The sequence below is a fragment of the Pseudomonas bananamidigenes genome (assembly GCF_001679645.1).
Taxonomy (GTDB): domain Bacteria; phylum Pseudomonadota; class Gammaproteobacteria; order Pseudomonadales; family Pseudomonadaceae; genus Aquipseudomonas; species Aquipseudomonas bananamidigenes.
In genome coordinates this window covers 115,343-167,204 of sequence record NZ_LRUN01000023.1, presented here as the reverse complement: position 1 = coordinate 167,204, position 51,862 = coordinate 115,343, and the positions used below count along the sequence as shown (strand labels likewise).

The following is a 51,862-nucleotide window of genomic DNA, read 5'->3' as shown; positions in this document are numbered from 1 at the left end:
ACGCGGAGCGTCCCGGGCTGCATTCCCACGCGGAGCGTGGGAACGATCACTACGCAAGGCCATTTCATATGCCCACTGCCCTTTACCGCTTGATCCTGGCCATCGCACTGCTGCTGCCGATGGCCGCCCATGCCGGGGATGCCGAAGACTTCGTCGCCGCCAACCCAGTACAGCAGGCCAAACTGCTGGAAGCCTGGGCCGCGCAGCCCGATCCGGCCCGTCTCGAACTGATCGACGCCCTGCAACAAGGCGAACTGACCGTCGACGGCCAACCCAGGCCCCTGCGCCTGAACAACCGTCTGCGGGGCCTGATCGATACCGCGCTGGCCAGCCACCAATTGCTCGCCGCTGACGCCAAGACCCGTCTTGCCGCCGCGCAGCAATTGCAGAAAAACGCCAAACCGGCGCAGCTGAAATTCCTCGACCGGCAACTGGCTGGCGAAACAGATGAAAACGTCCACGCCGCCCTGAGCCTGGCGCTGGCCAACCTGCAACTGGTCGACACGGACCCGGCGGTGCGTCTTGCGGCTGTGCGTCTGCTCGGTGAAACCGGCGACCCGCTGGCCCGCACACGCCTCGAAGGTCTGCTCGAACCCGGCGTCGAAACCGACGCCAACGTGCGCACCGCCGCCGAAACCAGCCTCGCCCAGGTCAAACGCAAACTGCTGGTCGGCGAACTGCTCGGCCAGGCCTTCAGCGGCATGTCCCTCGGTTCGATTCTGCTGCTGGCGGCGCTGGGTCTGGCGATCACCTTCGGCCTGCTCGGCGTGATCAACATGGCCCATGGCGAGATGCTGATGCTCGGTGCCTACTCCACTTATGTAGTGCAGTTGATGTTCCAACGCTACGCACCGCAGGCTATCGAGTTTTACCCACTGATCGCGCTGCCGGTGGCGTTCTTCGTCACGGCGGCCATCGGCATGGCCCTGGAGCGCACGGTGATTCGTCACCTCTACGGCCGACCGCTGGAAACCCTGCTCGCCACCTGGGGCATCAGCCTGATGCTGATTCAACTGGTGCGTCTGGTGTTCGGTGCGCAGAACGTGGAAGTCGCGAACCCGGCGTGGCTGTCCGGCGGGATTCAAGTGCTGCCGAATCTGGTGCTGCCGTACAACCGCATCGTGATCATCGCCTTCGCGTTGTTCGTGGTGGCGCTGACCTGGCTGCTGCTGAACAAGACCCGCCTCGGCCTGAACGTGCGTGCCGTCACCCAGAACCGCAACATGGCCGCCTGCTGCGGCGTGCCCACCGGTCGCGTCGACATGCTCGCCTTCGGCCTCGGTTCGGGTATCGCCGGGCTCGGTGGCGTGGCGCTGAGCCAGATCGGCAATGTCGGCCCCGACCTCGGCCAGAGCTACATCATCGACTCGTTCCTGGTGGTGGTGCTCGGCGGCGTCGGGCAACTGGCCGGCAGCGTGTTCGCCGCGTTCGGCCTGGGCATCGCCAACAAGATTCTCGAACCGCAGATCGGTGCGGTGCTCGGCAAGATCCTGATCCTCGCGCTGATCATTCTGTTCATCCAGAAACGTCCGCAAGGTCTCTTCGCACTGAAAGGACGGGTGATCGACTGATGAACCAGCCCCTGCTAGTCACGGCCACACAAAAGGCCGGCCCCAAAGTTTCCATCGCTGTCGGCGCGGTTGTTCTCGCGTTGCTGATCGCCCTGCCGCTGCTGTCGCTATTGCCGCAGGACAACGCACTGCACGTCTCGGCTTACACCCTGACGCTGGTCGGCAAGATTCTCTGCTACGCCATCGTCGCCCTGGCACTGGATCTGGTCTGGGGCTATGCCGGTCTGCTGTCCCTGGGTCACGGACTGTTCTTCGCACTCGGCGGTTATGCAATGGGCATGTACCTGATGCGCCAGGCTGCCGGTGACGACTTGCCGGCGTTCATGACCTTCCTGTCGTGGACCGAATTGCCGTGGTACTGGAGCGGCACCGGCAACTTCCTTTGGGCGATGTGTCTGGTGGTGCTGGCTCCAGGGTTGCTGGCGTTGGTGTTCGGTTTTTTCGCCTTCCGTTCGCGGATCAAGGGCGTGTATTTCTCGATCATGACCCAGGCGCTGACTTTCGCCGGGATGCTGCTGTTCTTTCGCAACGAGACCGGCTTCGGCGGCAACAACGGTTTCACCAATTTCCGCACGATCCTTGGCTTCGGCATCACCGAACCGGGTACTCGTGCGGTGCTGTTTCTGGCGACGGTGCTGTTGCTGGTGGCGAGTCTGTTCATCGGCTGGCGCCTGGCCCGCAGCAAGTTCGGCCGGGTGTTGACCGCGTTGCGTGATGCGGAAAATCGCCTGATGTTCTGCGGCTACGACCCTCGCGGTTTCAAGCTGTTCGTCTGGGTATTGAGCGCGGTGCTGTGTGGTCTGGCCGGTGCGCTGTACGTGCCGCAGGTGGGGATCATCAACCCCGGCGAAATGTCGCCGACCAACTCCATCGAAGCCGCCGTGTGGGTAGCCCTTGGCGGGCGCGGCACCCTGATCGGCCCGCTGCTCGGCGCCGGTGTGGTCAACGGCATGAAGAGCTGGTTCACCGTGGCCTTCCCCGAATACTGGCTGTTCTTCCTCGGCGCGCTGTTCATCGTCGTGACGTTGTACCTGCCCAAGGGTGTGATCGGTCTGCTGAAGAAACGAGGTGAATCATGAGAGTCACGGCGAGCGCTGAATTCATGCTGGAACCGGCCTTCTTCCCGCCGCTGGAGCCGAACAAGGACGCCGGCACCAGCCGCGATGCCCTCGGTCTCGGCCAGCGCGTGGAGCCTGGACTGAACACCCGTCACGGCACGATCCTGACCCTGGAAGACATCAGCGTCAGCTTCGACGGCTTCCGCGCGCTGAACGCGCTGAACCTGTACATCGGCGTCGGCGAACTGCGCTGCATCATCGGCCCCAACGGCGCGGGCAAGACCACGCTGATGGACGTGATCACCGGCAAGACCCGCCCGAGCCACGGCAAGGCCTGGTTCGGCGAAACCCTCGACCTGACGCAGATGAGCGAAGTGCAGATCGCCCAGGCCGGTATCGGTCGCAAGTTCCAGAAGCCGACGGTGTTCGAAGCGCTGAGCGTGTTCGAGAACCTGGAACTGGCGCAGAAAACCGACAAGTCGGTGTGGGCCAGTCTGCGAGCACGGCTGAGCGGTGAGCAGAAAGACCGGATCAGCGAAGTGCTCGACACCATTGGCCTGACCACCTCGGTCAATCGCCCGGCGGGGCTGTTGTCCCACGGGCAGAAACAGTTTCTCGAAATCGGCATGTTGCTGATGCAAGACCCGCAACTGCTGTTGCTCGACGAACCGGTGGCGGGCATGACCGACGCCGAAACCGCGTTCACCGCCGAGCTGTTCAAGTCGCTGGCGGGCAAGCATTCGCTGATGGTGGTGGAACACGATATGGGCTTCGTCGGCTCGATTGCCGACCACGTCACGGTGCTGCATCAGGGCAGCGTGCTGGCCGAGGGGTCGCTGGAACAGGTGCAGGACAACGAGCGCGTGATCGAAGTCTATCTCGGCCGCTGAAGAGGAATCAGAGCGTGGGAACGATCACCGGGGAGAATTTGAACATGCTGCAAGTCGACAAATTGCATCAGTACTACGGCGGAAGCCACATCCTGCGCGGCCTGAGCTTTGATGTGAAGGTCGGTGAAGTGACCTGCCTGCTCGGGCGCAACGGCGTGGGCAAGACCACGCTGCTCAAATGCCTGATGGGCCTGCTGCCGGCCAGGGAAGGCGCGGTGAACTGGGAAGGTCAACCGATCACTACGTTCAAACCGCATCAACGGGTGCACGCCGGAATCGCCTACGTACCCCAGGGCCGGGAAATCTTCGGGCGACTGACCGTGGAAGAAAACCTGCTGATGGGTCTTTCCCGTTTTCCCGGCAGCGAAGCCAAGGAAGTTCCTGCGTTCATCTACGAGCTGTTCCCGGTGCTGCTGCAAATGAAACAGCGGCGCGGCGGCGACCTGTCCGGTGGCCAACAACAGCAACTGGCGATTGGTCGCGCACTGGCCAGCCGTCCGCGCCTGCTGATCCTCGACGAACCCACCGAAGGCATCCAGCCGTCGGTGATCAAGGAGATCGGTGCGGTGATCAAGAAACTCGCGGCCCGTGGCGATATGGCGATTCTGCTGGTGGAGCAGTTCTACGACTTCGCCGCCGAACTGGCCGATCAGTACCTGGTGATGTCCCGGGGCGAGATCGTGCAGCAGGGTCGCGGAGAAAATATGGAAAGCGAGGGTGTGCGCGGGCTGGTTACGATCTAACCTCTAGCGTCCTGACGATAATCAGAAAACATGAATCTACCTTTAGCGACTGCCCTGTTTACCCCGAGCTGGCACGCCGAGCTTGAGCTGGCCTACACCCGCTTCGGCGATTGCACGCGCCCGACCCGTCGCCGTCACCTCGGACCGCTGCGGGTGCAAAAGCATCTGTATGCCGAAGGGCCCGAGGTCTGCCAGCACATCGTCGTCCACCCGCCGGGCGGCATTGCCGGCGGTGATCGGTTGAACATCAGCGCCCGCGTCGAACAGGACGCCTGGGCGCAGATCACCAGCCCCGGCGCCGCCAAGTGGTATCGCGCGACGGGCCCTGCCTGTCAGTCGCTGGAGCTGCACATCGCTGATGGCGCAACACTGGAATGGCTGCCCCAGGAAACCATCGTCTACAGCGCCGCCCAGGCGGAACTCACGACCTCGATCAACCTTGAAGGCGATGCGCGACTGTTCTACTGGGACGTCGTGGCGCTCGGGCGCCCGGCCAGTGGCGAGCGTTTCGACCTCGGGCATTTCCAGGCGCATCTGGATATTCGCCGCGATGGCCGGTTGCTGTGGCATGAGCGCCAGCGCATCGTCGGCAACGATGGTTTGCTTGATTCGCCGATCGGACTGGATGGCCATCCGGTATTTGCGACATTGCTGGTGACCGGCGAAATCGACGCCGAACTGCTGGAGCGCTGCCGCTCGCTGGGGCATGAGGTTCGCGGGGACCTGACGCAATTGCCGGGGTTGCTGGTTGCGCGTTGCCTGGCCGGTGAAGCATTGCTGGCGCGGGCCTGGCTGATCGATCTGTGGCGATTGCTCAGGCCTGTGTTGCTCGGCCGTGAAGCTCAGCCGCCGAGAATCTGGAGCACTTGAGGGCCAACCCCTCACCCCCCGCCCTCTCCCCGGAGGGGAGAGGGAGCCTGACTGAGGTGACCGCTAGAAATGTTTCAAACACAAGAATTCAACTGACTGAACTGGCCATAACAAACGACCTAGATCAGTCCCCTCTTCCTCCGGGAGAGGGCTAGGGTGAGGGGGCAGTTCCAACTGACACGCCACTCACCGAACGAATCACACAAATCTGCCCAAATGGATTTAAAACGATGGACCTGACCCCACGCGAAAAAGACAAGCTGCTGATCTTCACCGCCAGCCTCGTGGCCGAACGGCGACTGGCCCGTGGCGTGAAACTCAACTACCCGGAAGCCATGGCCTACATCTCGGCGGCGTTGCTCGAAGGCGCCCGTGACGGCCAGACCGTGGCCGAGCTGATGCATTACGGCACCACCCTTCTGACCCGCGATCAAGTGATGGAAGGCATCCCGGAAATGATCCCGGAGATCCAGGTCGAAGCGACGTTTCCCGACGGCACCAAACTGGTCACCGTCCACCAACCGATCGTCTGAGGCCGCGCCATGACTTACACCATTCGCGATGCCCTGCACGCCGACCTGCCGGCGATCCGCGACATCTACAACGACGCCGTGCTCAACACCACGGCAATCTGGAATGAATCGGCCGTCGATCTGGGCAACCGTCAGGCGTGGTTCAGCGCCCGCCAGGCCCAGGGTTATCCGATCCTGGTGATCGTCGACGCCGACAACGCCACCCTCGGCTACGCTTCGTTCGGCGACTGGCGACCGTTCGACGGTTTTCGCCATACCGTCGAGCACTCGGTCTACGTACGCAGCGACCAGCGCGGCAACGGTCTCGGCCCGCGGTTGATGACCGCGCTGATCGAACGGGCGAAGCGCTGTGGCAAGCACATCATGGTCGCGGCCATCGAAAGCGGTAACGCCGCGTCGATCCGCCTGCACGAACGCGCCGGGTTCATCACCACCGGGCAGATGCCGCAGGTGGGCACCAAGTTCGGTCGCTGGCTCGACCTGACCTTCATGCAACTGACCCTCAATCCTGGCGCGGAGCCACCGCCCGCCCACAAGGAGTGACACCGATGAACTCCGCCCAACTGCGACGCGTCAATGCTGAAAGTTTTGCCCACTATCGTCAGGGCCTGATCGACCTGCTGCTGGACGCCGTGGGCCATGGCGCCAGCGTCGGCTTCATGGCCGACCTCGATGCCGCTCAGGCCCGCGCCTATTTCGATGAAGTGCAGGACAACCTGAACAAGGGCAACGTCTTGCTGTGGGTGGTGGTCAAGGACGAACAGGTCCAGGCCAGCGTGCAACTGAGCCTGTGTCAGAAGGCCAATGGCCTGAACCGTGCCGAGGTACAGAAACTGCTGGTGCGCGAACAGGCCCGGCGCCGGGGCCTCGGTCAGCAACTGATGGAAGCGCTGGAATTGACGGCCCGCCAGCACAGGCGCGGCATGCTCTACCTCGATACCGAGGCCGGCTCCCCGGCCGAAGAGTTCTACAAGGCCCTGGGCTACACCCGCGCCGGGGAGATTCCCGACTACGCCTGCGATCCGGAGGGCACGTATCGCCCGACGGCCCTCTATTACAAAGTCCTGCAAGGAGCGAACTGATGATTCCAGGCGAATACCGGATCCAGCCCGGCGATATCGAACTCAACGTCGGTCGCCGCACGATCAGTCTGAAAGTGGCCAACAGCGGCGACCGTCCGATCCAGGTCGGCTCGCACTATCACTTTTTCGAAACCAACGACGCCCTGACCTTCGATCGCGCCGCCAGCCGTGGCATGCGCCTGAACATTCCGGCGGGCACCGCCGTGCGCTTCGAGCCCGGACAGAGCCGCGAGGTGGAACTGGTGGAATACGCCGGCCATCGGCGGGTGTTCGGGTTTGCCGGGCGGGTCATGGGTGACCTCGACTGACCAGTAGATTCCTGTGGCGAGGGAGCTTGCTCCCGCTCGAGTGCACAGCACTCGTAAACCCGGGAAATGCGGTGTATCTGACGAAAATCAATCACGATTTTTGGGGCTGCTGCGCAGCCCGGCGGGAGCAAGCTCCCTCGCCACAATAAATTTGTGCAAGGAATTGAAATGAAGATCTCGCGTCAAGCCTACGCCGACATGTTCGGCCCCACCGTCGGCGACAAGGTGCGCCTGGCCGACACCGAGTTGTGGATCGAAGTCGAACAGGACTTCACCACCTACGGCGAAGAAGTGAAATTCGGCGGCGGCAAAGTGATCCGCGACGGCCAGGGCCAGAGCCAGTTGCTGGCCGCCGAAGTGGTCGACACGCTGATCACCAACGCGCTGATCATCGACCACTGGGGCATCGTCAAGGCCGATGTCGGCCTCAAGGACGGGCGCATCGCCGCCATCGGCAAGGCCGGCAACCCGGACGTGCAGCCAGGCGTGACCATCGCCATCGGCGCCAGTACCGAAGTGATTGCCGGCGAGGGCATGATCCTCACTGCCGGCGGCATCGATACCCACATCCATTTCATCTGCCCGCAGCAGATCGAAGAAGCACTGATGAGCGGCGTCACCACCATGATCGGCGGCGGCACGGGACCGGCCACCGGCTCCAACGCCACGACTTGCACTTCCGGGCCATGGCACCTGGCGCGGATGCTCCAGGCGGCGGATGCATTCCCGATGAACATCGGCCTCACCGGCAAGGGCAACGCCAGCCTGCCGGAGCCGCTGATCGAACAGGTCAAGGCCGGCGCCATCGGGCTCAAGCTGCACGAAGACTGGGGCACCACCCCGGCGAGCATCGACAACTGTCTGAGCGTTGCCGATCAGTACGACGTGCAGGTGGCGATCCACACCGACACCCTCAATGAGTCCGGCTTCGTCGAAACCACCCTCGGCGCATTCAAGGGTCGCACCATCCACACCTATCACACCGAAGGCGCGGGCGGCGGCCATGCGCCGGACATCATCAAGGCCTGCGGTTTCGCCAACGTGCTGCCGAGTTCGACCAACCCGACCCGGCCGTTCACCCGCAACACCATCGACGAACACCTCGACATGCTGATGGTCTGCCACCACCTCGACCCGAGCATCGCCGAAGACGTGGCGTTCGCCGAAAGCCGCATCCGCCGCGAAACCATTGCCGCCGAAGACATCCTCCACGACCTCGGCGCGTTCTCGATGATCAGCTCCGACAGCCAGGCCATGGGCCGCGTCGGCGAAGTCATCACACGCACCTGGCAAACCGCCGACAAGATGAAAAAGCAGCGCGGTCCGCTGCCTCAGGACGGCGAAGGCAACGACAACTTCCGCGCCAGGCGCTACATCGCCAAGTACACGATCAACCCGGCAATCACCCACGGCATCAGCCATGAAGTGGGTTCGGTGGAAGTCGGCAAATGGGCCGATCTGGTGCTGTGGCGTCCGGCGTTCTTCGGCGTGAAACCGACGCTGATCCTCAAGGGCGGTGCCATTGCCGCCAGTCTGATGGGCGACGCCAACGCCTCGATCCCGACTCCGCAACCGGTGCATTACCGCCCGATGTTCGCCAGTCATGGCGGCTCGCTGCACGCTACCAGCCTGACTTTCATCAGCCAGGCGGCGCAGGAAGCGGGCTTGCCCGAAGCCCTGGGACTGAAGAAGAAAATCGCCGTGGTCAAAGGTTGCCGTGACGTGCAGAAAACCGATCTGATCCACAACGATTACCTGCCGGACATCGACGTCGATCCGCAAACCTATCAGGTCAAGGCCGACGGTGTGCTGCTCTGGTGCGAGCCGGCGGAAACGCTGCCGATGGCGCAGCGGTATTTTCTGTTCTGAGTCAGAGCCCCGGTTGTCGAGGCTCTCGACGACCGGGGCGGCCAACGAATCAGCGGGTTGAGGTGTCCATCAAATAACGTGAAGGGCCGGGCTGCTCATCGTCGAGCCCGACCGTCGCCGGTTCGCCCGTTTCCAGGTGCGACAGGGCAATCAGTTGCCGGTTGCGTTCAATGGTGCGTTCAACCTCGAGCATCTGCACCGCCTCCTGGTACACCGTGCTGGTCACGTCTTCGTATTCATCCTCGAGTCGTTGCAGCTTTTCATCTGCGCCGCGCTTGAGTGCATCAAGTTCAGCCGGGTATTTCTCGGTCAGGTATTGCACCCAGTAATCACGGCTGATCAGTTCTTCATAAAACTGCTCGCTCGTTTCGGCTCGCATGACCGCCGCGCGGGCAGCTGCCAGATCATCGCCCCTGAGCGGCCGGGCAAACCGCATGTGACCGGGTTGCCCCGGCAGTTGCAGACCGTCCTCCCAGCCCGACGTCAGACCGATTCGATACTGCAGACGCACTTCCGCCGGATCCGCGTGACGGCCCATGCTGCGGGCCGCGAGTTTTTCCACCTGCCCCAGGCGAAACAGTTGGCGCGACAGGTCGAGCAACGCGCGCCCCTTTTCCGCAAGACCGGGCTGCAAATGGCGCAAGGCGTTGTACTCATACACTTTGACTTCGATTTCGCTGAGCGCCAGGGTTCGCCCGTCGACGCAGGTAGTGTGCGTGCTCGCCATGGAGAACAGCGTGTCGCGAAGCTCCTGACTGCCATCGGCCGCCTCGACGATGTCCCAGACCCGTCGGGTCAGGTCGGCGCGATAAACCCGGAACTCCTCGGTGTCCGGCATCCGGGAAAGCAGATGGAAGAAGGCTTCGTTGTCGGGTTCGCCAGCCAACCGCTGCCACATTGCCCGATAGCGTGCAGCGTCCTCTTCGGGGATGTTTTCAATCCACGGTGTAACCTGCTGCTCAAGGACCGTTTCGGCAAGCGTCGGAAGGACCTCATCGGGTTCGCTTTCGATCTCCAGGTCTTCGGCATCGCTTTCGGTGGTGCTGTCCATGTCATCGATCATCCGGTCGATGTCGGCATACGTCAGGCCCAGCACGTCACGCCGTCCATGAGCATCGGCGTATTCACGCAGCCCGAGCAGACTTTGTTGCGATATCTCGTAGTTTTCCGCCAGGTTGCTTCCGGCCAATAAAGCCGCATGGCTGCCGTCAAACAACGCTGCGGGGATCGATGCGATTTCATTGCTGCTCAAGTCGATCGCTTGCAAGCGCGGGGCTTGCAAGACGCCTTCCGGCCAGGCGGTAAGCAGGTTATCGCGCAGATCCAGCCGCTCCAGCTGCCCGAACCCCGTGACACTGAAGGAACGCAGGCTGTTGTGGCTCAGGTCCAGCCACTGCAACTGTGTAAGGCGCTCCAGCGCCTGACCCGCAGCAGCGGAGTCCGCGAGGCCGGTGAGCGACAGTTCCAGCCGCTCCAGATGAAGCATTCGTGTCACCGGCTCGGGCACCGCCGGCAAGTGATTGCCGCTGAGGTTGAGCCGGCGCAGGTGAGTGAATGCCCCGAGGAAACCGTTGGAGCCTTGCGAAGTGAGTTTGACGCCTCCGAGGTTCAGGCTATTCACCGCCGCGAATGTTGCGCCCGGCTCGGGCAGGTTGCCCACCTGCAGACCGTTGAGATCCAGCTCGTGACTCGGGACACCATTCCAGTCGACGGTGCCTTCGCGCCAGCATTCCAAGATGCGTTGCGCGGCGAGCTGGCGGGTGCGCGATGACACCACCCAATCCATGCCCCGGGTTTCATGGGTGAACAGCCAATCGTTCAAGCGCCGCGTCAGGGATTCGAAGTCGCGATCCCATGCCTCGATTTGTTCTCCGATCTGCACCTCGGTCAGACCCGCGTCCTGCATCCGCTCGATGGCCTGTTGCGCCCGGGCACTGTCGTACTGCGGGCGCAGACGCCGGACACGGTCGACCCAGCCCGCCGGCCCCTCGACTGCCGGCGGCTGCGGTAACGGCAGCAATCGTCGGGCGATGACCGAGCCACTTTCGGTGGGCGGTGTACGGTGGCGCGGCTCTTCCAGCGCAAAACGCTGCAATGAACCGGGAACCAGGCCTCGATTCTCTTCAATCCTTTGCCGCGCAGTGGCAAGGGCCGCTTTGGCTTGCGGGTTCAACGGGGTACCGGTCAGGCTGGTATCAAGCAGTAATGCATCACGCGCCAGCAGCGCATCCGGCAGCGAGGTCAACTGGCTGTCACTGAGATCCAGCCAGGTCAGTTCCGGCAGTTCCTCGGCACCGGTCGGCCATTCGCGCAAAGCAGTCGCACTCAAATCCAGCGCTCTCAGGCGATTCATGCCACGCACGTCGATCCTGCTCAGGGGGTTGTCATGCAGATTGAGCGTTTCGAGTGCCGGCAGATCGCTAGGCTCCAGCGGCAGTCCGGTCAAACCACAATGGCTCAGGTCGAGAGTGTCGACCCCGCGGAAGATGCGGATGAAGTTGCGCAACTGTTCGACGGGAGCCTGCAACCCGGCCAGGTGCAGGCTGCGGACGTGGGTGAAGCCTTCAGCAGACAAGGTCGGAAGACTGTCCACCGGCGAGCCGAGAATATCCAGCACCGAAACATCATTGGGCAGGCTGACATAGAGGTTGTAGAACACGCTTTCGGTGCGTGCGCCATAACGCTGGAACAATCCGCTGCGCCAACTGTTTTTCAACGACTCGGCCACCGCCGAACGTGCTGCTCCTCCGTTGGACACCGTCGGTCCGGAGCCGACCCATTCCTGAAGCCGGTTCAGTTCGCTGAATTGTTCACTCAACGTTTCGATCGCAGCGAAACGACTGCCGACGTCTGTCCACTGTGCCTTGAACCCCGTACTCAAAACATCGAACAGGCTCGGCTCCATGCCGACAAAACGCTTGAGTTCACCACGACAATAATCCGCAACCATTTCATCCAGATCGAGCAGATGCCGAGGCTGACTCCGGACAAACTCATAGATCGGCTTGAACACCCGGCGGGGAAATTTCGACCAGTCCAGTGTCAGACCCGACAACAGTCGTTGATGACCTTCATAGATTTCCATCGGCAGGGTATTGATCGCGGTCGAGCGCAGATTCAGGCGCTCCAGTCGCGGCAGATCCAGAACGCCCTGTGGCCATTGGTGCATCTGCGCACTGCTGACTTCGAGCCTGCGCAACTGTCGCATGCCGCCGACATCGAGTGTCATCGGCACCACCGGATTCACCCCGTTCGCAGTGCAGTGCAACTCCAGCGCTTCAAGCCGGGTCAGCTCCCGCAGCCGCGACGCCACCTGGCTGGTAATCGGCGTGGAAAGTTTCAGGCGGGTCATGTGTCGCATTGTTTTCAATATCGCGAGCACTTTGTCGAACTCTGCAATGCTCGAATTCAGGGCCAGTTTCTCGACGTTGGGAAACGTTGCAAGCGTATCGCCGACCAGCGGGGTATGCAGCGTCAGTTCACGAACGTGGGCGAAGTCCGCCTTCAATGACGGCAGAGGTACGTCGCTGATCAGTGTCAGGCGGGCCGCGTGCGGACTGTGTTCGGCCAACGGTGAATTACGCCAGCAGTCCTTGATGTTTTGCACCACGCTGACGAACTCGTCACGGGCGGTGCGCAAACGCAGGTTCTGCGCCATCAACCATTGATCGAGTGTTGTCTCCAGCTCCCGCCACTCGCTCAGCCGGTTGTTGAGCAGATGAAAAATCTGTTGATCGCTCCTGCCCGACCGCCATTGTTCAAGAATGAAGCCTCGGGCCTGCGCGTCGCTCAACCCCGGATAGACGTTCTGCACATGAACGGTCAACGCCTGACTCGGCCCCGGTCCGTCACCACTGGCGGGATAGCCGAGCACGCCGGAGGCGATGCGTTGCGGTGGCTTGAACCAGGGTTTATCGGCAGTGCCTGCCCACAGAATCCGGGCCGACTGAGCGCGTTCGGCGAGCGCCCGCTCGATGATCGTGCGTTGCAGGTCGCTGCTCTGCCAGACGTTTGGCAGGCCCAGCCCATGACGCGCCTCATCGGGCAAGGCATGCATCAGCGAAGCGTAAAAATTGTCGCCTTTGTGCGGGATGCTGTTGAGTGGCTCGCCACGCTCATTGACAGCCTGAAAGGCATCCCCGTACTTGACCAGATACTTGCGCGTCGACGCGGTTTCGCTGCCGATGGCGTCCAGCATCGGGCCGCTGATACTGCCCTCCCGGATTTCCAGACGCACGTCACCGGACCAGCCTGGCAGTCGTCCCAACGTCTGCAAGGCAAGATGGCGGCTGTCGGCAGAAGCCATGGTTTCACTGCGCAACCCGGCCAGAGCCCGGGTCAGGCGACCCGTCTGGCCATACCAGCGACCGAGCTCCTGCAAATGCAACGGTACCTTCGCCGTGCTGTCCAGTCTCGCCAGTTCTTCGGCATTCGCCTGACTCAGGACAGCGGATGCTCCTCGCTCGGTCAGGCCGGGGATGATCCGTTGCAGCTTCGCCGTCCGGGGAGCCACCGGCGCAGTACCTTTGAGCAGGCTGTCGAACAACGCGGGCTGACGGGCGCTGGCGAAATCGGCAATTTGTCCGGCGAGTTCCTGCGTCCGCGCCGCCCGAACGCGTGCAGGCTCGCCACCCAACAGACGAACCGTCTCGGCTTCATCCAGCGTCGCGAGGATTCGCGCCGGCAACGCACCGCCAAGCACCTCGGTCCGGCTGATCCGGATCGGCGCCATGCCCCTGCGCTTCGTCCCGTAGCTGAGTGCCGTGCCCGAAAAATCCGCAGCATCGTAGACCTTCAACTGCCGCCCCCACGGCCAGCGCGGCATGCCGGGCAGCAGAGGCAGCACCTGCAAATAACGATCGTCAATGGGTTGTCGGCCTGCAACCTGCTCGACGATCAGTCCGGCATCGCGCTCGGCGTTGAACAGGCGCATGGCATCCGCCAGGTCCGGGGAAGGCAAGGCATTGTCCAGGTGCATCTTGCGCAGGGCGTCATCGCTGACACCGGCCATATCGGCAAGGGTCAGCAACTGCTCGTCAGCGAAAACCTCAGTGCTGTGGCCGATGCGCCGCAGGAGTGTCAGCCGGTCCCAGGCCTGAGGGCGCTCGAGCGTATGTCGCCAGGCGCCGGCGCCGTTGTGGGTCAGCGGCGGTTGATAAGCCTGCGGATCGTCCGGGTGATTGATTCGCCATGCCTTGAGCGATTCGTCGTAAGTCTGCCGGTACGTCTTGCCTTGAAGTCGAATGTAGTGGTCTTGCCCGACCCGGTACTGCCCCAGTGCGTTCGGTACCGCGCGCGAGTCCAGCGTGACCGGACTCTCGTAACCATCAAGGTCGGGTTTCCACAATCGAGTCGTGCCGTCAGGCATCTGTACCTGATGCAAACGCTCGATGATCGGTGTCGATCTGGCAGCGGTCAGCCGGGCGAGCCCTTTGCCGGCCCCCGCCATCAAGGCAATCAACGCGAGGTTTTGCGCGACATCGATCAGGTGTGCTTTCGCGGCCTTGCGATCGCCCTCGCTCCACTCGATGGCACCTTCAAAGGTCTCTTCGAGCAGTTGCCCGGCCATCACCACCATCATCACTTCACCCAGCACCGGCACGAACATCGAGGCGCCGGTCAACACCAGCATGCCGATGTTCAGCAACCCGGCGAGCTTTTCCGAGCGTACTCTGGCATCGACATCCGCCGTGGGCACCGCGTGGCTGCGAGCATCGGCAATCAGGCGGTCGCGATGCTGGTCGAACAGGTAATTCCACAGATCGACATTATCCGCCCAGATCCCGTGGCCCTTGCGGGACAGGTCCACCGGATTCAGATACGGATCCGCATTCGGCACCTGTGCGACCGGTGACGCCGGCGGCAACTCACGAATCCCGGTCAGCGCCGCGTTGATCGGGTTGAGGGCCTTGAAAATCTCATTGAACAGCGGAGCGTAGGGCTCCAGTCTTTGTGCAAATGTCCGGTCGGGCGTGTCGTCGGTGAACTGACTGAAAAAACGTGGCCGGTCAGCATAGGCGACGAACTGGCTGAAAAAGCGCTGGTAGGCATTCGGCTCTGCCGGATGTGCCTGAGTGGCGTCACGCGCGGTGAAGCGCTGCTTGAACATCGCTTCGATTTCCCGGCCCTTGTAGCGCTTGAGCGGATGGAAAGGATCGCCCGGGATATACAGGATCGAATCGTCGCTGTAGCGGTATTTTTCGCAGATCGTGAACATGACGCAGCCGGTCATTCGCCGGCCCATCAGGCCCAGATCACGAAACCAGATCTGTCGTTTGCCCTGACGCGGCGTCAGGTCACCGTTGAGGACAGAGCGAATCGAAGCATAGTCTTCGCGCCCGATATCGCCCTTGACCAGCGCCAGTTCTGCAGCCGCACGCAGGGCGGTCTTGTGCGCGTCGATGAATTTGTCGCGCAGCACATGTTCGGCCACCGCGTCTTTGGGGTGCAGGTAATCCTTGATATACGCCTGATACTTCGCCCCGATGTCCAGCGAACGGCACAGGCCGGTGAACTGTTCGACCGTCAGACGGGTAGTCAATGGTTCCAGGGTTGCCGGGGTCGATGTTTCGAGGCGAAATCCCGAAGATCGATGAAAGAACCCGCTTTTACATTCACGGGCTTCGAAGTTATGCAGAGCGGCCTGTAGCAAAGGCAGCCTCAGGACTTCGAAAAAATCGATCTCGATGGCAAAAATCCCCATCTCCACTGGCTTGTTCAGTACCAGCCAGGTCTTTTTGACGTCCAGCGTCACGTTGAAGCGATCCTTCAGAGCCTTTGTCAGCAATGGTGCGGCAAAGCTGTCGATGTCCTGGAGCCCCGTCATGGTGTGATCCAGGCGCGACCGGGCGACGAGGCTGTCGGCTGCGGCATCACCCACGGCCCTGCGTTGCCCGCGGGAAGCGCGCCTGTACCAGTCCGGCGCGGCGGAATCGGCATTTTTCAATGCCTCGCGATGACGCTCCGGTGCATTGATCAACCACCTGGGGCTGGCCTCTTCAAGAAAGTCCGCATGCAGGCTTTGCGTCACGACCGGCCCCGGTGAGGGTGCAGCGTTGTACGCAGACGTTGAAGTGACAGGGTGTTCAGACATGGTTTCGCTCCTTGAAATGGAGCGAGAGCAGACCATGGCGTACCTCTGTGGCGGCGGTACATAGGTATCACAGCGGCGCAACCTGTCAGCGGAAGCTTCAGGCCCGAGCGGCGCTTTCATTCCCGCCCAAAGGGTCTACCATCGAAAGACCCCTTTGCCGAATGTTCAGGATCCCGGTCATGCGTCTACCCGAATTCATCCGTCAAAACACGGACCGGATCGTCGAAGAGTGGGAGCAGTTCGCCAGGACGATCACACCGGCAAGCGAGTATCTGGATCGCGACGCCTTGCGCGATCACGCACGGGCCATCCTGCTGGCCGCTGCGCGGGACATGACCACGACGCAGACCGCCAGCGAGCAACGGGCCAAGGCCAGAGGAGAGGGTCCGGACAAGACTCCGAGCCTGGATCGGGCCGGCGCCAGCCATGGCGAGCTGCGCCATACGGAGGGGTTCGACCTGGTCCAGATGACCTCCGAATTTCGCCACCTGCGCGCCTGTGTGATCCGGTTGTGGGTCAACAGCCTCGAAAAGCCGGACATGGCCTGTTTTCAGGAAATGATCCGCTTCAATGAAGCCATTGATGAAGCGCTGGTCGAGTCCACCGCCGCTTACGCCGAACAGGTCAATCGCTCGCGGGACATATTCCTGGCCATCCTCGGCCACGACCTGCGCGCACCGCTGCAGGCCGTCAGCATGTCCGTCGAATTGCTGCTGCGTAAAACCGCCTTGCAGGACGAAGCGCTGCTCTGCGCACAGAACATCAGGCAGGGTTCGCGGCACATGGCGGCGATGGTCAGTGATCTGCTGGAACTGGTGCGCAGCCGTCTGGGCAAGAGTCTGCCGATCGAACCGGCGCCCATGGATCTGGCCGACACGGCCCGGGCAGCGATTGCCGAAGCCTGTGCCGGTAACCCGCAAAGCGATCCGACGCTGATCATCGAGGGCGATACCCGTGGCGTCTGGGATGCCGGACGACTGGCCCAACTGCTGCAGAATCTGATCGGCAACGCCTTGCAGCACGGGACGCACCCGCGGGATCTGATCGTGACATTGAAAGGTGACGGCGATGTCGTGAGCCTGACGGTGCACAACCACGGCGAGCCGATTTCCGAAGAGGCCATCGGCACGATTTTCGATCCCCTGGTGCGCAGCTCCGATGAAGAGCTCGGTCAGGCATCGACCAGCCTCGGGCTGGGCCTGTTCATCGTCAAGGAAGTGGTGACCGCCCACGGCGGGACCATCGAAGTCAGCTCAAGCGAAGCCGAAGGAACACTGTTCAGCGTGAAGCTGCCCAGACAGGCCTGAGCACTATTCGACCACCAGCCGCGCCAGTCGCTGGCGCAACATGCGGTTCTCCGCTCGCAGCTCCTTCACCTCGTCCAGCAGATCCAGCGCCAGGGCGACGCCTTCCCACTCCAGCTCCAGGTCGCGCCGCAACCTGGCGGCGCGTTTGGCCAGGGCCAGTTCATAGTCGGTGAAGCGCCATTCCCGGGGCTGCGTACCCTGAGGTTCGAGGATGCCGTGATCGACGATTTCGATCACCCAGGCGTCCGACAAATCGGCCGCCTTACAGAATTCTGTCATGTCCAGTTGAACGATCAGGGTGCTGCTCATGATGGGCTACTCCGTCGTCAAATTCAGAAGTTCTCTCGCGGATTGAAGGCGGCTTTCTTCGCCAGTTCCTGCCACAGCGCCTTGACGTCATCGCCCGTGGCTTTCGGCATGACAGCCTTGAGCTGGACGAACAGGTAGCCGCGTTCACCCGCCTTGTTCTGCAGACCGTGGCCCTTGGCACGCATGCGCTGGCCGTTCTGGCTGCCGGCCGGCACCTTGAGGTTGATCTTGCCGGTCAGGGTCGGCACCGCCACTTCGGTCCCCAGCGCCAGTTCCCACGGTGCCAGCGGCAGGGTGATGATCAGGTTCTCGCCTTCGACATCGAATTTCGGGTGTGGCGCGAAACGGATGGTCAGGTACAGATCGCCACTGGTGCCGCCACCGATGCCCGGTGCGCCCTGCCCCTTGAGGCGAATGCGCTCGCCGTCGGTCACGCCCGCCGGAATTTTCACATTCAGGCTCTTGCTGGTGTTGCTGACATGCTGGCCGTTGGCGTTGTATTGCGGCACCTGGAAGCTGATCTTTTTCGATTCGTTCGACAGGGTCTCTTCCAGGAAAATCGGCAATTCCAGTTCCACGTCTTCTCCCCGGCGCCCGGCGCTGCGAGATTGCCGACCGCCGCCGCCACCGAATCCGGGACCACGATTACCGAAAATCGAACTGAAGAAGTCCGAGAAGTCACCGGTGTCGCCACCGCCGCCAAAACCACCACGGCTCTGCCAGCCCGGCGGCCCCTGAAATGGCTGGCCGTGCTGACCGTAGCGGCGCAGGTCGTCGTATTCGGCGCGCTTGTCGGCGCTTTTCAGCGCTTCATAGGCTTCCGAGACATCCTTGAACTTGGTCTCGGCGTCTTTTTCCTTGCTGACATCGGGGTGGTATTTGCGCGCCAGCTTGCGATAGGCCGCCTTGATCGCCTTGTCGTCAGCCGTCGGCTCCACGCCGAGTATCTTGTAATAGTCTTTGAAGTCCATCGAAGGAATCACCATCCGTTATCGATTTCGCGCCGATGCCGGCATGCGCCTGTTCGCGCGTGCCGGGTTGACCGATCTCAAGGTTGTGACCGGGTGGCGCAGCAGAAGTTTATCGGCAGTGGACGGCGGTTCTTGCGACCGCCGGTGTGTCTGCCGGCCCATGCCAGCAATTTTGGGGCAAAGCGGCGACTTTCAAGCAAGCATAGTCGTGAAATAGCGGATGACCGGCCTTCGAATCTGCTGCGCACTGGCATACACTGCGCGGCCGTTTTTTTGACCGGAACCGAAAGACATGAAAGACGCCTCTCCAGCCCGTGCCTGCGGCATCGACTTCGGCACGTCCAACTCCACCGTCGGCTGGCTGCGCCCCGGCATGGAAACGATGATCGCGCTGGAAGACGACAAGATCACCCTGCCCTCGGTGGTGTTCTTCAATATCGAGGAGCGCCGCCCGGTCTACGGTCGTCTGGCGCTGCACGAATACCTGGAAGGCTACGAAGGCCGGCTGATGCGCTCGCTCAAGAGCCTGCTCGGCTCCAAGCTGATCAAGCACGACACCAGCGTTCTGGGCACCGCGATGCCATTCAAGGACTTGCTCGGGCTGTTCATCGGCCAACTCAAGAGCCGCGCCGAAGCCGCCGCCGGTCGTGAGTTCGAGCAGGTTGTGCTGGGTCGCCCGGTGTTCTTCGTCGACGACGATCCGCTGGCTGACCAGGAAGCCGAAGACACCCTGGTGGAAGTGGCGCGCAAGCTCGGTTTCAAGGACGTGTCGTTCCAGTACGAGCCGATTGCTGCGGCATTCGACTATGAGTCGACCATCGAAAGTGAAGAACTGGTACTGATCGTCGACATCGGCGGTGGTACCTCGGACTTCTCCCTGGTGCGCCTGTCGCCGGAGCGCCGGGGCATGGACAACCGACACGACGATATCCTTGCCACCGGCGGCGTGCACATCGGCGGGACCGATTTCGACAAGCAACTGAGCCTGCAGGGCCTGATGCCGCTGTTCGGCTACGGCAGCCGCATGAAGAGCGGCGCGCTGATGCCGACCAGTCACCACATGAACCTGGCGACCTGGCACACCATCAACTCGGTGTATTCGCAGAAGTCGACCCTGGCGCTGGGCAGCATGCGCTACGACATCGAAGACACCGGCGGCATCGACCGTCTGTTCAAGCTGATCGAACAGCGCGCCGGGCACTGGCTGGCGATGGAAGTGGAAGAAACCAAGATCCATCTGACCCACAACGACAGCCGCCATGTAGCACTGGATCGCATCGAGTCCGGGTTGAGCGTGGAACTGACCCGTTCCTTGTTCGAGACAGCCATCGACTCGCAACTGGAACGGGTGCGCGGCAGCGTCACGCAATTGCTGGCGGACGCCAATGTGGCGGTGGGTCAGGTCGATACGGTGTTCTTCACCGGCGGTTCCAGCGGCATTCCGGCGCTGCGCAACAGCGTTTCAGCGATGCTGCCGAATGCCCGGCATGTGGAAGGCAACATCTTTGGCAGCATCGGCAGCGGTCTGGCGATCGAGGCCATGAAACGTTACGGCTCGATGAACTGACACCACGATGATCGTTCCCACGCTCTGCGTGGGAACGATCAACTCGCAGCTGCTTTTAAACCATTCCTCCCAGCTTCAACTCACTCTTCAGATACGCGTAATAAATCGGCCCCGCCACCACCCCCGGCAGGCCGAACGCGGCTTCGAACACCAGCATCGCCAGCAGCAACTCCCAGGACTTGGCACTGATCTGCCCGCCGACGATGCGCGCGTTGAGGAAGTATTCGAGCTTGTGGATAAAGATCAGGTAACCCAGCGCGGCAACCGCCACCCAGATCGACAGCGACAGGCCGACAATGGTGATCAGCGTGTTCGACATCAGGTTGCCGATCACCGGCAGCAGGCCGAGCAGGAAGGTCAGCACGATCAGGGTCTTGGTCAGCGGCAGCTTGATCCCGAACAACGGCAGGATCACTGCCAGGAAGATCCCGGTGAAGAAGGTGTTGAGCAGGGAAATCTTGATCTGCGCGAAGACGATATTGCGAAACGCCTGAACCAGCAGGTGCAGACGGTCGAACAGTGCGGCCGCCAGCGGCTTGCGCTTGGTGACGTCCGGTACGCGCTGCAAGGCGATGATCGCGCCCAGCACCATGCCGATCAGCAGGGTCACGAACATGTGCGCCGCATCCTTGCCCACCAGTTGCAGCTCGGACAGGTGTTTGCTCGCCCATTGGCCAATGGCGACACGGAACTCGGCGGCACTGGCCGGCAGGTAGCTGTCGAGAAACGGCGGCAGCTGCCCCCGGGCACGGTCGACCACACCCATGAATTTATCGAGGGAAGCCCCGGGGTTCTCCGCCTCGTGCAGAAGGAAACTGATGGCCCCGGCAAAGATCAGCGCCAGCACACTCACCACCAGCGTGCCCAGCAAAGCCACCGCCAGCCAGCGCGCGCGACGGCCTTCGATCAGCCTTTGCAGTTGCGGGGTGAGCATGTTGACCAGCTCGAATACCAGCAGCCCCGCCAGCAGACTGGGCAATAAACGCAGCGGCAGCACCAGCAGCAAACCGCCGAAAATGATGATGCAACTGACCCAGAACACAACATGACGCTCAGAAAACGTTGGCATACAGCCTCAAAACGAACGGCGTAAAAGGATTGGCAGTCTGCCAGCGATCCTTTGGGAGCACTAGGGATATGCGGTGTTTGTGGGTTTGGGGCTTGGCTTGATAACCAGCCCTCACCCTAGCCCTCTCCCGGAGGGAGAGGGAACCAATTGCGGGATGCTCGGAAAATCCGGCGACCTGAAAGTACTGTATCGAATCCATAATCGACCGGATGTTTCAGGTCGAAGAATGTCTGGAGACAACGCGGTCAGTCCCCTCTCCCCCTGGGAGAGGGTTAGGGTGAGGGCCGGTTCTCAAGTCGAACCCATCCCGCCGAACCTTCTCATTTTTTCTTCAGGCAATCACTCATGAACGCCTTGCGCGCATCACCGGTCAGGGCCTTGGTTTTCGCGTCGGCGTTACAGGTCTTCATCTTTTCCTGCTGCGGGGTCAGGGTCTTGGCGTCGTTGGCAGCCGGCGCGGCCTTCAGGCAAGTGCTCATGAAGGCTTTGCGCTCGTCGCCCTTGAGGCTCTTGGCCGTGGCGTCGGCGTTGCAGGTGGTCATCTTGTTCTGTTGCGCCGTGGCGGCGAAACCCTGGGAGCACAGCAGCAGACCGATCATCAACAAAGGGACACGCAGCATCTTCATGGAGTTTTCTCCTTGTCGCCGCATCGATGGATACGGCCTCCGGCTGAGTGTAGTCAAAGCTTGTTACACCTTCCTGCTCTCCAGATGACTGCGCCGGTATTGCTCCGGCGTACACCCGGCCTGCCGGGCGAACATGGCGATGAACGCCGAGCCGCTGCTATAACCGAGATCGAAAGCGATTTCCTGCACGCTGCGTGACCTCTCCAACGCCTCGATGGCGGCGAGATAACGCAGGCGCTGACGCCATTCGCCGAAACTCATCCCCAGCTCCCGGACGAATTGCCGGGCCAGGGTGCGTTCGCTGACATGCACCTGTGCCGCCCAGTGCGCCAGCGGTTCATTGTTACCGGGCTCGGCCTGCAGGGTTTCGAGGATGATCCGCAAACCGGGACTGCTGGCGTACGGCAGATAACACTGATGAACCGGCGCCTGACGCAGTTGATCCACCAGTACCCGGGCCAGTCTCTGGTCGGCCTCGAGCGCAGGAATCTTCACATCCCGGGCGGCGAAGTCCTTGAGGATGGCCTTGAGGATATCGCTGATCGCCAGGGTGCACGCGTGCGCCGGCAAATCCGCGCACACCCCGGGCGCCAGGCACACCGCCCGGTAATTCACCGGCTGATGACTGTAGAAGCTGTGCTCGACCTGCGGCGGCACCCACACCGCGTATTGCGGCGGCGACATGAAGCGACTGCCGTCGACCTCCATGTGCAGCACGCCGTGAGCCGCGTATTCCAGCGTGCCCCATGGATGACGGTGGGGCGCGGCGTATTCGTGGGCGTTGAAGTCGGCATAGCGGAAATACACGGCCGAGGGCAGTTCGCTGAAATCCAGCAGATCGATGTGTTTACTGTTCATGCTGTCCGGAATCAGAGGCAGTTTGTCCGGTTCGCAGTATAGGCCTGCATCCGGACAAGGGATAATCAGCGCTCATCAACGTACTGGTTTCTCCTCCCATGCAATACGCGTTTCCCCTGCTGGCGATTTTCATCTGGGCCGGCAACACCGTGATCAACAAACTCGCGGTCGGTGCCATTTTCCCCGCCGAGATCGGCTTCTACCGCTGGCTGTTCGCCGGCCTGTTGTTCACCCCGTTCATGCTCGGGAAAGTTCTCGCACATTGGCCGCAGATTCGCCCGAACCTGAGCAGGATCTTCATCCTCGGCGTGCTCGGGATGGCGGTCTATCAGAGCCTGGCCTATTTCGCGGCCACCATGACCAGCGCCACCAACATGGGCATCATCCTGTCGCTGATGCCGCTGATGTCGCTGACCATGGCGATCATCAGTCTCGGTCAGCGCCTGACCGCCGGGGCACTGGTCGGTGCGGTGCTGTCCTTCGCCGGTGTGCTGGTGGTGGTGTCGTCCGGCAGCCTCGGCGCACTGCTGCAACACGGAGTGAACCTGGGTGACGCGATGATGCTGATCGCCACCCTCGCCTACGCGATCTACAGCACGCTGCTGAAAAAATGGCAGCTGCGCCTGCCGCCGCTGGTGTTGCTGTATTTGCAGGTGCTGGTGGCGGTAGTGGTGCTGTTTCCGCTGTATGCCGTTTCACCGAAGACCGGCCTGAGCCTGCAGAACATTCCGCTGGTGCTTTATGCCTGTCTGCTGGCCTCGATGCTCGCGCCGCTGGCGTGGATGCAGGCCGTGCAGCGTCTGGGGCCGAGCCGGACCACGCTGTTCTTCAACCTGCTGCCACTGATCACGGCGCTGATTGCAGCGGTGGTGCTGAAGGAACAACTGGCGATGTATCACCTGGTCGGTGGCTTGCTGACGCTGGGCGGGGTGATTCTTTCCGAACGCTGGACCACCGTACTCGGTCGCAAACTCAGCATCGCCTGATCCGGCTTCTTCGCGAGCAAGTCGAATCGTCGCACCGTCGCTCCCACATTTGGAATGCGTTCCCCTGTGGGAGCGAGCTTGCTCGCGAAGAACGATACCTCGGTTTAACGGTTAAACCCCGGCGGCTTTCAACCGCGCCGCATGCTCGACGAACAGCCGCACCGGGTCCGCTCCTTTGCCGACCAGTCCCAGTGACTGGTTGACGATGTCGAAGTGGTCCAGCGGGTAGTCATCGCCGATGACCGTGCCCAGGTGCGAGCTGTAGCGTCCGACCATGCCGTCGCACTGTCCCGGCTCGCGCACGAAGGTTTCGGCGAACAACCGGCAACTGCGGTTGGTGCCGTCGAACAGGTTGCCGCCACGATCGGTCTTGCCCGGCTGCAAGGTGCCGGACCACGAGTAATACCGCACGCCGTTGACCTCTTCCGGCCCGTGCCCGCCCCAGGTTTCCGGCAACCCCTGTGGATAACGCTGGTTGAACAGCGCCACGCCCTCGGTCGTCAGGGAATGGTGCGAAGCGTGAATATCCACCGGCAGTTTCGGCCCGTGGTAACCGGTCTCCAGCAATGCCATCAGCCAGCCGACAAACCGCAGCAACGCCTCGAGGATGCGGCCCCGGGCGCTGTCTGCCGGATAGTGTTTCGCCAGATAATCGGCCAGTTCCGAACCGTGATTGGGGCCGGCCACAGAGGTTACCGACGCCACCAGATCCGGACGCTTCGCCGCCGCGTAACGCGCCGTCAGCGAACCCTGGCTATGGCCGAACAGATTGACCCTGGCCGCGCCGGTCTCGCGCAGGATGTCATCGATGCGTGCCAGCAACTGCTCGCCCCGCACTTCGGTGGAATTGAGCGGCGACACCTGCACCGCAATCACCGTCGCCCCGCCCCGACGCAGCGCCTTGATGATCCCGTACCAGTACGGGTACAGCACCAGCCGGATGAAACCGAGCATTCCCGGCACCAGCACCAGTGGATAACGTGTGGCCGATTCCTGCGACATGGGCAGACATCCCTGTGGTCGGTGGGTGGATGCGAGACGCGCAAAACGCCCGCCAAGCATCCTCCGTGATGATGACAACTCCACGACCAGCCTACTTCAGCCCCACCACCCCCGCCACAATCAGCCCCACCGACAGCACCTTCACCGGCGTCAGGCTCTCGCCCAGCAGCGCAAAACCGAGAAACACCGTGCCCAGTGAACCGATGGCGGTCCAGATCGGATAGGCGATGCTGACCGGCAATTCACGCATCGCCAGGGTCAGGAAATAAACCCCGCCCACCGCCGCCACCACAGTGATCAACGATGGCCAGAGCCGGGTGAAACCCTCGGCGTACTTCATGCCCATGGCGAAAGTGACTTCGAATCCAGCGGCGATCAGCAGAAACAGCCAGGCCACCTAGAACTCCCGGGCGAGATCGAGCAAGCGCTGCTCGGCCTCGGCCACCGACACCGCGAAGGTGCGTTCGGCGGATTCCTCGCCCTCGGCCGCAACCACCGAGACGTCATTGATACCGATGAAACCCAGCGCCGTGCGCAGCCATGGATCGGCGTGATTCAGTGCCTCCAGCTCGCCGCCCGGGCCGAAACCGAAACCGCCGCGCGTGGTGACGATCAGCGCTTTCTTGCCGCGCAACAGCGGCGTGTACTGGGCGATGCCGTTGTCCAGGGTGTGGTCGAACGTCAGGCCCAGACGCACGATCTGGTCGACCCAGGCCTTGAGACCGCTGGGCACGTTGAAGTTGTACATCGGCGTGGAAATCAGCAGCAGGTCGTGATCGAACAACTCGCCCACCAGTTGATCGCTGAGGGCCAGATCGGCCTGCATCGACAATGGCCGTGCTTCGGGCTCCGGATAAAACGCCGCCGCGACAAACGCCTCGTTGACCGCCGGAATCAGTGCCCTGCCCACTTCGCGGCGGGTGACTTGCGCCTGCGGATGACGGACTTGCCAGGCACTGAGAAAGCTTTCCGCCAGGCGCCGCGAATGGGAACGGTCGCCGCGTGGGCTGGCATGGATCGCAAGAATCTTGCTCATCTGAAACTCCTTGGTACTAGACTTGATTGACTGCATGACGCCATATTGCAGGCATCATCTCTTCACCTCAAATGAGCAAAAATCATTCTGGATGAATCCATTTCATCCATGGAGTTTTCCATGTTCGCTTCACTGCCACTGACCGCCCTGCGCGCGTTCGAATCCGCTTCACGCCTGTTGAGCTTCAAGGCGGCCGCCGAAGAACTCGCGGTGACGCCGACGGCGATTTCCCATCAGATCCGTTCGCTGGAAGACTGGCTCGGCGTGGCGCTGTTCGAGCGCCTGCCGCGCCAGGTGCGCCTGACCGAGGGCGGCGAGCGGCTGTTCCGCAGCCTGCACGGCGCGCTGCTGGAAGTGGCGCAAAGCGTCGACACCCTGCGCCCGCAGCGCAGCGGCAGCAGCCTGACATTGTCGACCACCGCGGCGTTCGCCGCACTGTGGCTGGTGCCGCGACTGGGTCGGTTCTACGCGAAACACCCGAACATCAACGTGCGGCTGGACACCCATTGCGAAGTGATCGACCTGCATCAGGACGCCAGCGTCGATCTGGTATTGCGCTACAGCCTCGACGATTACCCGAACCTGTACGGCTTGTGCCTGTTCGATGAATCGTTCGGCGTCTACGGCTCGCCGGAACAAGTGGCGCTGGCCGCCCGTCGCACTCCGACGCTGATCAGCGTGCGCTGGCATAACTCGAAGCTGTACGCCCACGGCTGGGAAGCCTGGTGCGCGCAGTCGGGAGAACACTGGCTGAATCAGCACCCGGCCGTCCGCGAATACGACGAAGAACATTACGCCCTGCAGGCGGCCATCGCCGGGCAAGGGCTGGTGCTGGCGAGCAATATTCTGGTGTCGGAGAGCGTCGCCAGCGGCTTGCTGGTGCCGTACAAAGGTGAGGTGCAGGTCGATGGCGCGGGCTACAGCGCGCTGTGCGTGCCGGGGCGCGAGCGGCATCCGCCGGTGCGGGCATTCTTCGCCTGGTTGCAGGAAGAGGCGCAGTTGTCCGGGCTGTCGCCGAGATCCGCGAAAAATACATAAAACTTTTTGCCGCTCGCATCACTCACAACCTGAGTAGCGATCACGTCGGCCGAACGTGGCGCCCACCGGATTAGCCTCCAGGAGACTGAAATGAGCGACCTGCCTCTGTCTGATGTTCAAACCCTGCGCGAGCGCGCACGACAACACGTCGAAAACGGCGCGGTGACCGAAAGCTACAGCGCCAATCGTGAAGAAGTGCTGCGCCTGCTCAATGAATCGCTGGCCACCGAACTGGTCTGTGTATTGCGCTACAAGCGTCACTACTTCATGGCCAACGGCCTGAAAGCCAACGTCGCCGCCGACGAATTTCTCGAGCACGCCACACAGGAAGCGGATCACGCCGACCGCCTCGCCGAGCGCATCGTGCAACTGGGTGGCGAGCCCGAATTCAATCCGGACCTGCTGTCGAAGCTGTCCCACGCGCAATACGTGGCGGGCAAAACCCTGAAGGAGATGGTCTACGAAGACCTGGTGGCCGAACGGATCGCCATCGACAGCTATCGCGAGATCATCCAGTACATCGGTGAAAAGGATCCGACCACGCGCCGGATCTTCGAAGACATCCTGGCTCAGGAAGAAGAGCATGCCGATGATATGGCGGACATCCTGAAAGACCTGTAATTCTGGCGAAAATCGCCTTCGCGAGCAGGCTCGCTCCCACACTTGAAATGCATTCCAGTGGGAGCGAGCCTGCTCGCGAAGAGGCCCTGTCAATCACCGATCATTTCGCAGGTTTCACCGTGACAGGCGCCTTGCCCGCCTTCATCTGTTCCAGCAACGGCGCGCACTGGTTCGGTTCGCCACCGCTCGGCGCCACCAGCGCCAGCAACCCCGCCGCCGGCGCGGCTATCACGCCCAGCGCCACCATGCCGGCACCACGCAGCATCAGCGGCACCGCTTTGACCCCGGCATCCGGCTTGATGAACTTGCCGCGTACGTACAAAGGCGAACGCAGAGAAATCAGACGCCAGCCCTTGGACTCCGGAGTCACCGTCAGATCCAGTTGTTCGGTGGCCATGTTTGCCGTGCCGTCGATGTAGACAATGGCGTTCTCGGTATCGAACACGAACAGTCGCGTCGTCGCCAGGCCGGTCTTGATATCGAAGTCCGCCGCCGCGCAGTTGATCTTCACTTCCTTGTCGCCAAAGACTTTGCCGACCACGTAGTTGCCGACATTGAGCCCCGCCAGTTCCATCAACTCACGGCTGATGGCGCCATCGTTGATCAGCATCTTCAGGTTGCCGTTGGCGCCCCCAAGCAACTTGGCCACCGAGTTGCCGCGCCCGCTGATGTCGGCATCGCCGTTGAGCTCGCCGAAACTGGTCTTCATCGGTTCGAAGGTCGGGAACAGCTGCTTGAGCTTGAACTTGCGCGCGGTCAGTTTCGCCCGGCCTTCCAGTGGCTCGGTGCGTCCGTTGAGGCGGATCTGCGCATCGAGATTGCCGCCGGCGACGCCAAAGCGCAGCGGCTCAAGGCTCAGCTCGCCGTCATTGAGTTTGAGGTGCGTATACAGGTCGGTGAACGGCAGTTTCTCGCTGTGGACGATGCGCTTGCCGGTGAACTCGACGTCGGCATCCATCGCTCGCCAGCGGTCAGTCTTGAACTCCTCCACCGGCAGAACCTTGTCCGCCGGTTGCTTGCTCTCGCCACCACGGGCCTTTTGCTTGTCATTGGAATCCGCGCCAATCAGCGGCGCGAGGTCGGCGAACAGCAGTTGATTGGACAGCAACGCCCCGCTGAGTCTGGGTCGTGGCTGACTGGCGACGTAGGCCAGGTCGCCGTGAATGTCGCTGCCGCCGATCTTGCCGTTGAACTGTTCGTAGCGGAACTGCGCGCCGTCCGGCTCATGCAGCTTGGCGATCAGATGACCGTCGGTGGAATACGGCGGCGTGTCCGGCAGGGTCACGCCGGTCAGTGGATAGAGATTGCCGAGGCTGGCACCCGCCAGTTTCAGGCGCAGGTCGAGCGCGCCGAGGTTCAACGGATCGGTCAGCGTGCCGGCCAGCTCGATGCTGGTATCGCCGATTTTCGCCTGCGCCTGCAACGGGAACGGTTTCGCCGCATCCTGCAAGGCCAACAGACCGCCGATCTTGCCTTGGCCGGCGAGCTTTTGCCCGTGGTACTGGCCGGAGACTTTCAGCGCGAACGCATAATCCTGCGGCGCACCACCCTTCTCCAATGCGGTTTTCGCCGCTTTGTCGCCAACGATATCGCTGAAAGGAATCGGCTTGCCCAGTGGATCGATCAACAGATCGAGACGAGTCTTGAGGGTCTGGTCATCCAGGGTGACATGACCCTTGTCGAATCCGATGGCACCAATGTCCACCACCCAGTTAGAGGGTTCTGCATTCGGGTCCTTGGGATCGAATTTGAAGGTCCAGTTGGCGCGGCCATCGGCCAGACGCTGCAATTGCGCGTCGGGTTCGGTCAGGTCGATCCGCGGGATCGTCACCCGCTGCGCCAGCAATGCCAGCGGCGAAATGCGCAGCTCGACCCGTTTGAGGGTGGCCATCTGCGGCTGTTTCGACCAGTCCGGATTGCCCAGCGTCAGGTCTTCGGCCACCACATGCGGCCACGGCACCCAGGCGCGCCAGCCGCCCTCGTCCGGCTCGCGCTGCCAGACCACGGCAAGGTTGCCGTTGATGGCGAACGGCCGATGCAATTCTTCCGAAACTTTGGCATTGAGCGGCGGTTTGATCCGGTTCCAGTCGAAGAACACGAGGATCAGGACCAGCACCGCCAGCAACAGCAGGAAGGTGGCGAAGGTCCAGGCGAAAATTTTACGGCTGCGCGTCATGCACAAAGCTCCTGAAAACGACGGCGGATCGACACCGCTTGAACGACGGGCCTTGCCAGGCCCTCATGAAGTCTACGACTGGCAAACAGCCCGCAGGTTTAATCGAAAGCCCCATCAAGGCCAAAAAACGCTCGCCATGCTGACCGATCGGTCGAGTCGACGTTACCGCCCCCGCACTTTTGTGAGGCAAAAGTGGGTGGAAAATACCCACTCCGGTGCAAAACCGTTCGCCTGAAACGCCCGAGCTAGAGCCTCCCAAGCGAACAATCAATTCTGTTGATTATTACCATTGTGTTTATGAACTTTTATATCGACTTATCGAGAGTAGCATTGGCTTCGTACCCACTTTATCGCCCTCCCAAGGAGCAACCCATCATGAAACGCCAAATTCTGTTCAGTCTTGCCCTCTCGATGCTGGCCAGCACCGCTTTCGCTCTGCCAGCCGCCGACCAGGCTACTCCGCAAGTGAAATCCAGCCACTCGGTGTTCAGCCAGACCGTTGCTGCTGACGGCTCGGACCGCACGCCACAAGGCCAGACCCTGGCTGAAAACGGTCGTAACCGCCTGGAAGAAAAAGGTCTGGTTCAAGATGGCTATGACAAGACCCCACAAGGTCAAACCTTAGCTGAAGGCGGCCGTGATCGTCTGGAAGAGAAAGGTCTGGTTCAGGACGGCTACGACAAGACTCCACAAGGTCAGACCCTGGCTTCCGATGGCTACGACAAGACCCCTCAAGGTCAGACCCTTGCAGCTGACGGCTACGACAAAACCCCACAAGGTCAAACCCTGGCCGAAGGTGGTGGTGACCGCGTGATCGAACGCAACAGCGCCTTGAGCTAAGCCCGTGGCGGCCTGGAAAAAAAGCCCAATCCCCGGATTGGGCTTTTGACTTTTCAGGAGCCGGTATGAAGAAGTCGCAAAACCTCGCTGTATCCCCGCTGCCGTTCGACGCCGACAAAGCCGATTTGCTAGAGTGCGGCGCTTGTCTTGCCTAAGAACACACCCTTGCGATGCTGCCCCGCGCCGAACAGAAACAACAGACCCGCAACGCCCTGATGGACGCTGCCCGCCACCTGATGGAAAGCGGCCGAGGATTCGGCAGCCTGAGCCTGCGTGAAGTGACGAAAACCGCCGGTATCGTGCCCACCGGTTTCTACCGGCATTTCGCCGATATGGATGAACTGGGCCTGGTACTGGTCAGCGAAGTCGGCCAGACCTTCCGCGAAACTATTCGCCTGGTCCGCCATAACGAATTCGTCATGGGCGGAATCATCGATGCCTCGGTGCGGATCTTCCTCGACGTGGTCAGCGCCAACCGTTCGCAGTTTCTGTTCCTGGCCCGCGAGCAGTACGGCGGATCGTTGCCGGTGCGTCAGGCCATCGGCCGCCTGCGCGAGGACATCAGTTCCGACCTCGCGGCGGACCTGGCCTTGATGCCCAAGCTGCAACACCTCAATCGCGAAGGCTTGAGCGTGATGGCCGACCTGATCGTCAAATCGGTGTTCGCCACCCTGCCGGACATCATCGACCCGCCGTCCGAAGCCCTGCCCGAGCATTTGACGCCGCAGGCGAAGATGACCCAGCAGCTGCGCTTCATCTTTATCGGGCTCAAGCATTGGCAAGGACTCGGGAGTACCGAGTAGTTCCTCTCCAGCCCCAATCCCCTGTGGGAGCGAGCTTGCTCGCGATAGCGGTGTATCAGTCAACTCAGAATGACCGGGCGGACGCCATCGCGAGCAAGCTCGCCCCCACACTGGCTCCTGTTTGGTGCATGTAAAAAACTTCACGCACCAAAACGCCTCACAATCCTGCAACATCTTGAAACATCCGCTACGCTCCGACAGGGTTTTCCTACATATCGTCCGGTTGGCAAGCCCCTTGCTCTAGCCTGAGCATTGTCAATGGCAGGAAGCTTTCCGATGCTGGTGATTCACCGCCGAATCGACCCTCAACCCCTCTGGGCCGCCGAATTGCACCTGACCTTCGAGGCCAGGAGCAAAAGCCGCCTGCGCTGTTTCAGTGCCGAAGGCGAAGACGTCGGGCTGTTTCTGGAGCGTGGTCAACCGCCGCTGCATGACGGCGAATGCCTGCAAGCCGAAGATGGCCGGATCGTCCGGGTCTGCGCCCGCTCCGAACAACTGCTGCACGTCACCTGCGCCAACGCCTACGAACTGACCCGCGCGGCCTATCACCTGGGCAATCGCCATGTCGCACTGCAAGTCGGTGATGGCTGGCTGCGTCTGCTCGACGATTACGTGCTCAAGGCCATGCTCGAACAACTGGGCGCGCAGGTTGAATCCATCGAAGCGCCGTTCCAGCCGGAACACGGCGCCTACGGCGGTGGCCATCACCATTCGCGTCACGGCGACGAAGACTTCAACTACGCGCCGAAACTCCACCAGTTCGGCGTCCGTTTGTGAACCCGGCCTGGGCGCTGCTGCGCCTGGCCAGTCCGCAGCTGCCGATTGGCGGGTACAGCTATTCCCAGGGGCTGGAGATGGCGGTGGACAACGGCCGGGTGAACAACCCGGACAGCGCCCGGCGCTGGATCAGCGATCAATTGCTGCTCAACCTTGCACGGTTCGAAGCACCGCTGCTGCTTGCCCATTGCCAGGCGGCGGCGGATGAAAACTGGGATGAGCTGCTGCGTATCTGCGAGCGACATCGCGCCAGCCGCGAAACCCGCGAACTGCATCTGGAGAGCCGGCAGATGGGTTATTCGTTGCAGCAATTGCTCAATGGCTTGCCCGAACCTGATCAGGCCGCGCGGGACTTTCTCGAAGACTGCGACGAACCTCATCTGGCCCTGTGCTGGGCACTGGCCGCCCGCGCCTGGCAGATCAGCCCGCAGGACGCCCTCGCCGCGTGGCTGTGGAGCTGGCTGGAAAACCAGCTCGCCGTGCTGATGAAAACCCTGCCGCTGGGCCAGCAAGCCGCCCAGCGCCTGACCAGCGAACTGCTGCCGCTGCTGCAACAGGCGCAGCAGGACGCCACCCGAATCAATCCCGAACACCTCGGCAGCGCCGCGTTCGGTCTGTCCCTGGCGTGCATGGCCCATGAGCGCCAGTACAGCCGCCTGTTCCGTTCCTAGGGCCTTTCAGTCTGGAGAATCACATGAACACACAACCCTTGCGCGTCGGCATCGGCGGCCCGGTCGGTTCCGGTAAAACCGCGTTGACCCTGGCCCTGTGTCTGGCGCTGCGCGAGCGCTACAACCTGGCCGTTGTGACCAACGACATCTACACCCGCGAAGACGCCGACTTTCTGGTGCGCAACGAAGCGCTGGCACCGGAGCGCATCATCGGCGTGGAAACCGGCGGCTGCCCGCACACCGCGATTCGCGAGGACGCCTCGATCAATCTCGAAGCCGTGGATCAACTGAACCGGCGTTTCCCGGGGCTGGACCTGATTCTGGTGGAGTCAGGTGGCGACAACCTCTCCGCGACCTTCAGCCCGGAACTGTCCGACCTGACCATTTACGTGATCGACGTTTCGGCCGGCGACAAGCTGCCGCGCAAGGGCGGGCCCGGGATCTGCAAATCCGACCTGCTGGTGATCAACAAGATCGACCTCGCGCCGCTGGTCGGCGCCTCGCTGGAGATGATGAACAGCGACACCCAGCGCATGCGCAACGGCAAGCCGTTCGTGTTCAGCAACCAGAAAACCGGGCAGGGCCTGGAAGACATCATCGCCTTCATCGAACGTCAGGGCCTGCTGACGGCAGCCTGAATCACTGATCAACAAGGAAGCTTATCCATGACACTCAAACGCATTCTCGGCGCCATCGCACTGCTGCTGACACCGGCCCTGGCCTTCGCCCACCCAGGCCACGGCGATTCGGGTCTGGTGGCCGGCATCAGCCACCCGATCGGCGGCCTCGACCATTTGCTGGCGATGGTGGCCGTCGGTCTGTGGGCCGCGCAGCAGCAGGGCGCGGCGCGCTGGGCGCTGCCGTGCACTTTTGTCGGCACCATGCTGATCGGCGGGATGCTCGGTTTTGAAGGGCTGGAATTGCCGGCGCTGGAAGGCGGGATTGCCGCGTCGGTGCTGGCGCTGGGCCTGGCGGTGGCGCTGGCGGTGCGTCCGCCACTGGTGATGGCAGTGGCCGCAACGGCGCTGTTTGCGCTGTTCCATGGCGTGGCCCATGGCCTGGAGTTGCCGGACATGTCGAGCCCATGGGCGTATGCCGCCGGTTTCGTGGTCGCGACAGCTGCCCTGCATGCGGCCGGTTATGCCGTCGTGCGCTTTCTGCCTCAGGCTGCCGCGCCGCTGGTTCGACTGGCCGGAGCGGCTTCGGCGGTGACGGGCGCGTGGTTGCTGACCGGCTGATTTCTATCGCTTGAACTGGCCTCTTCGCAAGCAGGCTCGCTCCCACAGTTGTTCTGTGTTGCTCACAAATATTGTGTTCGGCGTGATCCGTGTGGGAGCGAGCCTGCTCGCGAAGGCGGACTGACAGACACTGCGTCTCCAAGGCCGGTCTCTCTGCTACCATGTCGCGCAATCGCCCCAGCCGTGACGACGTCCGCCCATGCCCCACGCTTCCCGCTCCACCTCCCTGCCTGAATTGACCACCCTGTTCGGTGAAGTGCATCAGCATTTCCTGAACGTGATCGTGCCCCTCTGGCAAGGACCTGGCTGGAACGCCGACATGGCGTTGCCTTACGAGGCGCTGGACGCCGCGCATCAGCCGTTGCCGCCGCAGCGCTATCGGGCCATGGCCTGCGCACGGCAGCTGTATCTGTTTTCCAGCCTGATCGGAATTGTGGATAACGCCGAAGTAAGGGCGGCCGCGCTGTTCCGCTCCCTGCAACGGCACTTCCACGATGCCGAGCACGGCGGCTGGTTCTACAGCATCGATCCCCAGGGCAAACCGCTGGATCAGCGCAAGGACCTCTACACCCACGCGTTCATCCTGTTCGCCTGCGCTCATTACTGGGAAAAGTCTCGCGAGCCGTTGGTCGAATCGACCCTCAATGCAGCGCTGGAAATCATCGGCCGACGTTTCGCCACCGGCGACGGTCTCTACGAAGCCTGCCTCGACCGCGACTGGAACACGCTGGAAACCGGCCCGTTGCAGAACCCGCTGATGCACCTGGCCGAAGCATTTCTGGCCACGCTGGCCGTGCGCGAAGATGCGCCGGTCAAGCAGGCGCTGAGCGAGTTATGCACAGCCATGCACAAGCACTTCGTCGATCCGCAGGCCGGTGTGCTGATGGAAAAACCGCTGGGGGCTGTGGATAACTGGTACGAGCCGGGTCATCAATTCGAGTGGTACTTCCTGCTGGCGTCCTCGCCGCTGCTGCGCGGTTCGAAACTGCATGCCGCGCTGGACCGGGCGTTTGCCTTCACCGAGCAATACGGCGTGGTGCGGACGTCCGGTGCCGTTCGCGCCATGCTCGACCTGAATCTGGACGGGCGACCGAAAGATTCGACCCAGCGCATCTGGGCCCAGGCCGAATATCTGCGCGCCCTGACGTTGCGTCCGGGCAGCGAAGCCGCCGTGCTGCGCCAATTGCAGGCGTTGCAGCAGCGTTTCCTGCATGCCGGCGGCTGGCATGAATGCCGTGATGAACAGGGCGAGGTCAGCCGCAAGGACATGCCGTCGACCACGCCGTATCACCTGGCGACCTGCTATCGCAGCCTTGCCGACTATCTGAGCTGACACTGTGGCGAGCAAGCTCGCTCGCCACAGTCAGGCAATCCACTTCCTGTCACCGGTAAAGCTGATGGTCAGCCAGCGCGCCGCATCCGGTTTGCCCAGCTTCGCGGAAATCCACTCGCGCAGCACATCCAGCTGGCCGACGCTCTGCAACCGGTAATCCGTCGGCAACACCACATGAATCTCGATGAATCGCGCCCGACCGTGCTTCTGCACGTAGGACACATAATCGTCGAAGCCATGCTCGACCTTCGCGGCCTCCATCACTTCGCGTACCTGCTCATCCAGCGTGTCCGGCGCAATGCCGAGCACATCACGCAGCGCCGGGCCGAGGATCTTGAAGGCCGGCGGCAGCATGGTCAGGGCCAGTACGATGAGAATCAGCGGGTCGACAAACTTCGTCCACTCGCCATAGCCCCGGGACTTGAGCAGCAGCGCCGCCAGGAAGCTGATCAACAGGCCCACCGACAGCATCGCGTCCACCAGCCAGCTGATGTTGTCGAACTGGATCAGACTCGACTTGAGCCGGCGATTGAGGTGCCGCACGTAGAAGAAGTAGGCGAACTCGACGACGGTAAACACAGCGGCGTAGATGATCACCAGCCCCAGCTCGATTTCACGACCGCCGTTGACGATGCCGAACACGCCGTTGAGAAACGCGTAGATGGCGATCAGCAGCAGAAAACTGCCTTCGATCAGCAGCACCATCGGCTCCAGGTGCCAGAAACCGAACTGGAAGCGCTGGTTGCTTTGCTTGGCGATCAGCTTCGCCGTGATCAGCATCAGGACTTTGATGAACGTGGCAATCAGCGAAAAAAAGCCATCGAACAGGATGGACTGGGAACCTGAAACAAAACCGGTGACGATCCCGGCGATCGACACGGCCAGCATCAGAAGGGTCGATTGTTTGAGCAGCGACTGCTCACCTCGGTTACTCACTTTGACTCCTCGAAACACCTTGAAAACCGCAGGGTGCGGTGGGGTTGTTGAGGAATGAGTCTACCTTAGTGCCGGACTCTGGCCGTTTTGCCCTCTTCGCCGGCTGCTGGCGAAGAGGGCAAAAACGTATCAGACCTTGTTACGCTCGATGGCAAAACCCGCCCAGGTCTGGCTCACCGGCATCAGTTCCAGGCTGTTGATGTTGATGTGCGCCGGGGTATTGAGCACCCAGAAAATCGTCTCGGCGATGTCCTGCGGCTGGATCGGCTCGGCGCCGGCGTAAGTCGCGTCATAACGCGCCTGGTCACCGCCGAAGCGCACCAGCGAGAACTCGCTCTCGCACAGACCCGGTTCGATGTTGCTCACGCGAACACCGGTGCCCTGCAGATCGCAGCGCAGGTTCAGCGAGAACTGTTTGACGAACGCCTTGGTCGCGCCATAAACGTGGCTGCCGGGGTACGGGTAGTTGCCGGCGATGGAACCGAGGTTGACGATGCCGGCGCCGCGACCATGGGCGATCAGACGCGGCAGCAACAGGCGAGTGCTGTACATCAGGCCTTTGACGTTGGTGTCGACCATGGTGTCCCAATCGTCGAGGTCGCACTTCGGTGCAGGGTCCACACCCAGCGCGAGACCTGCGTTGTTGATCAGGCCGCGCAGTTTGGCGAACGACGGCGGCAGGTTGGCAATCGCCTCCTCCATTGCCTTGCGATCACGCACGTCCAGCACCAGGCCATGCACTTCGGTCTGCTTCGACAGCTCGGCGCACAGCGCGTTGAGACGTTCTTCACGACGACCGGTCAGCACCAGTTTCCAGCCGGCCTCGGCAAAACGACGGGCACAGGCTTCACCAAAACCGGACGTCGCGCCGGTGATAAACAGGGTGTTGGACATCGTGTTCTCCTTGCTTCGGCTACCCGGGGCAGCCATTGGAATAGAAAATCAGCAGGCAGCATGCCCGGCCCGGCATTCACGAGCAACCGTCGACCGGCATACATTTCTGCTCAGAATTTAATCAACCTTCTCAACGCCTTGTCTGACGTGGCCTGTAGCCACATGCCCGCATGTTATCCACATGCCCTTCCACAGTTTCCGGGGGCAAGTGAAAAAGCGCAAAGCCGCGCCACACAAGGCTTTGCGCGACGAAGGCAAAGTATTTCGCTTGACCCGGATCCGCCGATTGTGCCGGGCAAGGCATTCTGCACGACCGACCGGTCACCAGCCTGATTGCCCGAGGCCAGCAATCACGGCCCTCTGCGCAGTCTTTCCAGAGTTTGATCACAGACTTATCCACAGGCTTGCACACAGGCGACACCGTGTTCTTCCGCGACCATAAAAAGGTTGACAAAACGGCGGACCGCAACCGGCAAATGGCCTGTTCAAAAAACGACCTATCGCCTGAACAGCACGTCTTTAAAGGCTTTCAGCCAGCTACTCCCACGTTATTCACAGCCGGCTCCACAGCAACCGGGGACAAGTCAAAACGGTGGAAAAACAGCCATTTGCAGCGTCTATATGTCGCGCTTTGGCAGGTTCCGGATTTTGTTTTCCACAATTTCGGGAATGGTCTGGATCGTGATGGATTCTGGATACAAAAAAGCCCCGGGACGGGTGTCCCGGGGCTTTGTTTTCTGTGGAGAACCTTTGACTCAGTGCCCGCCGAGATAGGCGTTACGCACCTCCTCGTTCACCAGCAGTTCCTGACCGGTGCCACTGAGGCGAATCTCGCCGTTGACCATCACATACGCCCGGTCGGACAGTTTCAACGCATGGTTGGCGTTCTGCTCGACGAGGAAAATGGTCATGCCGGTTTTCGCCAGTTCCCGCAGAGTGGCGAAGATCTGTTTCACCACGATCGGCGCCAGCCCCAGGCTCGGTTCATCCAGCAGCAGCAACTTCGGTCGGCTCATCAGCGCCCGGGCGATGGCGAGCATCTGCTGCTCACCGCCGGACATGGTCATTGCACGCTGATTGCGGCGCTCCTCGAGCCGTGGAAACAGCTCGAACATGCGCTGCATGTCCTCCTTCGCATATTTGTCGCCAATCGGGATGGTGCCCATCAGCAGGTTTTCCTCGACGGTCATGTCGGGGAACACCCGCCGCCCTTCCGGCGACTGCGCGATGCCGTTGGAGGCGATGTAGTGCGATGACTTGTGGGTGATGTCCACGCCCTGATAGAGGATCTGCCCGCCCGCCGCCCGGGGCTGGCCGAAGATCGACATCAGCAGGGTCGACTTGCCGGCGCCGTTGGAGCCGATCAGGCTGACGGTTTCCCCTTCGTTGATCTGCAGCGAGACGCCTTTGAGGGCCTGGATCGGGCCGTAGAACACGTCCAGTTCCTTGAGTTCGAGGATCGGTTGCGTCATACGACTTCCTCTTCATCGGCGCCCAGATAAGCCGCAATCACTTTCGGATCGTGGCGGATATCGTCCGGACCGCCCTCGGCGATGACAATGCCGTGGTCCAGAACCACGATGTGATCGGAAATGCTCATGACCATGCCCATGTCGTGTTCGATCAGCACTACGGTCAGATCGTGCTCGTCGCGCAGCAGCCGGATCATCGCGCTCAGCGCTTCGGTTTCCTGAGGGTTGAGGCCGGCGGCCGGTTCGTCGAGGCAGATGATCTGCGGCCGCGTGCACATGGCCCGGGCGATCTCCAGACGACGCTGCTGGCCGTAGGACAGCTCACCGGCCAGACGGTTGGCGCAGTCCACCAGATCCACCACTTCCAGCCAGTAGAACGCGCAGTCCAGTGCATCGCTTTCGGCCTTGCGATAGCCCTTGGTGTTGAGGATGCCGGCCAGCATGTTGCGATTGACCCACATGTGCTGGGCCACCAGCAGGTTTTCCAGCACCGACATTTCCTTGAACAGACGAATGTTCTGGAAGGTCCGGGCCAGGCCCGCACGGTTCACCAGGTGAGTACCGCCAAACATCTTGTAGTACAGGCGACTGGCGAAGTTCTTCGGCGAGACGAAGTCGGTCGGCTTGAACGACTCGCCCAGCAGTTTGATGACGTTGGTCTGCTGACCGCGCACGTTGAGTTCGATCTTGCCGCCGGAGGCCTTGTAGAACCCGGTCAGGCAGTTGAACACCGTGGTCTTGCCGGCGCCGTTGGGGCCGATCAGGGCGAAGATCGAGTTGCGTTTGACCTTCAGGCTGACGTCGCTCAAGGCCTTGATGCCACCGAAGTGCATCATCAGTTTTTCAACAGAGAGTACGACTTCACTCATGGCGCAGCCCTCTCATAGTGAATGGCACCTTTGCGTGGAGTGACCCCGGTACGGCTGATGCGGATCAGTCCGCGAGGTCGCCAGATCATCATCAACACCATCAGAATGCCGAACAGCAGCACGCGATATTCGGCAAAGCTGCGCAACAGTTCCGGGGCAACCGTCAGCACGAACGCGGCGATCACCACGCCGATGGTCGAGCCCATGCCGCCGAGCACGACGATGGCGAGGATCAGCGCCGATTCGAAGAAGGTGAACGAGGTCGGGTTGACGAAACCTTGATAGGTGGCGAAAAACACACCCGCCAGACCTGCCGTGGAGGCGCCGATGGTGAACGCCGAGAGTTTGACCAGTACGTGGTTCAGCCCCATCGAACGACAGGCGATCTCGTCTTCACGCAGGGCTTCCCAGGCACGGCCGACCGGCATTTTCACCAGACGATGCTTGATGTACAGCACGGCCAGTACCACCAGGAACAACACCGTATAAATGAAGTAGTACTTCACGTCCGGGTTGTAGGCGATGCCGAAGAACTCGTGGAACGGTACCCCGCCATCCTTCGCCCGCTTGCCGAATTCCAGACCGAAGAAGGTCGGCAGTGGCGCCGGCATGCCGTTCGGGCCGCCGGTCAGGGACAACCAGTTGTTGAGCACCAGGCGAATGATTTCACCGAAGCCCAGGGTCACGATCGCCAGGTAGTCGCCGTGCAGGCGCAGCACCGGAAAACCGAGGATGCAACCGGCCAGGCCAGCGGTGATGGCTGCCAATGGCAGCACTGTCCAGAAGCCCAGACCGAGGTACTGATAACCGAGCGCCAGACCGTAGGCGCCAATGGCGTAGAACGCCACGTAACCCAGGTCGAGCAGACCGGCCAGACCGACCACGATGTTCAGCCCCAGCCCCAGCAGCACGTAGATCAACCCGAGGATGACCACGCCCAGCAGGTAGGAATTGGAGAAGAACGGCAGCGCCACGGCGATGGCGATCATCACCGGGATGATCCAGCGCAGGCGCGACTTGTAGTCCGGTGGCAGCACATGCACGCCGGAGCCGGTGCTCTCGAATCCTTCGAGAATTTTCAGGCCCCTGGGCGTCTGCAGGAACAGGCTCAGGAAAAACCGCCCCGCCATGACGATGGCAATGATCCACGCCACGCGGGTGGGTTCGAGGTTGAAGCTGTAGCCGTCGAGTACCACGCCGACGATCGGCCCGAACACGATCAGGGCGATCAGACCGGCGAGAATCGCCTCAACCAGGCTTTTTTTGACATCAATGGATTTTGCAGTGGTTGAAGACATCGCTTACACCTTCGACACAAGAGGACGGCCCAGCAGGCCCTGAGGCCGGAAGACCAGAACAAGTACGAGCAGCGAGAAGCTGAACACGTCTTTGTAGTCGGAGTTGACCAGACCCGAGAACAGCGACTCGGAGATCCCGAGGATGATCCCGCCGAGCATGGCGCCGGGCAGCGAGCCGATCCCGCCGAGCACCGCGGCGGTAAACGCCTTGATGCCGATGACGAAGCCTGCGTAGAAGTCGAACGTGCCGTAGTTCATGGTGATCAGCACGCCGGCCAGGGCCGCCATCGCCGCACCGATGATGAACACGTAGGAAATCACCCGGTCGGTGTTGATCCCCAGGATCGAGGCCATCTTGCGGTCCTGCTGGGTGGCGCGGCACATGCGGCCGAGCTTGGTGTACTTGATCACATAGGTCAGCAACCCCATGCCGATGAATGCGGCCACGAGAATGAAGACTTTGGTGTAGGTCAGCTGGACGAAGCCCGAGCCGACGTCGATGCGCCAGGCGCCGGTGAGCAGCGTCGGAACACCTTGCTGGCGGGCGCCCTGACTGATCTGGGCATAGTTTTGCAGGATCAGGGAGATACCGATGGCGCTGATCAGCGGCGCCAGTCGGGTGGAGTTGCGCAGTGGTTTGTAGGCGATGCGTTCGATGACCCAGCCATACACCCCCGTGACGACGATGGTGAAGACCAGGGTGCCGAGCATCAGCAGCGGGAAGGATTCGATACCGAAGTAAGCCAGCAGAGCCAGACTGATTGCCGCGAGGTAAGCGGAAATCATGTAAACCTCGCCGTGGGCGAAGTTGATCATGCCGATGATGCCGTAGACCATTGTGTAGCCGATGGCGATCAGGCCATAGACCGACCCGAGGGTCAGGCCGTTGACCAGTTGCTGCAGGAAAATACCATCCATAACGCAATCTCACGCAGTGAGAACCTGCGCGCACCGTGGCGCGCGGTTCTTCTAGGAAAAATACAGATTTACGTCGGAGCAATGTCAGAGCGCAGTCAGCCCGACCACCACAGAATCCTGTGGGAGCAAGCTCGCTCCCACATGGGATGAGTGGGATCAACTGATCGCGTCAGCCCTTACTTCTGCTTTTCCAGCTGGTGATATTTGCCGTCCTTGTCCCACTGGTAAACCACGTAGTCGGAGACTTTAAGGTCGCCCTTGGCGTCCCAGGTCTTCTCGCCCATCACGGTTTTCACAGGGTTGGCTTTCAGCCATTTGGCAGCGTCTTCGCCCTTGTTGGACTTGGCGCCGTTGAAGCCGGCGGCCAGGGCCTGGATCGAGGCGTAGGCGTACAGGGTGTAGCCTTCAGGCTCGGTGCCGGACTTGCGGAACTGCTCGACCACGGTCTTGCTGTCAGGCAGCAGGCGCGGGTCGGCGCCGAAGGTCATCAGCACGCCGTCGACGTATTGCGGGCCACCGGCGGTGGTCACCAGTTCGTCGGTCACGATGCCGTCGTCAGACATGAACTTCACGTCTTTCAGGCCTTCGGTGCGCAGTTGCTTGACCAGCGGACCGGCTTCGGGATGCAGGCCGCCGAAGTAGACCACGTCGGCACCGGCCGCGCGGATCTTGGTGACCACGGCGCTGAAGTCTTTCTCGCCACGGGTCAGGCCTTCGTACAGCACCGGTTTCACGCCGCGTTTTTCCAGCTGTGCCTTGGTCGCATCGGCCAGGCCCTGACCGTAGGTGTCCTTGTCGTGCAGCACGGCCACCTTCTTGCCCTTGAGCACGTCGACGATGTAGTCGCCGGCGACGATGCCCTGCTGGTCGTCACGTCCGCACATGCGGAACATGGCGCTCAGACCGCGCTCGGTCACCTGCGGGTTGGTGGAGCCCGGCGTGATCGCGATGATGCCGGCCTCGTCGTAGATCTCCGACGCAGGAATGGTGGAGGACGAGCAGAAGTGGCCGACCACACCGGCGACTTTCTGGTTGGTGAGGTCCTTGGCGACCGTCACCGCCTGTTTCGGTTCGCAGGCGTCATCGCCCTTGACCAGCACGATTTTCTCCCCGTTGACGCCGCCCGCCGCGTTGACCGCATCGGCCGCCGCTTGCGCCCCCTTCATGTACTGCTCGCCAAATGCCGCGTTGGCGCCGGTCATGGGACCCGCCACACCGATTTTCACATCAGCTTGTGCAAACGCAGAAACACCCAGCGCAGTAGCGACTGCGAGGGCCAGAAAGCCTTTCTTGTAAAACGTCTGGGACATGAGGTGGTGCTCCAAGGTTTTTTTAGTTGGCACTGCGACTTCACTGGATTGCTCAGAGCAAGGGCCGTGCCATCGGTTTTTTATTCTTCAAAAAGTCGCTGCTTTCTTGCTTTTTCGACTGTTTCGTTCCCATTTTCATTGGGCGTGCAACCGTCTAAACCGCGGAAGGTGAAACCAACTGTCTTTTCAGGCGCAACCCGCACGCGCCATCATTGCAACCGCGGCGCCAATCAACGTGCAACCAGCCTGTAACAGCCCGCGTCACCGAACTGCACACTGCTGGTGCGGGACTGCTACAACCCGCACCATTACAGGCTAGTCGCTGCGTTAAAAAGCGCCGCTTTGCGCAACAAAATTCAACATTCAAATGACGATGCGCAGGCACTGGCCCGCGTGATACAGCGAGAACCCGGCCTCGTACAGGCAACTGCGCAAGCCCGCGCCTGCAAGGGGCTGCATCGGTGCAAAGGGAATCGGCAACGCCTGAGGATTTCCGTTACACAGATAATCGGCGAAGGCCTTGCCGACCACCGTACCGGTGGTCACGCCACGACCGTTGTAACCGGTGACGGCCACCAGTCCCGGCGCAGGTTCGAACAGGCGCATCAGATGATCGGGGGTGAACGCGATGCGCCCGGTCCAGGTGCATTCCCATTCCACGGGCTTGAGGTTGGGGAAATAGTGCTGCTGCACCCGGTCGGCCCAGGCCTTGAGAAACCAGATCGGTTTCTGATTGCCGTTACCCAGGCTGCCCAGCAGCAAGCGCCCTTCCTTGTCACGGCGGATGCTGCTCAACACCTGGCGGGTATCCCACGAGCCCTGCCCGCCCGGAAGGATTTCCTGAGCCGCATCTTCGGTGAGCGGCACCGAAGCGACCTGATAGTAGTAACCGGGGAAGAAGTTGCGCTTGAGTTCGGTCCAGTCACCTTCGGTGTAGGCGTTGGATGCGATCACCACTTGTTCGGCGAGCACCGAACCCTGCCCGGTCTGCACCGACCACTGCTGGCCCTGGCGTTCAAGGCGGGTGACCGGCGAATGGTCGAACATCCGGCCACCAAGCCCTGCCACCGCTTTCGCCAGCCCGGTGACGTAAGCCATCGGATTGAGCGTACCGGCCCGCCGATCCAGTAGCGCAGCCGCTATCTTTTTCGTGCCGGTCGCTTGTTCGCAGGCTTTTCCGGTCAGCAGTTCGACCGGTGCACCGCGGCGTTTCCACTGTTCTTCGCGACTGCGCAGATCCGCCTCACCCTTGGCGTTATGCGCCATGTGCAGGGTGCCTTCGCGGCGCAACTGGCAATCGATGTTGTATTTATCCACAAGGCTGAACACCAGCGCCGGTGCCGCACCGAGCATGCGGTTGAGCTGGCTGCCGACCGCCTCGCCGAACCCGGCCTCGATCTCGTCCGGCGGGATCCACATCCCGGCGTTGACCAGCCCGACGTTGCGTCCCGACCCGCCCTGACCGGCGCGATGGGCTTCGAGCACGCAGACGCTTTTACCCTTTTCCAACAGATGCAGCGCCGCCGACAGCCCGGTAAACCCGGCACCGATCACGCAGACATCGACTTTGACCTCGCCCCTGAGCGCCGTGTTATCCGGTCGTTGCGGCGTGAGCTTTTCCCACAGACATTCTTCGCGTAACGGCATTGCCAGACTCCAACAGAAACCTGCCAAACACACAGCTGAACCTGTGGGAGCGAGCTTGCTCGCGAAAGCGGTGTTTCAGCCAACATCTATATCAACTGACCTTACGCTTTCGCGGGCAAGCCCGCTCCCACAAGGGGATCTCCACTTGACCGAAAGGATCAGTCGAACGTAATGCCCTGCGCCAGCGGCAACTCCAGCGAGTAGTTCACGGTATTGGTCTGCCGGCGCATATAAGCACGCCATGCATCGGAGCCGGACTCGCGACCGCCGCCCGTTTCCTTCTCGCCACCGAATGCACCGCCGATTTCCGCACCGCTCGGCCCGATGTTGACGTTGGCGATGCCGCAGTCGCTGCCGACTGCCGACATGAATTTCTCGGCCTCGCGCACATCGGTGGTGAAGATGCACGACGACAGGCCTTGCGGCACGGCGTTGTTCAGGCGCAGCGCCTCATCGAAATCGGTGTAACCGACCACGTACAGGATCGGTGCGAAGGTTTCGCTGCACACCACGTCGCTTTGCTCCGGCATTTCAACGATGGCCGGCGACACGTAGTAGGCGTTGGGGAATTGGTCTTCCAACTGGCGCTTGCCGCCGAACACCCGGCCGCCCTCGCTCAGCGCCTGCTCCAGCGCGTCCTGCATGTTTTCGAAGCTGTGCTTGTCGATCAGCGGGCCGATCAGGTTGCCTTCCAGCGGGTGACCGATGCGGACTTTGGAATAGGCGGCCTTGAGGCGGGTGATGATTTCTTCTTTCACCGATTCATGGGCGATCAGCCGACGCAACGTGGTGCAACGCTGGCCGGCGGTACCGACGGCGCTGAACAGGATGGCGCGCACGGCCATGTCCAGATCGGCGCTCGGGCCGAGGATCATGGCGTTGTTGCCGCCCAGTTCGAGGATGCTGCGGGCGAAGCGTGCGGCGACTTTCGGTGCCACTTCGCGGCCCATGCGGGTGCTGCCGGTGGCGCTGATCAGCGCGACACGCGGGTCATCTACCAGCGCTTCGCCGGCATCGCGGCCGCCGATGATCACCTGGCTCAAGTGCGCCGGGGCATCGCTGAAATTCTTCAGTACGCGCTCGAACAACGCCTGACAGGCCAGCGCGGTCAGCGGCGTTTTTTCCGACGGCTTCCACACCACCGGGTTGCCGCAGACCAGCGCCAGCGTGGTGTTCCACGCCCACACCGCGACCGGGAAGTTGAACGCACTGATCACGCCGACCACGCCCAGCGGATGCCAGGTTTCACGCATGTGGTGGCCAGGGCGCTCGGAGGCAATGGTCAAACCGTACAACTGTCGCGACAGGCCGACGGCGAAGTCGCAGATGTCGATCATCTCCTGCACTTCACCCAGACCTTCCTGGGTGATCTTGCCCGCTTCCCACGACACCAGTTCGCCAAGGTCGGCCTTGTATTCGCGCAGGACTTCGCCGAACTGACGCACCAGTTCGCCGCGACGCGGGGCCGGTACCTTGCGCCAGTGTTCGAACGCATGATCTGCGCGACTGATGTGCTGCTCGACTTCGGCCGGGCCTTCCCAGTTCACGGCGCCGATGCGGCTGCCGTCGATGGGCGAATGCACCGGCACTTTGCCGTTCTGGTACAGGGCCGGGTTCACACCAAGACGATCAAGCAATGCGGCAACCATGGGTCACTCCTCAAGCAGAAAACTGAATGTGTGCGGACGCGTCTTCACGCCCGGGCAGGCCTTTAGTTGTAGCTTCAGGAACGCCAGGCAACAAACGACCTTTACGCGAGATATCATTCCGTTTATTCATGCTGCGCAGAAAGACAAGAAAAAGGATCGCCCATGCTGAACAAACGCCACTTGCCGTCGATTACCGCGTTGCAGTGCTTCGAGGCCGTGACCCGGCACCTGAGTTTCACCCGGGCCGCCGAGGAACTGAACCTGACCCAGAGCGCCGTCAGCAAGCAGGTGGCGCAACTTGAGGAATTGCTGCAGCACTTGTTGTTCCGTCGGGTCCGCCGCCGTTTGCAGATGACCCCGGCTGGCGATCTGTACCTGGTGGAAGTCAGAAAAATCCTGACCCAGGTCGAGATGTCGACCCATTACCTGCGTTCCTACGGCGGTGAGACCGAAGTCCTGCGCGTTTCCACACCGTCCACCTTCGGTGCCCGCTGGCTGGTGCCGCGCCTCAAGGGCTGGCGTCTGCGCCACCCGTCGATTCACCTGGACCTGTGCAACGAGCAGGAAGCCGATGACCTGCTGCAAGGGCGCAGCGACCTGGCGTTCTATTTCGGCCAGGGTTCTCGCCCCGGCACCGAGTGCCTGAAGCTGTTCGGCGAAGAACTGGTTCCCGTGTGCGCGCCGGGCAGCCTGCCGCAGAGGCCGTTGACTGATCCAACGCAACTCACCGATCTGGTCCTGCTGCAAAATGCTTCCCGCCCGCAAGCGTGGCACGACTGGTTCGACAGCCAGGGCTGCCAGACCGAACACAGCTACCACGGCCCGCGCTTCGAGACCTTCTACATGTGCATCCGCGCCGCGCAGGTCGGCTGTGGCGTCGCCCTGCTGCCGAGGTTTCTGGTGGAAGAGGAATTGGCCGACGGCAAACTGGTCATTCCCTGGCAGCATGCAATGCCCAGCAGCGATGCGTATTACCTGGCGTACCCGGAACATGCGGCAGAAGTACCCAAGGTGCGGGATTTCGTGAAGTGGATGCTGGAGCAGATCGACAGTCCTGACGCGGTCTGAGGGCCGCTGCCGAGATAAAAATCGCTGGCAATCCACACCCCGGATATGCGCCACTAGCGCCATTGATTGATACCGCGCCAACGCGCGGCCCGCCTGGAGACCCCGTTATGAGCGAGAGTGTGTTTGCCGATCGCATCGTGCAGAACCTGCTCGACACCGACTTCTACAAACTGACGATGATGCAGGCGGTGCTGCACAACTACCCCAACGTCGAAGTCGAATGGGAGTTCCGTTGCCGTAACAGCGAGGATCTGCGCCCGTATCTGGCGGAGATCCGCTTCCAGGTCGAGCGTCTGGCCGAGTTGAGCCTGAGCGCCGATCAGTTGAGTTTCCTCGAGCGCATCAGCTTCCTCAAACCTGACTTTCTGCGATTCCTCGGCCTGTTCCGCTTCAACCTGCGCTACCTGCACACCGGCATCGAGAACGGCGAGTTGTTCATCCGCCTGCGCGGGCCGTGGCTGCATGTGATTCTGTTCGAGGTGCCGCTGCTGGCGATCGTCAGCGAAGTGCGCAATCGCTATCGCTACCGCGAAACCGCTCTGGAACAGGCCCGCGAACAGCTGTACCGCAAATTCGACTGGCTGACGGCCAACGCCTCGGCCGAAGAGCTGTCGCACCTGCAGGTCGCCGACTTCGGCACCCGCCGGCGGTTTTCCTACCGCGTACAGGAAGAAGTGGTGAACGTGCTCAAGCATGACTTCCCCGGACGTTTCGTCGGCACCAGCAACGTGCACCTGTCCCGCGAACTGGACATGAAACCGCTGGGCACCATGGCCCACGAATGGATCATGGCCCATCAGCAACTCGGCCCGCGGCTGATCGACAGCCAGATTGCCGCCCTCGATTGCTGGGTTCGCGAATACCGCGGCCTGTTGGGGATCGCCCTGACCGACTGCATCACCACCGATGCCTTCCTCGGCGATTTCGATCTGTTTTTCGCCAAGCTGTTCGACGGCCTGCGCCACGACTCCGGGGATCCGGTGAAGTGGGGCGAAAAATGCATCGCCCACTATCACAAACTCGGCATCGACCCGATGAGCAAGACCCTGGTGTTCTCCGACAGTCTGACGCTGCCCAAGTCGCTGGAGATTTTCCGGGCGCTGCGCGGGCGGATCAATGTCAGCTTCGGCATCGGCACCAACCTGACCTGTGACATTCCGGGTGTCGAACCGATGAGCATCGTGCTTAAAATGACCGCCTGCAACGGCCAGCCGGTGGCGAAGATCTCCGACGAGCCGGGCAAGACCCACTGCAAAGACCCGAATTTCGTCGCCTACTTGCGACACGTTTTCCAGGTTCCTGCCGTTTCCAGCCTATCTAGCAAGGAGTGAATTCATGCAAGCCGTACAGCGTGAGATTGCTGAACAGCTCAACGTTCAGCCACCGTTCGCCGATCACCAGGCCCTCGAAGCGGAAGTCGCCCGTCGTATCAACTTCATCCAGCAATGCCTGACCGATTCCGGGCTCAAGACCCTGGTGCTGGGCATCAGCGGCGGCGTCGACTCGCTGACCGCAGGCCTTTTGGCCCAGCGCGCCATGCGTGAACTGCGCCAGCGCACCGGCGACGAGGCCTACAAGTTCATTGCCGTGCGTCTGCCGTACGACGTGCAGTTCGATGAACATGATGCCCAAGCCTCGGTGGATTTCATCGCCCCGGACGAACGCCACACCGTCAATATCGGCCCGGCGGTGAAATCCCTGGCCAGCGAAGTCGCGGCGTTCGAAGGCAAGCACGCGGTATCGAGAGACTTCGTGCTCGGCAACACCAAGGCGCGGATGCGCATGGTCGCCCAGTACACCATCGCCGGCGCCGCCCATGGCCTGGTGATCGGCACCGACCACGCTGCAGAAGCGGTGATGGGTTTCTTCACCAAGTTCGGTGACGGCGCCTGCGACCTGGCACCGCTCAGCGGGCTGGTAAAGAATCAGGTTCGGGCCATCGCCCGCAGCTTCGGTGCACCGGAATCGCTGGTGGAAAAAGTGCCGACGGCGGATCTGGAAGACTTGTCGCCGGGCAAACCGGACGAAGCGTCCCACGGCGTCACCTACGCCGAAATCGACGCGTTCCTGCACGGCCACCCTGTGCGTCAGGAAGCGTTCGACATCATCGTCAATACGTACAGAAAGACTCACCACAAACGAGTCATGCCGTTTGCGCCCTGAATACCGGGCATGAAAAAAGCGTCCCTCGGGACGCTTTTTTTTGGACTGCGAGTTTCTTACTTCACAACCACGGTGCCTTTCATCATCGAGATGTGGCCCGGGAACGAGCAGAAAAAGCCGTAATCGGTGCCGGCAGCCAGTTTCGAAACGTCGATGGTCAGCGAATCCTTTTCGCCGGCGCCGATAATCTTGGTGTGGGCGATGACGCGCTCGTCACCGTCCTTCAGGTAGTTCTTGTCGATGCCGGCGGCCAGGCCATCGGTGGCGATCGGCTGCATGTCGGCGGTCTTGCTGACCACCAGGTTATGGCCCATGACGTTCTTCGGCAGGCTGCCGGAATGGGTCAGTTCGACGGTGAAGGTCTTGCAGCTCTTGTCGATCACGATCTCCTTGGTGTTGAAGGACATCTGGTCGGTGGAGTCGACGGTGGTTTTGCACTCGGCAGCCATCAACTGGCTGCTGGCCAGTGCCAGCAGGGATACCGCAACAACTTTGGAAAACATGGTGAATCTCCAAGGCAGGGTTAACAAAAACACGAATGGTTGGAAGACTGCCTGAAATCTTCGCAAGTTCCTATGACTTGAGTCAAAAATTGTATACAACTTTCAGGCTATGACATTCATCGAAACAATCTAACAGCCAGACGTCTGGCCGGGCCGTATCTTCAGGGCTCAACTCAACTGGAGCATCAGTCATGTCCCTCAACAGCCTGTTGTGCAGTCTGCTCGCCGCCTACGCCTGTGGTGCCAGCGGCACCTGTGAAACCCCGAAACGCGAAGTCTAGCCCTTGGATCGAGGCCTGCCAGCCATTACCCTGTGACGGATTGACCCAGGAGGAAGGCATGTCTCTCACATCCGTTTGTGTATTTTGCGGTGCCAACGCCGGCACCACCCCGGCGTACACCGAAGCCGCCATCGCCCTCGGCACAGCCATTGCCGAACGCAAACTGAAGCTGGTCTACGGCGGTGGCGCCGTGGGGTTGATGGGGATCGTCGCCGACGCTGCGCTGGCCGCCGGTGGCGAAGTGATCGGCATCATTCCGCAGAGCCTGATGGACAAGGAAATCGGTCACAAGAACCTGACGCGCCTGGAAGTGGTCGACGGCATGCACGCCCGCAAGGCGCGGATGGCCGAACTCAGCGATGCGTTCATCGCCTTGCCCGGCGGTCTCGGCACCCTGGAAGAGCTGTTCGAAGTCTGGACCTGGGGCCAGCTCGGCTACCACGGCAAGCCGCTGGGGCTGCTGGAGGTGAACGGGTTCTACAGCAAACTCACCGCATTTCTCGATCACATCGTCGGCGAAGGCTTCGTTCGTGCTCCGCACCGCGACATGCTGCAAGTGAGTGAGTCGCCACAATCGCTGCTCGATGCACTCGATCAATGGAAGCCGACCGTCACGCCCAAGTGGGTCGACCAGAAACCCGGTTGATCCTGCCGCCTGTCACTCCAGAGGCATCACGGTGACCCGCACCTCGGGATCATGGCGACCGCCTCCCAGAATCACCCCGCGCAAAGGAGACACATCGGAAAAATCCCGGCCCCAGGCCAGGGTGATGTGCTCCAGTGCCGGTTGCACGTTGTTGGTCGGATCGAAATCGACCCAGCCCAGCACCGGGCAAAACACCGACACCCACGCATGGGACGCATCGGCGCCGATCAGGCGCGGTTGCCCCGGTGGCGGCCGGGTCAGCAGGTAACCGCTGACGTAACGCGCCGCCAACCCTCGGGAACGCACGCAGGCCAGCATCAGGTGGGCGAAGTCCTGACAGACCCCGCGGCGCCGCTCCAGCACCTCGACCAACGGCGTCGCCACCTGCGTGGCCTCGGCATCGAAGGTGAACTCGTCGAAGATCTTTTCCATCAACGCCTGCACACCCAGCAGCAGTGGTCGCCCTGGCGGGAAACAGCTTTCGGAAAACTCGACGAAGCTGCGCTTGAGGTGAACGTAGGGTGACTGGAACCGGTAACGACAGGCCTCCAGCCATTCGCCAGACAGCGGCTGGCTGCTGTAGGTCAGCGCATTGCGTGTCAGCTCCCAGGCCGCAGACAGATTGAAATCCGGCGCCGGCCGCGCCAGCACCTCCATCGTCAGCCGGGCATTGACCTGCAGTTGATCATGGGGGCGTTCGAACGCCAGGCGTGTCAGCGGATTGCCGAACACGTCCAGTTCGTCACGACGGGTGGTCGGTTGCGGACTGATCAGCAACTGCCGTTCGGTGCAACGTTGCCAGGCGCACTCGCGGGGCCACAAATGAGCCAGCTGCTGCGCCAGCGAAACCGGGTTGTCGTATCGATAACACGTGTCGTGAAGGATCTGGTAAAGGGCATTCATCAGACAGACACCGTGCGCTGGCTGACATCATCGACATGGGCGAAATGGCGCAGCGCCAGA

Annotated in this window: 48 protein-coding genes (1 of these 48 only partly in view); 26 read left to right on the top strand and 22 right to left on the bottom strand. The window is 61.6% G+C overall.

The window, feature by feature from the left end:
* The first annotated feature begins 68 nt into the window (after positions 1 to 68).
* From urtB to ureC, 10 genes are all read left to right on the top strand, one after another.
* Positions 69 to 1,571, top strand: coding sequence for an urea ABC transporter permease subunit UrtB (gene urtB, locus BBF94_RS09755; protein ID WP_065258833.1), 1,503 nt, complete (start codon positions 69 to 71; stop codon positions 1,569 to 1,571).
* On the top strand, positions 1,571 to 2,650 hold the full coding sequence (urtC, locus tag BBF94_RS09750) for an urea ABC transporter permease subunit UrtC (protein WP_065258832.1): 1,080 nt from the start codon (positions 1,571 to 1,573) through the stop codon (positions 2,648 to 2,650). Before urtB ends, urtC begins: the two co-directional genes overlap by 1 nt.
* On the top strand, positions 2,647 to 3,519 hold the full coding sequence (gene urtD / locus BBF94_RS09745) for an urea ABC transporter ATP-binding protein UrtD (RefSeq protein ID WP_065258831.1): 873 nt from the start codon (positions 2,647 to 2,649) through the stop codon (positions 3,517 to 3,519). Before urtC ends, urtD begins: the two co-directional genes overlap by 4 nt.
* A gap of 44 nt (positions 3,520 to 3,563) precedes the next feature.
* Positions 3,564 to 4,262, top strand: a complete 699-nt coding sequence (gene urtE / locus BBF94_RS09740) for an urea ABC transporter ATP-binding subunit UrtE (protein ID WP_065258838.1) — start codon at positions 3,564 to 3,566, stop codon at positions 4,260 to 4,262.
* A 30-nt stretch (positions 4,263 to 4,292) separates the two neighbouring features.
* Positions 4,293 to 5,132, top strand: a complete 840-nt coding sequence (locus BBF94_RS09735; protein WP_065258830.1) for an urease accessory protein UreD — start codon at positions 4,293 to 4,295, stop codon at positions 5,130 to 5,132.
* A gap of 230 nt (positions 5,133 to 5,362) precedes the next feature.
* Positions 5,363 to 5,665, top strand: coding sequence for an urease subunit gamma (gene ureA, locus BBF94_RS09730; protein WP_065258829.1), 303 nt, complete (start codon positions 5,363 to 5,365; stop codon positions 5,663 to 5,665).
* Between the two features lie 9 nt (positions 5,666 to 5,674).
* Positions 5,675 to 6,208 (top strand): GNAT family N-acetyltransferase, encoded by a 534-nt coding sequence (locus BBF94_RS09725; RefSeq protein WP_065258828.1) that lies wholly within the window; start codon positions 5,675 to 5,677, stop codon positions 6,206 to 6,208.
* Between the two features lie 5 nt (positions 6,209 to 6,213).
* A complete protein-coding gene (locus tag BBF94_RS09720) occupies positions 6,214 to 6,747 on the top strand; it encodes a GNAT family N-acetyltransferase (RefSeq protein ID WP_065258827.1) in 534 nt (177 codons plus the stop codon).
* Entirely contained in the window at positions 6,747 to 7,055 is a 309-nt protein-coding gene (locus BBF94_RS09715) for an urease subunit beta (protein WP_065258826.1), read from the top strand. The genes BBF94_RS09720 and BBF94_RS09715 overlap by 1 nt, the downstream gene beginning before the upstream one ends.
* A gap of 168 nt (positions 7,056 to 7,223) precedes the next feature.
* A complete protein-coding gene (gene ureC / locus BBF94_RS09710) occupies positions 7,224 to 8,924 on the top strand; it encodes an urease subunit alpha (protein WP_065258825.1) in 1,701 nt (566 codons plus the stop codon).
* Positions 8,925 to 8,973: 49 nt separating this feature from the next.
* On the opposite strand, the gene BBF94_RS09705 is transcribed toward ureC, so the two are convergent.
* Positions 8,974 to 16,017, bottom strand: a complete 7,044-nt coding sequence (locus BBF94_RS09705) for an NEL-type E3 ubiquitin ligase domain-containing protein (protein WP_065258824.1) — start codon at positions 16,015 to 16,017, stop codon at positions 8,974 to 8,976.
* Between the two features lie 179 nt (positions 16,018 to 16,196).
* Between BBF94_RS09705 and BBF94_RS09700 the strand changes: the two genes are divergently transcribed.
* Positions 16,197 to 17,324, top strand: coding sequence for a sensor histidine kinase (locus BBF94_RS09700; protein ID WP_065258823.1), 1,128 nt, complete (start codon positions 16,197 to 16,199; stop codon positions 17,322 to 17,324).
* A gap of 3 nt (positions 17,325 to 17,327) precedes the next feature.
* Here BBF94_RS09700 and BBF94_RS09695 read toward each other — a convergent pair whose 3' ends face one another.
* Positions 17,328 to 17,633 (bottom strand): chaperone modulator CbpM, encoded by a 306-nt coding sequence (locus BBF94_RS09695; RefSeq protein WP_065258822.1) that lies wholly within the window; start codon positions 17,631 to 17,633, stop codon positions 17,328 to 17,330.
* A 23-nt stretch (positions 17,634 to 17,656) separates the two neighbouring features.
* A complete protein-coding gene (locus BBF94_RS09690; protein WP_065258837.1) occupies positions 17,657 to 18,604 on the bottom strand; it encodes a DnaJ C-terminal domain-containing protein in 948 nt (315 codons plus the stop codon).
* A gap of 292 nt (positions 18,605 to 18,896) precedes the next feature.
* Here BBF94_RS09690 and BBF94_RS09685 point away from each other — a divergent pair, with 292 nt between their 5' ends.
* Positions 18,897 to 20,171, top strand: a complete 1,275-nt coding sequence (locus BBF94_RS09685; RefSeq protein WP_065258821.1) for an Hsp70 family protein — start codon at positions 18,897 to 18,899, stop codon at positions 20,169 to 20,171.
* A 55-nt stretch (positions 20,172 to 20,226) separates the two neighbouring features.
* Here the strand turns inward: BBF94_RS09685 and BBF94_RS09680 are convergent, their stop codons facing one another.
* The 3 genes from BBF94_RS09680 to BBF94_RS09670 form a co-directional block, all read right to left on the bottom strand.
* Positions 20,227 to 21,240: an AI-2E family transporter gene (locus BBF94_RS09680; protein ID WP_065258820.1), complete on the bottom strand. Its 1,014-nt coding sequence runs from the start codon at positions 21,238 to 21,240 to the stop codon at positions 20,227 to 20,229.
* 320 nt (positions 21,241 to 21,560) lie between these two features.
* Entirely contained in the window at positions 21,561 to 21,866 is a 306-nt protein-coding gene (locus BBF94_RS09675; RefSeq protein WP_065258819.1) for a PsiF family protein, read from the bottom strand.
* Between the two features lie 63 nt (positions 21,867 to 21,929).
* Positions 21,930 to 22,724, bottom strand: coding sequence for an AraC family transcriptional regulator (locus BBF94_RS09670; RefSeq protein WP_065258818.1), 795 nt, complete (start codon positions 22,722 to 22,724; stop codon positions 21,930 to 21,932).
* A gap of 98 nt (positions 22,725 to 22,822) precedes the next feature.
* On the opposite strand from BBF94_RS09670, the gene BBF94_RS09665 reads away from it, so the two are divergent.
* Positions 22,823 to 23,710, top strand: coding sequence for a DMT family transporter (locus BBF94_RS09665; protein ID WP_065258817.1), 888 nt, complete (start codon positions 22,823 to 22,825; stop codon positions 23,708 to 23,710).
* A gap of 111 nt (positions 23,711 to 23,821) precedes the next feature.
* Here BBF94_RS09665 and BBF94_RS09660 read toward each other — a convergent pair whose 3' ends face one another.
* The 3 genes from BBF94_RS09660 to BBF94_RS09650 all read right to left on the bottom strand — a co-directional run bounded on the left by BBF94_RS09660 (position 23,822) and on the right by BBF94_RS09650 (position 25,748).
* Positions 23,822 to 24,712, bottom strand: a complete 891-nt coding sequence (locus BBF94_RS09660) for an esterase/lipase family protein (protein WP_065258816.1) — start codon at positions 24,710 to 24,712, stop codon at positions 23,822 to 23,824.
* Between the two features lie 91 nt (positions 24,713 to 24,803).
* Positions 24,804 to 25,109 carry a DMT family transporter gene (locus tag BBF94_RS09655; protein ID WP_065258815.1) on the bottom strand — a complete coding sequence of 102 codons (306 nt, stop codon included), beginning with the start codon at positions 25,107 to 25,109 and terminating at the stop codon, positions 24,804 to 24,806.
* On the bottom strand, positions 25,110 to 25,748 hold the full coding sequence (locus tag BBF94_RS09650) for an FMN-dependent NADH-azoreductase (RefSeq protein ID WP_065258814.1): 639 nt from the start codon (positions 25,746 to 25,748) through the stop codon (positions 25,110 to 25,112). It lies immediately after the preceding gene.
* A 108-nt stretch (positions 25,749 to 25,856) separates the two neighbouring features.
* Between BBF94_RS09650 and BBF94_RS09645 the strand changes: the two genes are divergently transcribed.
* Together BBF94_RS09645 and BBF94_RS09640 are read left to right on the top strand one after the other, a co-directional pair.
* Positions 25,857 to 26,786: a LysR substrate-binding domain-containing protein gene (locus BBF94_RS09645; protein WP_176704439.1), complete on the top strand. Its 930-nt coding sequence runs from the start codon at positions 25,857 to 25,859 to the stop codon at positions 26,784 to 26,786.
* Positions 26,787 to 26,876: 90 nt separating this feature from the next.
* On the top strand, positions 26,877 to 27,407 hold the full coding sequence (locus tag BBF94_RS09640) for a ferritin-like domain-containing protein (protein WP_065258812.1): 531 nt from the start codon (positions 26,877 to 26,879) through the stop codon (positions 27,405 to 27,407).
* A gap of 100 nt (positions 27,408 to 27,507) precedes the next feature.
* On the opposite strand, the gene BBF94_RS09635 is transcribed toward BBF94_RS09640, so the two are convergent.
* A complete protein-coding gene (locus BBF94_RS09635) occupies positions 27,508 to 29,583 on the bottom strand; it encodes an AsmA family protein (RefSeq protein ID WP_065258811.1) in 2,076 nt (691 codons plus the stop codon).
* A 375-nt stretch (positions 29,584 to 29,958) separates the two neighbouring features.
* On the opposite strand from BBF94_RS09635, the gene BBF94_RS09630 reads away from it, so the two are divergent.
* The 7 genes from BBF94_RS09630 (at position 29,959) to BBF94_RS09600 (ending at position 35,245) form a co-directional block, all read left to right on the top strand.
* Positions 29,959 to 30,423 carry a hypothetical protein gene (locus BBF94_RS09630; RefSeq protein WP_065258810.1) on the top strand — a complete coding sequence of 155 codons (465 nt, stop codon included), beginning with the start codon at positions 29,959 to 29,961 and terminating at the stop codon, positions 30,421 to 30,423.
* Positions 30,424 to 30,593: 170 nt separating this feature from the next.
* Positions 30,594 to 31,226, top strand: coding sequence for a TetR family transcriptional regulator (locus BBF94_RS09625; RefSeq protein WP_065258809.1), 633 nt, complete (start codon positions 30,594 to 30,596; stop codon positions 31,224 to 31,226).
* 276 nt (positions 31,227 to 31,502) lie between these two features.
* Complete coding sequence (gene ureE / locus BBF94_RS09620; RefSeq protein ID WP_065258808.1) at positions 31,503 to 32,003, top strand: urease accessory protein UreE; 501 nt, start codon at positions 31,503 to 31,505, stop codon at positions 32,001 to 32,003.
* A complete protein-coding gene (locus BBF94_RS09615; protein ID WP_065258807.1) occupies positions 32,000 to 32,674 on the top strand; it encodes an urease accessory protein UreF in 675 nt (224 codons plus the stop codon). Before ureE ends, BBF94_RS09615 begins: the two co-directional genes overlap by 4 nt.
* Before the next feature lie 23 nt (positions 32,675 to 32,697).
* Positions 32,698 to 33,312 carry an urease accessory protein UreG gene (gene ureG / locus BBF94_RS09610; RefSeq protein ID WP_007950645.1) on the top strand — a complete coding sequence of 205 codons (615 nt, stop codon included), beginning with the start codon at positions 32,698 to 32,700 and terminating at the stop codon, positions 33,310 to 33,312.
* Positions 33,313 to 33,339: 27 nt separating this feature from the next.
* Positions 33,340 to 33,912, top strand: coding sequence for a HupE/UreJ family protein (locus BBF94_RS09605; RefSeq protein WP_065258806.1), 573 nt, complete (start codon positions 33,340 to 33,342; stop codon positions 33,910 to 33,912).
* Between the two features lie 199 nt (positions 33,913 to 34,111).
* Entirely contained in the window at positions 34,112 to 35,245 is a 1,134-nt protein-coding gene (locus BBF94_RS09600; RefSeq protein ID WP_065258805.1) for an AGE family epimerase/isomerase, read from the top strand.
* A 30-nt stretch (positions 35,246 to 35,275) separates the two neighbouring features.
* Here BBF94_RS09600 and BBF94_RS09595 read toward each other — a convergent pair whose 3' ends face one another.
* The 9 genes from BBF94_RS09595 to amaB all read right to left on the bottom strand — a co-directional run bounded on the left by BBF94_RS09595 (position 35,276) and on the right by amaB (position 46,238).
* Positions 35,276 to 36,181, bottom strand: a complete 906-nt coding sequence (locus BBF94_RS09595; RefSeq protein ID WP_065258804.1) for a cation diffusion facilitator family transporter — start codon at positions 36,179 to 36,181, stop codon at positions 35,276 to 35,278.
* A gap of 129 nt (positions 36,182 to 36,310) precedes the next feature.
* Positions 36,311 to 37,075 (bottom strand): SDR family oxidoreductase, encoded by a 765-nt coding sequence (locus BBF94_RS09590; protein ID WP_065258803.1) that lies wholly within the window; start codon positions 37,073 to 37,075, stop codon positions 36,311 to 36,313.
* Positions 37,076 to 37,830: 755 nt separating this feature from the next.
* Positions 37,831 to 38,547 carry an ABC transporter ATP-binding protein gene (locus BBF94_RS09585; RefSeq protein WP_065258802.1) on the bottom strand — a complete coding sequence of 239 codons (717 nt, stop codon included), beginning with the start codon at positions 38,545 to 38,547 and terminating at the stop codon, positions 37,831 to 37,833.
* Positions 38,544 to 39,416, bottom strand: coding sequence for an ATP-binding cassette domain-containing protein (locus tag BBF94_RS09580; RefSeq protein ID WP_065258801.1), 873 nt, complete (start codon positions 39,414 to 39,416; stop codon positions 38,544 to 38,546). Before BBF94_RS09580 ends, BBF94_RS09585 begins: the two co-directional genes overlap by 4 nt.
* The gene (livM, locus tag BBF94_RS09575; RefSeq protein ID WP_065258800.1) at positions 39,413 to 40,714 is read right to left on the bottom strand and encodes a high-affinity branched-chain amino acid ABC transporter permease LivM; all 1,302 of its coding nucleotides are present in this window, start codon (positions 40,712 to 40,714) and stop codon (positions 39,413 to 39,415) included. The genes BBF94_RS09580 and livM overlap by 4 nt, the downstream gene beginning before the upstream one ends.
* Positions 40,715 to 40,717: 3 nt before the next feature.
* Positions 40,718 to 41,632 carry an ABC transporter permease subunit gene (locus BBF94_RS09570; protein WP_065258799.1) on the bottom strand — a complete coding sequence of 305 codons (915 nt, stop codon included), beginning with the start codon at positions 41,630 to 41,632 and terminating at the stop codon, positions 40,718 to 40,720.
* 176 nt (positions 41,633 to 41,808) lie between these two features.
* Complete coding sequence (locus BBF94_RS09565; protein ID WP_065258798.1) at positions 41,809 to 42,942, bottom strand: ABC transporter substrate-binding protein; 1,134 nt, start codon at positions 42,940 to 42,942, stop codon at positions 41,809 to 41,811.
* A 363-nt stretch (positions 42,943 to 43,305) separates the two neighbouring features.
* The gene (amaA, locus tag BBF94_RS09560) at positions 43,306 to 44,589 is read right to left on the bottom strand and encodes an L-pipecolate oxidase (protein WP_065258797.1); all 1,284 of its coding nucleotides are present in this window, start codon (positions 44,587 to 44,589) and stop codon (positions 43,306 to 43,308) included.
* Positions 44,590 to 44,747: 158 nt separating this feature from the next.
* Complete coding sequence (amaB, locus tag BBF94_RS09555) at positions 44,748 to 46,238, bottom strand: L-piperidine-6-carboxylate dehydrogenase (RefSeq protein ID WP_065258796.1); 1,491 nt, start codon at positions 46,236 to 46,238, stop codon at positions 44,748 to 44,750.
* Positions 46,239 to 46,400: 162 nt separating this feature from the next.
* Between amaB and BBF94_RS09550 the strand changes: the two genes are divergently transcribed.
* The 3 genes from BBF94_RS09550 to nadE all read left to right on the top strand — a co-directional run bounded on the left by BBF94_RS09550 (position 46,401) and on the right by nadE (position 49,469).
* Complete coding sequence (locus BBF94_RS09550; protein ID WP_065258795.1) at positions 46,401 to 47,306, top strand: LysR family transcriptional regulator; 906 nt, start codon at positions 46,401 to 46,403, stop codon at positions 47,304 to 47,306.
* Positions 47,307 to 47,413: 107 nt separating this feature from the next.
* The gene (pncB, locus tag BBF94_RS09545) at positions 47,414 to 48,637 is read left to right on the top strand and encodes a nicotinate phosphoribosyltransferase (protein ID WP_065258794.1); all 1,224 of its coding nucleotides are present in this window, start codon (positions 47,414 to 47,416) and stop codon (positions 48,635 to 48,637) included.
* 4 nt (positions 48,638 to 48,641) lie between these two features.
* The gene (gene nadE, locus BBF94_RS09540; RefSeq protein WP_065258793.1) at positions 48,642 to 49,469 is read left to right on the top strand and encodes an ammonia-dependent NAD(+) synthetase; all 828 of its coding nucleotides are present in this window, start codon (positions 48,642 to 48,644) and stop codon (positions 49,467 to 49,469) included.
* A 56-nt stretch (positions 49,470 to 49,525) separates the two neighbouring features.
* Here the strand turns inward: nadE and azu are convergent, their stop codons facing one another.
* Complete coding sequence (gene azu, locus BBF94_RS09535) at positions 49,526 to 49,972, bottom strand: azurin (protein ID WP_065258792.1); 447 nt, start codon at positions 49,970 to 49,972, stop codon at positions 49,526 to 49,528.
* Between the two features lie 339 nt (positions 49,973 to 50,311).
* Here azu and BBF94_RS09530 point away from each other — a divergent pair, with 339 nt between their 5' ends.
* Positions 50,312 to 50,899 (top strand): LOG family protein, encoded by a 588-nt coding sequence (locus BBF94_RS09530; protein ID WP_065258791.1) that lies wholly within the window; start codon positions 50,312 to 50,314, stop codon positions 50,897 to 50,899.
* A gap of 12 nt (positions 50,900 to 50,911) precedes the next feature.
* On the opposite strand, the gene BBF94_RS09525 is transcribed toward BBF94_RS09530, so the two are convergent.
* Together BBF94_RS09525 and BBF94_RS09520 are read right to left on the bottom strand one after the other, a co-directional pair.
* Positions 50,912 to 51,802 (bottom strand): transglutaminase family protein, encoded by an 891-nt coding sequence (locus BBF94_RS09525; protein ID WP_065258790.1) that lies wholly within the window; start codon positions 51,800 to 51,802, stop codon positions 50,912 to 50,914.
* On the bottom strand, positions 51,802 to 51,862 hold the 3' portion of the coding sequence (locus tag BBF94_RS09520) for a circularly permuted type 2 ATP-grasp protein (RefSeq protein ID WP_065258789.1). The gene runs 2,426 nt beyond the window's last position; 61 of the gene's 2,487 nt are visible here — the last part of the coding sequence; its start codon lies off the right edge, out of view; it ends in the stop codon at positions 51,802 to 51,804. The genes BBF94_RS09525 and BBF94_RS09520 overlap by 1 nt, the downstream gene beginning before the upstream one ends.

Excerpts from the sequence above, each read along its gene's own strand:
- BBF94_RS09700 (WP_065258823.1), top strand. The coding sequence starts at position 16,197 with ATGCGTCTACCCGAATTCATCCGTCAAAACACGGACCGGATCGTCGAA.
- BBF94_RS09735 (WP_065258830.1), top strand. The coding sequence starts at position 4,293 with ATGAATCTACCTTTAGCGACTGCCCTGTTTACCCCGAGCTGGCACGCC.
- urtB (WP_065258833.1), top strand. The coding sequence starts at position 69 with ATGCCCACTGCCCTTTACCGCTTGATCCTGGCCATCGCACTGCTGCTG.
- BBF94_RS09680 (WP_065258820.1), bottom strand. The coding sequence starts at position 21,240 with ATGCCAACGTTTTCTGAGCGTCATGTTGTGTTCTGGGTCAGTTGCATC.
- BBF94_RS09600 (WP_065258805.1), top strand. The coding sequence starts at position 34,112 with ATGCCCCACGCTTCCCGCTCCACCTCCCTGCCTGAATTGACCACCCTG.
- amaB (WP_065258796.1), bottom strand. The coding sequence starts at position 46,238 with ATGGTTGCCGCATTGCTTGATCGTCTTGGTGTGAACCCGGCCCTGTAC.
- BBF94_RS09580 (WP_065258801.1), bottom strand. The coding sequence starts at position 39,416 with ATGAGTGAAGTCGTACTCTCTGTTGAAAAACTGATGATGCACTTCGGT.
- BBF94_RS09590 (WP_065258803.1), bottom strand. The coding sequence starts at position 37,075 with ATGTCCAACACCCTGTTTATCACCGGCGCGACGTCCGGTTTTGGTGAA.
- BBF94_RS09660 (WP_065258816.1), bottom strand. The coding sequence starts at position 24,712 with ATGTCGCAGGAATCGGCCACACGTTATCCACTGGTGCTGGTGCCGGGA.
- BBF94_RS09585 (WP_065258802.1), bottom strand. The coding sequence starts at position 38,547 with ATGACGCAACCGATCCTCGAACTCAAGGAACTGGACGTGTTCTACGGC.
- BBF94_RS09715 (WP_065258826.1), top strand. The coding sequence starts at position 6,747 with ATGATTCCAGGCGAATACCGGATCCAGCCCGGCGATATCGAACTCAAC.
- BBF94_RS09705 (WP_065258824.1), bottom strand. The coding sequence starts at position 16,017 with ATGTCTGAACACCCTGTCACTTCAACGTCTGCGTACAACGCTGCACCC.
- BBF94_RS09725 (WP_065258828.1), top strand. The coding sequence starts at position 5,675 with ATGACTTACACCATTCGCGATGCCCTGCACGCCGACCTGCCGGCGATC.
- urtC (WP_065258832.1), top strand. The coding sequence starts at position 1,571 with ATGAACCAGCCCCTGCTAGTCACGGCCACACAAAAGGCCGGCCCCAAA.
- BBF94_RS09685 (WP_065258821.1), top strand. The coding sequence starts at position 18,897 with ATGAAAGACGCCTCTCCAGCCCGTGCCTGCGGCATCGACTTCGGCACG.
- BBF94_RS09625 (WP_065258809.1), top strand. The coding sequence starts at position 30,594 with ATGCTGCCCCGCGCCGAACAGAAACAACAGACCCGCAACGCCCTGATG.
- BBF94_RS09640 (WP_065258812.1), top strand. The coding sequence starts at position 26,877 with ATGAGCGACCTGCCTCTGTCTGATGTTCAAACCCTGCGCGAGCGCGCA.
- ureC (WP_065258825.1), top strand. The coding sequence starts at position 7,224 with ATGAAGATCTCGCGTCAAGCCTACGCCGACATGTTCGGCCCCACCGTC.
- ureG (WP_007950645.1), top strand. The coding sequence starts at position 32,698 with ATGAACACACAACCCTTGCGCGTCGGCATCGGCGGCCCGGTCGGTTCC.
- BBF94_RS09650 (WP_065258814.1), bottom strand. The coding sequence starts at position 25,748 with ATGAGCAAGATTCTTGCGATCCATGCCAGCCCACGCGGCGACCGTTCC.
- pncB (WP_065258794.1), top strand. The coding sequence starts at position 47,414 with ATGAGCGAGAGTGTGTTTGCCGATCGCATCGTGCAGAACCTGCTCGAC.
- urtD (WP_065258831.1), top strand. The coding sequence starts at position 2,647 with ATGAGAGTCACGGCGAGCGCTGAATTCATGCTGGAACCGGCCTTCTTC.
- BBF94_RS09565 (WP_065258798.1), bottom strand. The coding sequence starts at position 42,942 with ATGTCCCAGACGTTTTACAAGAAAGGCTTTCTGGCCCTCGCAGTCGCT.
- nadE (WP_065258793.1), top strand. The coding sequence starts at position 48,642 with ATGCAAGCCGTACAGCGTGAGATTGCTGAACAGCTCAACGTTCAGCCA.
- BBF94_RS09720 (WP_065258827.1), top strand. The coding sequence starts at position 6,214 with ATGAACTCCGCCCAACTGCGACGCGTCAATGCTGAAAGTTTTGCCCAC.
- amaA (WP_065258797.1), bottom strand. The coding sequence starts at position 44,589 with ATGCCGTTACGCGAAGAATGTCTGTGGGAAAAGCTCACGCCGCAACGA.
- ureE (WP_065258808.1), top strand. The coding sequence starts at position 31,503 with ATGCTGGTGATTCACCGCCGAATCGACCCTCAACCCCTCTGGGCCGCC.
- BBF94_RS09605 (WP_065258806.1), top strand. The coding sequence starts at position 33,340 with ATGACACTCAAACGCATTCTCGGCGCCATCGCACTGCTGCTGACACCG.
- livM (WP_065258800.1), bottom strand. The coding sequence starts at position 40,714 with ATGTCTTCAACCACTGCAAAATCCATTGATGTCAAAAAAAGCCTGGTT.
- BBF94_RS09645 (WP_176704439.1), top strand. The coding sequence starts at position 25,857 with ATGGAGTTTTCCATGTTCGCTTCACTGCCACTGACCGCCCTGCGCGCG.
- BBF94_RS09695 (WP_065258822.1), bottom strand. The coding sequence starts at position 17,633 with ATGAGCAGCACCCTGATCGTTCAACTGGACATGACAGAATTCTGTAAG.
- BBF94_RS09525 (WP_065258790.1), bottom strand. The coding sequence starts at position 51,802 with ATGAATGCCCTTTACCAGATCCTTCACGACACGTGTTATCGATACGAC.
- BBF94_RS09675 (WP_065258819.1), bottom strand. The coding sequence starts at position 21,866 with ATGAAGATGCTGCGTGTCCCTTTGTTGATGATCGGTCTGCTGCTGTGC.
- BBF94_RS09570 (WP_065258799.1), bottom strand. The coding sequence starts at position 41,632 with ATGGATGGTATTTTCCTGCAGCAACTGGTCAACGGCCTGACCCTCGGG.
- BBF94_RS09635 (WP_065258811.1), bottom strand. The coding sequence starts at position 29,583 with ATGACGCGCAGCCGTAAAATTTTCGCCTGGACCTTCGCCACCTTCCTG.
- BBF94_RS09670 (WP_065258818.1), bottom strand. The coding sequence starts at position 22,724 with ATGAACAGTAAACACATCGATCTGCTGGATTTCAGCGAACTGCCCTCG.
- BBF94_RS09530 (WP_065258791.1), top strand. The coding sequence starts at position 50,312 with ATGTCTCTCACATCCGTTTGTGTATTTTGCGGTGCCAACGCCGGCACC.
- azu (WP_065258792.1), bottom strand. The coding sequence starts at position 49,972 with ATGTTTTCCAAAGTTGTTGCGGTATCCCTGCTGGCACTGGCCAGCAGC.
- BBF94_RS09690 (WP_065258837.1), bottom strand. The coding sequence starts at position 18,604 with ATGGACTTCAAAGACTATTACAAGATACTCGGCGTGGAGCCGACGGCT.
- urtE (WP_065258838.1), top strand. The coding sequence starts at position 3,564 with ATGCTGCAAGTCGACAAATTGCATCAGTACTACGGCGGAAGCCACATC.
- ureA (WP_065258829.1), top strand. The coding sequence starts at position 5,363 with ATGGACCTGACCCCACGCGAAAAAGACAAGCTGCTGATCTTCACCGCC.
- BBF94_RS09550 (WP_065258795.1), top strand. The coding sequence starts at position 46,401 with ATGCTGAACAAACGCCACTTGCCGTCGATTACCGCGTTGCAGTGCTTC.
- BBF94_RS09665 (WP_065258817.1), top strand. The coding sequence starts at position 22,823 with ATGCAATACGCGTTTCCCCTGCTGGCGATTTTCATCTGGGCCGGCAAC.
- BBF94_RS09630 (WP_065258810.1), top strand. The coding sequence starts at position 29,959 with ATGAAACGCCAAATTCTGTTCAGTCTTGCCCTCTCGATGCTGGCCAGC.